The 53,127-nt window shown below is 65.8% G+C and carries 43 protein-coding genes and 1 pseudogene; 12 read left to right on the top strand and 32 right to left on the bottom strand.

The window, feature by feature from the left end:
* The 4 genes from NH448_RS16205 to denD all read left to right on the top strand — a co-directional run.
* Positions 1 to 543: nucleotide-binding domain containing protein (locus tag NH448_RS16205; protein WP_290442830.1), on the top strand; the 543-nt coding region annotated here is incomplete at its 5' end.
* Positions 540 to 1,187 carry a 3-oxo-tetronate 4-phosphate decarboxylase gene (gene otnC, locus NH448_RS16200; RefSeq protein WP_045990915.1) on the top strand — a complete coding sequence of 216 codons (648 nt, stop codon included), beginning with the start codon at positions 540 to 542 and terminating at the stop codon, positions 1,185 to 1,187. The genes NH448_RS16205 and otnC, both read left to right, overlap by 4 nt.
* A gap of 92 nt (positions 1,188 to 1,279) precedes the next feature.
* A complete protein-coding gene (otnI, locus tag NH448_RS16195; protein WP_124802839.1) occupies positions 1,280 to 2,077 on the top strand; it encodes a 2-oxo-tetronate isomerase in 798 nt (265 codons plus the stop codon).
* 136 nt (positions 2,078 to 2,213) lie between these two features.
* The gene (gene denD / locus NH448_RS16190) at positions 2,214 to 3,185 is read left to right on the top strand and encodes a D-erythronate dehydrogenase (RefSeq protein ID WP_124802837.1); all 972 of its coding nucleotides are present in this window, start codon (positions 2,214 to 2,216) and stop codon (positions 3,183 to 3,185) included.
* A 102-nt stretch (positions 3,186 to 3,287) separates the two neighbouring features.
* On the opposite strand, the gene NH448_RS16185 is transcribed toward denD, so the two are convergent.
* The 13 genes and pseudogenes from NH448_RS16185 to NH448_RS16125 form a co-directional block, all read right to left on the bottom strand.
* A complete protein-coding gene (locus tag NH448_RS16185; RefSeq protein WP_124802835.1) occupies positions 3,288 to 3,953 on the bottom strand; it encodes an NTP transferase domain-containing protein in 666 nt (221 codons plus the stop codon).
* Positions 3,943 to 4,947: an XdhC family protein gene (locus tag NH448_RS16180; protein ID WP_124802833.1), complete on the bottom strand. Its 1,005-nt coding sequence runs from the start codon at positions 4,945 to 4,947 to the stop codon at positions 3,943 to 3,945. The genes NH448_RS16185 and NH448_RS16180 overlap by 11 nt, the downstream gene beginning before the upstream one ends.
* Before the next feature lie 60 nt (positions 4,948 to 5,007).
* On the bottom strand, positions 5,008 to 7,383 hold the full coding sequence (locus NH448_RS16175) for a molybdopterin cofactor-binding domain-containing protein (protein ID WP_124802831.1): 2,376 nt from the start codon (positions 7,381 to 7,383) through the stop codon (positions 5,008 to 5,010).
* 85 nt (positions 7,384 to 7,468) lie between these two features.
* Positions 7,469 to 7,915: pseudogene (locus NH448_RS16170) on the bottom strand ((2Fe-2S)-binding protein); the annotation flags it as partial.
* A 315-nt stretch (positions 7,916 to 8,230) separates the two neighbouring features.
* Positions 8,231 to 9,442, bottom strand: a complete 1,212-nt coding sequence (locus NH448_RS16165) for a mandelate racemase/muconate lactonizing enzyme family protein (RefSeq protein ID WP_045991770.1) — start codon at positions 9,440 to 9,442, stop codon at positions 8,231 to 8,233.
* Positions 9,443 to 9,618: 176 nt separating this feature from the next.
* Entirely contained in the window at positions 9,619 to 10,515 is an 897-nt protein-coding gene (locus tag NH448_RS16160) for an NAD(P)-dependent oxidoreductase (protein ID WP_045991769.1), read from the bottom strand.
* 120 nt (positions 10,516 to 10,635) lie between these two features.
* On the bottom strand, positions 10,636 to 12,096 hold the full coding sequence (locus NH448_RS16155; RefSeq protein WP_253029029.1) for an aldehyde dehydrogenase family protein: 1,461 nt from the start codon (positions 12,094 to 12,096) through the stop codon (positions 10,636 to 10,638).
* A gap of 67 nt (positions 12,097 to 12,163) precedes the next feature.
* Positions 12,164 to 13,438, bottom strand: coding sequence for a TRAP transporter large permease (locus NH448_RS16150; protein ID WP_124802823.1), 1,275 nt, complete (start codon positions 13,436 to 13,438; stop codon positions 12,164 to 12,166).
* On the bottom strand, positions 13,435 to 14,022 hold the full coding sequence (locus NH448_RS16145; protein WP_222568219.1) for a TRAP transporter small permease: 588 nt from the start codon (positions 14,020 to 14,022) through the stop codon (positions 13,435 to 13,437). Before NH448_RS16145 ends, NH448_RS16150 begins: the two co-directional genes overlap by 4 nt.
* Positions 14,023 to 14,140: 118 nt before the next feature.
* Positions 14,141 to 15,157 carry a TRAP transporter substrate-binding protein gene (locus tag NH448_RS16140; protein ID WP_253029028.1) on the bottom strand — a complete coding sequence of 339 codons (1,017 nt, stop codon included), beginning with the start codon at positions 15,155 to 15,157 and terminating at the stop codon, positions 14,141 to 14,143.
* Positions 15,158 to 15,217: 60 nt separating this feature from the next.
* Positions 15,218 to 16,576: a four-carbon acid sugar kinase family protein gene (locus NH448_RS16135; RefSeq protein WP_253029027.1), complete on the bottom strand. Its 1,359-nt coding sequence runs from the start codon at positions 16,574 to 16,576 to the stop codon at positions 15,218 to 15,220.
* On the bottom strand, positions 16,573 to 17,838 hold the full coding sequence (locus NH448_RS16130; protein WP_253029026.1) for a ribulose-bisphosphate carboxylase large subunit family protein: 1,266 nt from the start codon (positions 17,836 to 17,838) through the stop codon (positions 16,573 to 16,575). The genes NH448_RS16135 and NH448_RS16130 overlap by 4 nt, the downstream gene beginning before the upstream one ends.
* A gap of 60 nt (positions 17,839 to 17,898) precedes the next feature.
* Entirely contained in the window at positions 17,899 to 18,729 is an 831-nt protein-coding gene (locus tag NH448_RS16125) for a phosphogluconate dehydrogenase C-terminal domain-containing protein (protein WP_108448026.1), read from the bottom strand.
* 165 nt (positions 18,730 to 18,894) lie between these two features.
* Here NH448_RS16125 and nanR point away from each other — a divergent pair, with 165 nt between their 5' ends.
* From nanR to NH448_RS16110, 3 genes are all read left to right on the top strand, one after another.
* Positions 18,895 to 19,602 carry a transcriptional regulator NanR gene (nanR, locus tag NH448_RS16120; protein WP_045991761.1) on the top strand — a complete coding sequence of 236 codons (708 nt, stop codon included), beginning with the start codon at positions 18,895 to 18,897 and terminating at the stop codon, positions 19,600 to 19,602.
* 98 nt (positions 19,603 to 19,700) lie between these two features.
* The gene (locus NH448_RS16115) at positions 19,701 to 20,513 is read left to right on the top strand and encodes a trimeric intracellular cation channel family protein (RefSeq protein WP_083970256.1); all 813 of its coding nucleotides are present in this window, start codon (positions 19,701 to 19,703) and stop codon (positions 20,511 to 20,513) included.
* Between the two features lie 228 nt (positions 20,514 to 20,741).
* Positions 20,742 to 21,869, top strand: coding sequence for a DUF3541 domain-containing protein (locus tag NH448_RS16110; protein WP_253029030.1), 1,128 nt, complete (start codon positions 20,742 to 20,744; stop codon positions 21,867 to 21,869).
* 68 nt (positions 21,870 to 21,937) lie between these two features.
* On the opposite strand, the gene NH448_RS16105 is transcribed toward NH448_RS16110, so the two are convergent.
* From NH448_RS16105 to nhaD, 5 genes are all read right to left on the bottom strand, one after another.
* Entirely contained in the window at positions 21,938 to 22,747 is an 810-nt protein-coding gene (locus NH448_RS16105; RefSeq protein WP_052704270.1) for a PEP-CTERM/exosortase system-associated acyltransferase, read from the bottom strand.
* A gap of 105 nt (positions 22,748 to 22,852) precedes the next feature.
* Positions 22,853 to 25,714, bottom strand: coding sequence for an EAL domain-containing protein (locus NH448_RS16100; protein ID WP_253029025.1), 2,862 nt, complete (start codon positions 25,712 to 25,714; stop codon positions 22,853 to 22,855).
* Positions 25,714 to 26,919 (bottom strand): hypothetical protein, encoded by a 1,206-nt coding sequence (locus tag NH448_RS16095; RefSeq protein WP_253029024.1) that lies wholly within the window; start codon positions 26,917 to 26,919, stop codon positions 25,714 to 25,716. Before NH448_RS16095 ends, NH448_RS16100 begins: the two co-directional genes overlap by 1 nt.
* On the bottom strand, positions 26,888 to 27,340 hold the full coding sequence (locus NH448_RS16090) for a substrate-binding domain-containing protein (protein ID WP_204248922.1): 453 nt from the start codon (positions 27,338 to 27,340) through the stop codon (positions 26,888 to 26,890). The genes NH448_RS16095 and NH448_RS16090 overlap by 32 nt, the downstream gene beginning before the upstream one ends.
* Before the next feature lie 319 nt (positions 27,341 to 27,659).
* Positions 27,660 to 29,138 (bottom strand): sodium:proton antiporter NhaD, encoded by a 1,479-nt coding sequence (gene nhaD / locus NH448_RS16085; protein WP_045991758.1) that lies wholly within the window; start codon positions 29,136 to 29,138, stop codon positions 27,660 to 27,662.
* Between the two features lie 258 nt (positions 29,139 to 29,396).
* On the opposite strand from nhaD, the gene NH448_RS16080 reads away from it, so the two are divergent.
* Positions 29,397 to 30,113 carry a DUF3581 family protein gene (locus tag NH448_RS16080; protein WP_213228139.1) on the top strand — a complete coding sequence of 239 codons (717 nt, stop codon included), beginning with the start codon at positions 29,397 to 29,399 and terminating at the stop codon, positions 30,111 to 30,113.
* A gap of 256 nt (positions 30,114 to 30,369) precedes the next feature.
* On the opposite strand, the gene chrA is transcribed toward NH448_RS16080, so the two are convergent.
* Entirely contained in the window at positions 30,370 to 31,590 is a 1,221-nt protein-coding gene (chrA, locus tag NH448_RS16075) for a chromate efflux transporter (protein ID WP_253029023.1), read from the bottom strand.
* Positions 31,591 to 31,875: 285 nt separating this feature from the next.
* Positions 31,876 to 32,601 (bottom strand): hypothetical protein, encoded by a 726-nt coding sequence (locus NH448_RS16070; protein WP_253029022.1) that lies wholly within the window; start codon positions 32,599 to 32,601, stop codon positions 31,876 to 31,878.
* A gap of 408 nt (positions 32,602 to 33,009) precedes the next feature.
* Here NH448_RS16070 and NH448_RS16065 point away from each other — a divergent pair, with 408 nt between their 5' ends.
* Positions 33,010 to 33,366 carry a DUF427 domain-containing protein gene (locus NH448_RS16065; protein WP_045992174.1) on the top strand — a complete coding sequence of 119 codons (357 nt, stop codon included), beginning with the start codon at positions 33,010 to 33,012 and terminating at the stop codon, positions 33,364 to 33,366.
* A gap of 65 nt (positions 33,367 to 33,431) precedes the next feature.
* Here NH448_RS16065 and NH448_RS16060 read toward each other — a convergent pair whose 3' ends face one another.
* Positions 33,432 to 33,965, bottom strand: a complete 534-nt coding sequence (locus NH448_RS16060) for a methylated-DNA--[protein]-cysteine S-methyltransferase (protein WP_222515641.1) — start codon at positions 33,963 to 33,965, stop codon at positions 33,432 to 33,434.
* Positions 33,949 to 35,460, bottom strand: coding sequence for an AlkA N-terminal domain-containing protein (locus NH448_RS16055; RefSeq protein WP_253029021.1), 1,512 nt, complete (start codon positions 35,458 to 35,460; stop codon positions 33,949 to 33,951). Before NH448_RS16055 ends, NH448_RS16060 begins: the two co-directional genes overlap by 17 nt.
* Before the next feature lie 113 nt (positions 35,461 to 35,573).
* Between NH448_RS16055 and NH448_RS16050 the strand changes: the two genes are divergently transcribed.
* The gene (locus NH448_RS16050) at positions 35,574 to 36,881 is read left to right on the top strand and encodes a DUF2252 family protein (protein ID WP_253029020.1); all 1,308 of its coding nucleotides are present in this window, start codon (positions 35,574 to 35,576) and stop codon (positions 36,879 to 36,881) included.
* Positions 36,882 to 36,897: 16 nt separating this feature from the next.
* Here NH448_RS16050 and NH448_RS16045 read toward each other — a convergent pair whose 3' ends face one another.
* From NH448_RS16045 to dctP, 10 genes are all read right to left on the bottom strand, one after another.
* The gene (locus NH448_RS16045) at positions 36,898 to 37,773 is read right to left on the bottom strand and encodes an SDR family oxidoreductase (protein ID WP_253029019.1); all 876 of its coding nucleotides are present in this window, start codon (positions 37,771 to 37,773) and stop codon (positions 36,898 to 36,900) included.
* Between the two features lie 95 nt (positions 37,774 to 37,868).
* Positions 37,869 to 39,833: an acyl-CoA synthetase gene (locus NH448_RS16040; protein WP_253029018.1), complete on the bottom strand. Its 1,965-nt coding sequence runs from the start codon at positions 39,831 to 39,833 to the stop codon at positions 37,869 to 37,871.
* Between the two features lie 74 nt (positions 39,834 to 39,907).
* Positions 39,908 to 41,347 carry a coniferyl aldehyde dehydrogenase gene (locus NH448_RS16035; RefSeq protein ID WP_108131306.1) on the bottom strand — a complete coding sequence of 480 codons (1,440 nt, stop codon included), beginning with the start codon at positions 41,345 to 41,347 and terminating at the stop codon, positions 39,908 to 39,910.
* Positions 41,344 to 43,158, bottom strand: coding sequence for a GMC family oxidoreductase (locus tag NH448_RS16030; protein ID WP_108448039.1), 1,815 nt, complete (start codon positions 43,156 to 43,158; stop codon positions 41,344 to 41,346). Before NH448_RS16030 ends, NH448_RS16035 begins: the two co-directional genes overlap by 4 nt.
* An 81-nt stretch (positions 43,159 to 43,239) precedes the next feature.
* Complete coding sequence (locus tag NH448_RS16025; protein ID WP_045992169.1) at positions 43,240 to 44,265, bottom strand: AraC family transcriptional regulator; 1,026 nt, start codon at positions 44,263 to 44,265, stop codon at positions 43,240 to 43,242.
* Between the two features lie 189 nt (positions 44,266 to 44,454).
* Positions 44,455 to 45,978, bottom strand: a complete 1,524-nt coding sequence (locus tag NH448_RS16020; RefSeq protein ID WP_253029017.1) for a malonyl-CoA synthase — start codon at positions 45,976 to 45,978, stop codon at positions 44,455 to 44,457.
* On the bottom strand, positions 45,975 to 47,330 hold the full coding sequence (locus NH448_RS16015) for a malonyl-CoA decarboxylase (RefSeq protein ID WP_253029016.1): 1,356 nt from the start codon (positions 47,328 to 47,330) through the stop codon (positions 45,975 to 45,977). Before NH448_RS16015 ends, NH448_RS16020 begins: the two co-directional genes overlap by 4 nt.
* Before the next feature lie 76 nt (positions 47,331 to 47,406).
* Positions 47,407 to 48,756 carry a TRAP transporter large permease gene (locus tag NH448_RS16010; protein WP_108448042.1) on the bottom strand — a complete coding sequence of 450 codons (1,350 nt, stop codon included), beginning with the start codon at positions 48,754 to 48,756 and terminating at the stop codon, positions 47,407 to 47,409.
* Positions 48,756 to 49,313 (bottom strand): TRAP transporter small permease, encoded by a 558-nt coding sequence (locus NH448_RS16005; RefSeq protein WP_197037048.1) that lies wholly within the window; start codon positions 49,311 to 49,313, stop codon positions 48,756 to 48,758. Before NH448_RS16005 ends, NH448_RS16010 begins: the two co-directional genes overlap by 1 nt.
* A gap of 67 nt (positions 49,314 to 49,380) precedes the next feature.
* Positions 49,381 to 50,376 (bottom strand): TRAP transporter substrate-binding protein DctP, encoded by a 996-nt coding sequence (gene dctP / locus NH448_RS16000; protein ID WP_108131311.1) that lies wholly within the window; start codon positions 50,374 to 50,376, stop codon positions 49,381 to 49,383.
* 291 nt (positions 50,377 to 50,667) lie between these two features.
* Between dctP and NH448_RS15995 the strand changes: the two genes are divergently transcribed.
* Positions 50,668 to 51,366, top strand: a complete 699-nt coding sequence (locus tag NH448_RS15995; RefSeq protein ID WP_045992163.1) for a GntR family transcriptional regulator — start codon at positions 50,668 to 50,670, stop codon at positions 51,364 to 51,366.
* Between the two features lie 112 nt (positions 51,367 to 51,478).
* Entirely contained in the window at positions 51,479 to 53,002 is a 1,524-nt protein-coding gene (locus NH448_RS15990) for a protein adenylyltransferase SelO (RefSeq protein ID WP_253029015.1), read from the top strand.
* Positions 53,003 to 53,127 lie beyond the last annotated feature (125 nt).

Here is a 53,127-nt window from a genome sequence, read left to right as displayed (position 1 = left end):
GCCTCGGCCCAGGGGCAGGCCCTGGTGCTTTCCGGTAGCTGCTCGCGGGCGACCCTGGCCCAGGTCGAGCACTTCCTCGAGCGCCATCCGGGGATCGCCCTGGACCCGCTGGCGCTGGCCGAGGGTGACGCGCCCATCGCCGAAGCGCTGGACTTCGTGCGTCGCCACTATCGGGACTCGCCGGATGAACCGGTGCTGGTCTACGCCTCGGCTGCACCCGAGCGGGTCAAGGCCGCCCAGCAGCGCCTGGGTGTGGCCAAGGCGGGCGAGCTGGTCGAGCGGGCCCTGGCGACCCTGGCCGCCACCCTGGTGGACGAAGGTGTCGGCAGGTTGCTGGTGGCCGGCGGCGAGACCTCCGGTGCGGTGGTCTCGGCGCTGTCGCTGGACCAGTTGCATATCGGCGGGCAGATCGATGCCGGGGTGCCCTGGACCCAGGCCCGCGTCGGCGGGTCGACCCTGTCGCTGGCGCTCAAGTCCGGCAACTTCGGCGGCGTCGATATCTTCAGCCGCGGCTTTAAGGTGCTCAAGGAGATGAGCCAATGAGTGCACGTGACGTCAATCGTCTGCGCGAGCAGATCGCGACCTACGGCAAGTCATTGTTCGACCGCGGCCTGACCATGGGCTCCAGCGGTAATATCAGTGTGCGTCTGGACGACGGCGGCTGGTTGATGACCCCGACCAACGCCTGCCTGGGACGACTCGATCCGGCCAGCATCTCGACGTTGTCGGCGACGGGGGAATGGCTCGATGGCGACAAGCCGACCAAGGAAAGTTTCCTTCATATGGCGATGTACGCCGAGCGGCCCCAGTCCGAGGCCATCGTCCATCTGCACTCGACCCACTCGGTGGCGGTATCCTGCCTGCCGGATGTGGACCACCACGACTGCATTCCGCCGCTGACCGCCTACTACGTGATGCGCGTCGGCCGCCTGCCGCTGGTGCCCTATCACGTGCCGGGGGACCCCAGCCTTGGCGACGCGGTACGTGGGCTCGCCGGCAAGCACAGCGCGGTGCTGCTGGCCAACCACGGCCCGGTGGTGGCGGGCAAGTCGCTGGAGGCAGCGGTCTACGCCACCGAAGAGCTCGAGGAGACCGCCAAGCTGTTCCTGCTGCTGCGCGGCCAGAATCCTCGTGGGTTGACCCCAGAACAGGTAGAGGAACTCGAAGCACGCTTCCCCCGCGACTGACCCGGGGCTATTGGCGTCGGGGGTGTCGACACGGCCCCGATACTGGGCCCCCGACGCGAGGCCCGCACGACAATGACAATCAGGAGAGCGAGATGCCCCGCCTGGCCGCCAACCTCAGCATGATGTTCACCGAGCACGCCTTTCTCGACCGCTTTGGCGCCGCCGCCAAGGCGGGCTTTGCCGGCGTCGAGTACCTCTTCCCCTACGATTTCGAGGCGCACGAACTGCGTGAGCGGCTCGACCAACATGGGCTGACGCAGGTGCTGTTCAACCTGCCCCCCGGCGACTGGGAGGCTGGCGAGCGAGGCCTTGCCAGCCTGCCGGGGCGCGAGGGGGAGTTCCGCGAGGGGCTCGAGCGTGCGCTCGACTACGCCGCGGCGCTCGACTGTCCGCGCCTGCATGCCATGGCGGGGCTGCTGCCGCAAGGCGCCAGCGAGGCCACCCGAGAGGCCCATCTGGCCACCTACGTCGACAACCTTTCCCATGCCGCCGAGGCCTGTGGCCGGGCCGGGCGCACCCTGTTGATCGAGCCGATCAACGGTCGCGACATGCCGGGATTCCTGTTGCAGCGCCAGGAGCTTGCCAGGGAGGTGATCCAGCGCGTCGGCTCGCCCCACCTCAGGCTGCAGTTCGACCTGTACCACTGCCAGATCGTCCAGGGCGACCTGATCCGTACCCTGGAAAGCCAGTTCGATGTGGTCGGACACGTGCAGCTCGCCGGGGTCCCGGAGCGCCATGAACCGGACCAGGGTGAGGTGAACTTTGGCTCGGTGCTTGAGCGTCTCGACGCCCTTGGCTATGACGGCTGGGTCGGCTGTGAATACCGCCCCGCAGGTGACACCGTCGATGGCCTGGGCTGGGCGCGCGCCCATGGCGTTGTTGCCAGCTAACTCGTCACTGGATAAAGCGGGCCGTCGTCACAAAATTAAGGAGAGCTTCCATGCATGTCTTGATGACTGGTGCCTCTGGTGTATCGCTGGGGCAGCGCCCGGCGTGGGCCATCGTCACCAACGGAGGAGAGCTTCCATGCATATCTTGATAACCGGTGCAGCCGGCTTCCTTGGCCAACGCCTGGTCCAGGCGCTGCTGGCCAAGGGCGAGGTCAACGGCCAGCCGCTTTCGCGCCTGACCCTGGTCGACCAGAGCACGCCGCCTCACCCACAGGAGGCGGGCCAGGTGGCGGTGACGTCCACCGCTCGGGACCTCACCGAAGAGGGAGCCTGGGACGCCCTGCTGGATGGCGCCCCGGACGTGATCTACCACCTGGCAGCGGTGGTCAGTTCTGCCGCCGAGGCCGATCTGGAGCTTGGGCTAGCGGTCAACTTCGACGCCACCCGGGCGCTGCTCGACGGCTGTCGCCAGCGTGGCCTGGCCGCGACCCGGGTGATCATGGCCAGCTCGGTGGCGGTGTACGGCGGCGAGCTGCCTGAGGTGCTCGACGACATGACCGCGCTGCGGCCCCAGAGCTCCTACGGCAGCCAGAAGGCCATGTGCGAGTTGCTGATCAACGACTACAGCCGGCGCGGCCTGGTCGACGGTCTGGTGCTGCGCCTGCCGACCATCGTCATTCGTCCAGGCCGGCCCAACGCTGCGGCCTCGAGTTTTGCCTCCAGTATCCTGCGCGAGCCCTTGAACGGCGAGGCCGCGGTGTGCCCGGTGCCCACCGAGCTCGAATTGTTCGTGATGTCGCCTGGCAAGGTGGTTCAGGCGCTGGTCCACGGCGCCGAAGTCGCCGCCGATGCCCTGGGTGACTTCCGCGCCTTCATGCTGCCGGGTATCAGCGTAAGCGTGGCGGCCATGCTCGACGCGCTGGAGCGTCAGGGTGGCGCTCCAGCGCGGGAGCTGGTGAGTTTCGAGCCGGATGAGCGTATCCGCGCCATCGTCGAGAGCTGGCCTGGGCGCTTTCGTACCGACAAGGCCGAGGCCCTTGGCTTTGTCGGTGACAGCGACTTCGATGCCATCGTCGAGGCCTTTGTCGAGGATCAGGCGACGGGCTAGCGGTGGGGAATCGGGGCTGAAGGCGGTTGCCCAGGGTCTGGCGCGGGTGCCTAGCGCGGGGGCTTGGCGAGAGTTCTTGGCGAGAGCCCTTAGCGAGGGTGCTTAGCGTGGATCTTCGGGGGTATCCAGGTCGCGCACCACGCCGGGATCATCGACGTCGATCTCGAGCAGTGCCTGGCGGTGGCGGTGCAGTAACGCTCGGGCGCCGTCCTGGGCGTGAAGCTGCGTCATCTCGGACCAGAAGTCGCAGCCAACGATCACCGGGTGGCCGGGTTGGCCGTGAAAGCGCGGCCTGACCAGTCGGTCGGCCCTGGCGCTGGCGGCAAGCCGGCGGCAAGTCGGTGCCGAGATCCAGGCCATGTCGCCGAGCCATACCGCCGCTGCGGTGAGCTCAGTACGTTGCTGCTGGCGTTGCTGAAGCAGCCAGCGAAAGGCCGCCGACAGGCTGTCGCCGAGGGCGTCGCTGGGACGTTCAAGCGACAGCAGCTCGAGGTTGGCAGACGGTGCAAGGTCCCAGTCGGCGAGGCTCTCGCCCGGCCCCAGCACCACCAGCCGCCGAGGGGTCAGCTCGGCCGCCGCCGCAAGGCTTGCCGCCAGCAGCCGACGACCATCCTTGAGGCGTGCATGGCGCTTGTCCGCGGCGCCGAAGCGCCGTGAACGACCCGCCGCCGCTACTACACAAATCAGTGGGGTGACGTGGGACGGATGGCGGCTTTCCTCACAAGAGGGGGTTGAAGCGGGAGTGCCCGACTGGCCGCTAGAGCGCATGGCGGTCCTTGCCCCGGCGTACCCGAACGATATCGGCCATCACCGCCAGGGCGATCTCCGCCGGGGTCTTGCTGCCCAGGTTCAAGCCGATCGGCATATGGATACGCGCGATCTCGTCATCGCTCAGACCACCGCTGCGGGATAGCCGCTCTGCCCGTGCCCGGGACGTCTGCAGCGATCCCATCACTCCGATATAGAACGCCTCGGAGCGTACCGCCTCGATCATCGCCAGATCATCGATGCGCGGGTCGTGGGTCAGTGCCACCACCGCCGTGGCAGCATGGCAGCCGCCTTCGGCGATAAAGCGGGACGGTAGGGTCGCCACCTTCTCGATGTTGCCGGAGGCGCCCCCGAGTTCATCGATAAAGGACTCCAGCATGCCTTCCCGAGGGTCGCAGACGATCACCTCGAAGCCGAGCCCCACGGCGAACTGGGCGCAGGCGACGGCCACCGGCGAGACCCCGGCAAGCAGCAGTCGGGCGGCTGGGCCGACGCGCAGTTGCGCACTGGCCTCACCATTCCCATCGACCAGAACGACGCGATCACCCAGGCCATCGTCTTGAACGAGTGAACGCGCGCCGCTGTCCAGATCGACGCGGCGAATCAGCGGCTTGCGTCCTTCCAGCGCCGCCTCCAGGGCGGAGAAGTGCGCCAGTGCCGCCTGGTCGGGGGCGAAGCGTTCGACCAGGACGTCGAGCACGCCGCCGCAGGGAAGGCTGGGCGCCGGGTAGTCGACGTCGTCGCCGGCGCCGTAGCGCACCCGCCTGACCGGCGTATCGAAATCACCCTGCCCAAGGCGCTCAAGAAAGTCCTCCTCGACGCAGCCGCCGGACAGCGAGCCAACGTGATCGCCGTCACGGGTGGCAGCCAGCCAGGCGCCGGGTTCGCGTGGCGAGGAGCCATAGGTGGACAGCACCGTGGCCAGCCACAGGGTGCGCCCGTCGCGCAGCCAGGCGAGGGCACGTCGCACCACCCTAAGATCCAGATGTTGCATGGTCAGCGTGTCCTGTGTGTGACGAGCGCCACGCGATCAGCGTGGCGCTCGGGTGGCGGGTCAGGCCCCCAGTGCGGCCTTGAGCGCCTCCGGCCGCATCGGCAGGTCGCGCAGGCGCACGCCGGTGGCGTGAGCGATGGCGTTGGCGATGGCCGGCGCTACAACGCAGGTGCCAGGTTCGCCTAAGCCGACCGGGGTGTGGTCGTTGTCGACGAATTCAAGGTCCAGCTCCGGCACCTGATGCATGCGCAGCGGCGTATAGCTGTTCAGGTTGAGGTCCGCAGGCTGGCCTTCGGCGTACTCGGTGCCTTCGTGCAGGGCCATCGACAGGCCCCATAGCAGCGAGCCCTCCAACTGGGCCATGGCACCGTCGGGATGGGCCAGGGTGCCGGCATCCACCACCGAGGTCAGCTTCTCGACCGTCACCTCGCCGCTGGCACGATCCACCTTGACGCGGGCGACACAGGCCACCCAGGTCGGCATATGGCGTTCCTGGCCGAAGCTCAGCGCCACACCGAGACCGGTGTCCTCGGGCAGGGCGTCTCGCTCGTTCCAGCCGGCCTTGTCGAGGGTGCGTTCGAGCACTGTCTTGAGGCGCTCGGCGCCGCCGACGCTGTTGGGCGCCTCGCCGGCGTTGCGTCCTTCGGCCTTGAGCAGGTTCCGGCGGAACTCGGCAGGGTCCTGGTCGGCGGCCAGTGCCAGTTCGTCGATATGGCTCTCCACCGCCCAGGTGGTCCAGCCTGGCCCCACCGCACGCAGATAGCCGGGAACGAAGGCCTCGTGGGCCTTGTGGTTCTGCTGGGCCCACACCCGCTGGGCGCCCAGTGCGTACCAGTGGTCGGCACCACTGATGGCAAAGGAATCGATCTTGCCGCCACCTTCGACGAATTCGCCGAGAAAGCCGGGTGCGATATCGGCGGTGGGCCAGCCGGCGGCGGCGGCGTGTTCGCTGGCCTGGATGGCGCCGTCGGCTGCCAGGGCCGAGCGCAGCCGCTGCACCGAGGGTGAGCGCACGCAATCCATGCGACTGTCATCGGGGCGGGTAAAGACCATCTTGACCGGGGCACCCACGGCCTTGGCGGCCAGCGCCGCAGGCACGGCATAGTCGCCATAGAGACGGCGTCCGAAGCCGCCGCCCAGATAGTACTGGTGGAAGGTCACCTGGCTCTCGTCGACTTCCAGCGCCTTGGCTACCAGGGGCACCGCCACGGACTGCTGCTGGTTGCCGCAGTGGACGTGCCAGTGGCCGTCGCGCTCGACCACGGTGGCGTTGACCGGCTCGAGCTGGAAGTGCAGCACGCTGGACGTGGTGTAGGTGGCATCGATCAGCGACACGTCCTCGGCGGACGCGGCCTGCTCGAGGGTGGACGTCACCTCGCCGATATCGACGAACAGGGCGCTGTTGTCACGGCTCGGTGACTGGGTCAGACGGCGGCCTTCATCGAGAATGTCGGCCTCGGTGATCGAGATGCCGGAGCCGTTTTCCCATTCAATCTTCAGCGCATCGGTGGCACGCATGGCGGCGGAAAAGTTGTCGGCGATCACCGCCAGCCAGCCCTGGCACAGGCCCGAGGGGTCTTCCAGACGGATGGTCTGGCGATAGCCGGCGATGGACTGGGCCGCGCTGTCATCGATGGAGGTGGCGCGGGAGCCGAAACGGGTAGGCGGCAGCACCGGGCGGGCATAGAGCATCCCTTCGACCTTGGCGTCGATGCCGAAGACGGCCTCACCGGTGGTCTTGGCGGGGATGTCCTGGGCCCGGCCGGAGGTGCCCAGCACGCGGCGCTCGGAGGCCGGCTTGAGCTCGATGGCTTCAAGCTCTTCGGCGCTGTAGCTGCGCGACAGGGTGCCGCTGGCAACGATCTCGCCGTAGCCGATGCGCTTGTCGCCGCTGATGACCTGACCGTCACGGGCCTGGCAGTCGGCGGCGTCGACCTCGAGCAGGCGCGCACCTGCTTCGATCAGCGCCTGGCGTCCGGCGGCGCCGGCACGGGACAGCGGCAGGAAGCTGTGGTTCACCGACCAGCTGCCCCCGGTGATCATGTAACCCCACTTGGGGTCGCTGTCGACGTATTCGATGGCGATCGTCGCCGGGTCGACCTCAAGCTCCTCGGCCACCAGGCGGGCCAGGCTGGTGCCCACGTGCTGGCCCATCTCGGCCTTTGTGCAGTGCAGGGTGACGTGACCCTGGGCGTCGATGGCGTACCACAGGGTCGGCTCGAAGCGACCCTTGGCCAGGGCCTCGCTGGCCGCGTCGGCGGCGCCGAAGGCCATGCCGGGCAGGCCAAAGGCGAGCACTGCGCTGGCGCCCAGGGTGCCGATCAGAAAGCCGCGGCGGCTAAGACCGGGGCCAGCTTGGCGATCGGCTGGGGACGTATCGCTGCGGACTGCGGAAGCGCCCCGATGGGCCGCCAGGGTGTCATCAAACCGGCTCATGGCGGGGCTCCTCGGCGCTGGTACGGGTTTCGCTGCGGGCAGCAGTAGAGGAGGCGGGGTCGAAGGTCTCGACGCCGCCCTGCTGAAGCGAGGAGGCGCGTTTCACCGCGCGATGGATGCGCACGTAGGCCATGCAGCGGCACAGGTTGCCGCTCATGCCCTGGGTGATCTCGTCATCGCTGGGGGAAGGCTTGCGCTTGAGCAGATCGGCCGCCTGCATGATCTGGCCGGATTGGCAGTAACCGCACTGGGGCACCTGCTCTTCTCGCCAGGCCTGTTGCAGCGGGTGGTTGCCGTCGGCGTCGAGGCCTTCGATGGTGGTGATCTCGGCACCTTCGGCGGCGGCCAGCGGCAGCACGCAGCTACGCGTGGCGGAGCCGTTGAAGTGGATGGTGCAGGCGCCGCACTGGGCGATGCCGCAGCCGAACTTGGTGCCGGTCAGGCCCAGGGTATCGCGCAGTACCCACAGCAGTGGGGTCTGGGGATCCACCTCGACGCTCACCGCTTCGCCGTTCAGGGTGAAGCTGGTCATGGGGGCTGGTTCCTCGCTGGTTTCATTGCGTAGCTTCAGGGTCCGTTGGTGCTTCTGATTTTTCTTGTATGCGTCCCTTTTACCCGTTCTTGGGGCAACAGGGGACGCGAGGACGGTCGGGATGCCGTAACTGGCACACCATCTGCCTCTTAATAAGCGATGTCGCGATACTATAGACCAGTCGACTAGTGGGCAACGTTGAATGCGGGAACGGGCGAAATGCGTGGATGGCGGTTACCGCAAAGGCGCCGGGGGCGTCTGACGCCTCTCGTGGTGGGACTGCTTCTCGACATGGAGTTCAGGGCGTCAGTGAATCTAGCTCTCGCTGAGACGTCGATGGAGTGCGTCGCCCTTGAGCATTTCGGGGTTCAGGCGAACGCCCAGCCCGGGTTCGCCGCTGACGCGGATCATGCCGTCCTCGACCGGCGGCAGGCCCTCGACGCAGTCGGCGTACCAGCCGTAGTAGAAGGCCCGGGTGAATTCCTGCTCGGCGACGTTGGCAAGCGCCATGGCCAGGTGGGTGGATACCGCCAGCGTCACCGGGCCGGAACAATCATGGAAGGCGATCGGGCGGCCCTCGGCTTCGGCCAGGGCGGCGGCCTTGCGGGCGAAGCTGACGCCGCCGCCCCAGGTCACGTCGATGATCGGGGTGTGGATACGTCCGCGATGCAGCAGGTCGCGAATCTGCCCCAGGCCGCCGAGGGTCTCGCCGCCGGCCAGGGGGACGCAGGTGTCGGCCAGCTCGCCGAGCTGGTCGAAGCGATCCATCCACAGTGGGTCCTCGATCCAGTCCGGGTCGATGGGGGCCAGCGCCTGGCAGATGGTGCGCGCCGCCGGCAGACTCCAGAGCCCGTGCAGTTCCGCCTTCAGGCGCATGCGATCGCCGTGGACGCGACGGATCTCCTCGAACGGCCACAGCGCACGATTGAGATCGGCGGGCGAGATGGACATGCCGTGGCGGGCGCCTTCGGCGAAGTCGAAGGGCCAGATCTTCATGGCGGATATGCCCATCTCGAGGAGCTCTGCGGCGAGCTCTGCCGGACGCTCGAGAAAGGCGTCCAGGTCCTCGTAGCGGGGAGACGTCCCGTCATCCCCCGAGCCACCCTTGATGCCGAAGTTGTCCGGGCGTACCTCGGCGGACTTGGACACATAGTCGGGGCCGGCGCAGGTGTTGTAGAGCGGCACGCGCTCTCGGGTAGCGCCACCGAGCAGGTCATGCAGGGGCAGGCCGGCACGCTGACCGGCAAGGTCCCACAGGGCCACGTCGATGGCGGACAGCGCGCGGGTCTCGGCACTGGTGCCGCCAAAGCCCACGTAGGGTTGCATCTTGCGATGCAGCGCCTCGATGCGGGAGGCATCCTCGCCCAGCAGCAGGGGAGCGAGGCGGCCATGAACATCGGCATCGATGGCGTCGGTGCCGAACCAGCTCTCGCCCAGGCCCACCAGGCCGTCCTCGGTGTGGACGCGCACCCAGATCAGCGACGGACGAGCCGCAGGCCGCAGGGTTTCGATACGCTGGATCTTCATGCTGGTCTCCGCAAGGTTCAGTGTTTCGCTACCGTTGATCGGCCCCGTTCGTCATCGCCGCGTACCGCCACCGTTCACCGCTGTTGTGCATCTTCAATGGCCACCCTCGCTGACGTCGCTTGATCCGCTCAGGCAGCTTGCGGGTGGCCGCCGTCAAATGACGTGTGACGCAAGCATCATGGCTGCTTTGACTGTGATTCGCCGAGCAGACTGACCAATTCCGGGACCAGTCTTTCACCGTGGCCGGCATCGACGATGTCCTGGTAGAGCCGGGTGATCGCCTGGCTGAGCTGGCGCGAGGCGCCGAGGTCCTCGGACATGCTTTGATAGTAGCCCACGTCCTTGAGCGAGTTGGACAGGCTGAAGCGGAAGCCTGCAGGGTCGGCGTCGGTCAGGAAGGGACGCAGGCGTTCGAGCACCACGCCGCCGCCGCCACCGTTGCCCAGCACCTCGAGCAGCACGGCGTCGTCGATGCCGGCGCGTCGGGAGGCGGCGCTGGCCTCGGCCAGTACGGCGGTGAAGCCCAGCGAGACGAAATTGTGCAATAGCTTCAGGGTGTGGCCGGCGCCCACCGGGCCGCCGTGGGTGATGTGCTCGGCGAAGGCGCCAAACAGCGGCTTGAGCTCGTCAAACAGCGCCTGATCGGCACCGACGATCAGGTTGAGGCGGCCCTCGGCGGCCTCCTTCGGGGTGCGGGTCATGGCGGCGTCGACGAAACGGCCACCGGCCTCGCGCACCCTGGCGTCGATGGCCTGGGTGGAGCTGGGGATGGCGGTGGAGCAGTCAACCACGATCTGGCCTGGCTTGAGCCCCTCCAGCACGCCGCCTTCGTCGAACAGCACGCTTTCCACCTGGGGAGTGCCGGTGACGCACAGGATCACCAGATCGGCGGTCTCGGCGACCTCGCGGGCGCTGGTCAGAGCGCTTGCCCCTTTGTCGATCAGGTCGTCGCTGGGCTGATTGCCGGGGTGATCGAGAAAGCTCAGGCGATGGTCCGCGCGCAGCAGGCTGGTGGCGATCCCGTGGCCCATCAGGCCGACGCCGATCAGGCCGACGTGAAGCGAGGTGGTCATGTCCCTTTCCTTGTGGTGGTGGTAGTGGTGATGATGGTGGTTGGTGCTTGATAGTCCTGGGTGACGGCCTAGAGGAGGGCCGGCACCTTTCGTGCCAGGCCCAGACGTTTCCAGCGACGTCTAGCCGTGATGAATCGCAATGGTCTTGATGCGGGTATAGCTCCTGAGCCCTTCAAAGCCCTTTTCGCGGCCGTGGCCGGAGCGGCCGACGCCGCCGAATGGGAGCTCGATACCACCGGCGGCGCCGTAGTTGTTGACGAACACCTGGCCCGAACGGATCGCCTTGGCCAGACGCAGTTGGCGGCCGCCGTCGGCGGTCCAGATGCCCGCACACAGGCCGAAGTCGGTGGCGTTGGCCAGGCGTGCGGCCTCGGCCTCGTCGGCGAAGGCCTGGACCACCAGTACCGGCCCGAACAGCTCCTCGCGGCTGACGCCGTGGCCTTGCGGCACCTGGGTCAACAGGTGGGGGACCACGAAGTGGCCGTCCCGGGGGGCGTCGTCGGCCAGGCGTCCACGGGCGGCGATGTGGATACCGTCATCCTGTGCCGCCTGGATCAGCGTCATCACCTTGTCGCGCTGGCGTTCATTGATCAGCGGTCCGCAGTCCGGGTCGTTCTCGCCGACGTCACAGGTCAACCGCGCGAAACGCTCGCTCAGTGCCGCCACCACCTCATCGTGGATGCTCTGCTCCACCAACAGACGGCTGCCGGCGGAACAGGTCTGGCCGGCGTTCTGGATGATCCCGCGTACCACGGCGTCCAGGGCGCGTTCACGGTCGGCGTCGGCGAACATCAGCTGGGGCGACTTGCCGCCGAGTTCCATGGTCACCGGCACGTGGTGCACCGCCGCCGCCTGAGTCACCAGGGTGCCGGTCTCCGGCGAGCCGGTGAACGACAGATGGTCGATGCCGGGGTGGGCGGCCAGGGCGGCGCCGGCTTCACGGCCGAGGCCAGGCACCAGGTTGAGCGCGCCTTCCGGTAGGCCGCAGTCGACGGCCAGCTGGGCCAGGCGCAGCACGCTCAGACAGGCGTCCTCGGCGGGCTTGAGCACGCAGGTGTTGCCGGCGGCCAGCGCCGCCGCCACGCAGCGTCCGAAGATCTGGGCCGGGTAGTTCCAGGGGATGATCTGGGCGCACACGCCCCAGGGTTCACGCAGCGTCATCACCGCATAGTCGGAATCGAAGGGGATGGTCTCGCCGTGGAGCTTGTCAGCGGCGCCGGCGTAGAAACGGAAGTAGCGCGCGCAGGCGGCGATATCGCCCCGGGCCTGGCTGATCGGCTTGCCGGTGTCGGCACACTCGAGGGCGGCCAGGGTGTCCCTGTCGGCGTCGATGGCCTGGCTGAAGGCGTACAGCAATTCACTGCGCGCCCGCGCCGAGAACGTCGACCACTGGCCAAGCTCGCCTGTGAAGGCTGCCCGGGCGGAGGCCACCGCAGCATCGACGTCGGCTGCGCTGGACGCGGCGATACGGGCGATGACCTCGCCACTGGCCGGTCGCAGCACCTCGAGGGTGTCGGCGGTATCGACCCAGTGACCGCCGATCAGGGCGCCGGTGGGTGGAGTGAGGGGGAGGGCGTGCATTCTGTCGACTCCTGAGAAGGGGCGGAAGATGGGGTGGGCCCCGGCGCGGCCGGGGCAGTGATCGGTATCAGTACAAAAGATCGACCAGGCCCAGCGAGATCCAGGGCATGTAGGTGATGGCCATCAGGCAGACCAGCACCACCAGCACGAAGCGCGCAAGCCAGGGGATCAGCTCGTCGATGGACAGCTTGGCCACCGCGCAGGCGGCGAACAGATTGACCCCTAGCGGAGGGGTGAACATGCCGAGCGCCAGGTTGACCACCACGATCAGGCCGAAGTGCACCGGGTCGATGCCGTACTGCACGGCGATGGGGGTGAAGATCGGGGCCAGCACCAGGATCGCCGCCGAGGTCTCGACGAACATGCCGATCACCAGCAGCATCACGTTCACCGCCAGCAGGAAGCTGACCGGGCTCTCGAACACCTGGGTGACCCAGGCGGCAACCTCGCCGGGCAGCCCCGAGCGGCTGATCAGGAAGCTGAACAGCGCCGCCGCCGAGATGATCAGCATCACCGTGGCGGTGGAAATCACGCTCTGGCGCAGGATCGGCACCAGCTCCGACAACGGCAGCTCACGGTAGACCAGACCGCCGACGATCAGGGCGTAGAACACCGCCACCGCCGAGGCCTCGGTGGGGGTGAAGACCCCGCCATAGATGCCGCCGATGACCACCACCGGCATCAGCAGAGCGGCCCAGGCGCGACGCATTGAGGTGGTGAAGGCGGCGCGATCCTCGCGGTCGCGCAGGCCGTAGCCGCGCAGCTTGCAGAAGATGTACAGAAACAGCAGCAGCGCCGAGCCGATCAACAACCCCGGACCGATACCGGCAATGAACAGGCGCCCGATCGAGGTGTCGGTGCTGACGCCGTAGAGGATCAAGGGGATGGAGGGCGGGATCAGTACGCCGAGCTCCGCCGAGGAGGCCTGGATCGAGGCCGCCAGCGGACGCGGGTAGTCGTGGGCCACCATCGCCGGAATCAGGATGGAGCCGATGGCGAAGGTAGTGGCCACGCTCGAGCCGGAAACCGCGGCGAACATCATGCAGGTCAGCACGCAGGTCATGGCGAGCCCGCCCTGGAGCCCGCCGACGATGGACTTGGCCAGGTCCACCAGGCGCTGGGAGATGCCGCCGGCGGCCATCAGGTTGCCGGCCAGGATAAAGAAGGGGATCGCCATCAGCGGGAAGTTGTCGATGCCGACGAACATCTGCTGGGGCACCATCAGCAGCGGAAAACGGGTGAAGAACTCGATACCGATCACCGACGCCAGCAGGATCGACACGGCGATCGGCACGCCCAGGGCGAACAGGATGATCAGCGACAGTCCGATAGCGGCGTTCATGGCTGCTTCCTCCCTTCGGTACCGGACGAGGTCCCAGTGTCAGGGCCAGGACTGGATTCGGGTTCAGGCACGTGTGCGGGGGCCTCGGCATCGACCACGCCGATGGTCTCGCGTCCGGTCAACTGGGCGATCAGTCGAGTGATCACCGACAGCAGCGAAAAGGCGGCGCCGATCGGAATGGCGGCGTAGATCCAGGCGATCGAGATGCCGACGCCGGAGAGCATCTGGTTCTGCACGCGCAGCGTCATCTGATAGCCGTAGATCACCAGGATCGCCAGGACGATCATGCAGCAGGTGGCGATCAGTATCTCCAGCGCCTTGAGGGCGGAGGTCGGCACCAGCTTGTAGATCACTTCGACGGCCATCATGTAGCCGCCGCGAAAGGTCGCTGCGGCGCCCAGAAAGACGCACCAGATCATGGTGGAGCGGGCCATCACCTCCGACCAGGTGGAGGGGGCGTCGAACACGAACCGGGTCAGCACCTGGTAGAAGCCAAGGCTTACCGAGGCGATCAACATCAGCACCGCTGCGTAGAGGGCGACCTGGGAGATGGCCCGCTCGAGACGGAAGAACAGATCCAGCATGGGGCTTTCCTCATCGCGGGTAAGGCCCGAGGACGGGTCAGGCTTGACCGCCCAAGTGCTCGCCAACGGCAGGTAGCGAGCGCTCGGGCGGGAAGGTCAGTCGAGGATCAGTGGACGATCAGCTGCCGCAGTCGCTGGAGCGAATGCGATCGAGCATTTCCGAGCCGTACTCGTCGGTGTAGACCGAGTAGGAGGGCTCGACGGCGGCCTGGAACTGGGACTTGTCGATGTCATCGACCACGGTCATGCCCTTGGCCTTGAGTTCCTCGACGCCTTCGGTCTCGAGTCTCGACACCATTGCTCGCGTGGCCTCGGCGCCGGCCTGGGCGGCCTCCATGAACCAGCCCTTCTGCTCATCGGACAGGCCGTCCCAGAGGATCGGCGAGGCCAGCATGATGGCCGGAGAATAGACGTGGCCGGTCAGCGACAGGCGATCCTGGACCTCCCACAGATTGCCGGTGAGGATCACCGAGATGGGGTTTTCCTGGCCGTCCACGGTGCCCTGCTGCAGCGCGGTAAACAGCTCCGGGAAGGCCATCGGTGTCGGATGCACGCCCATCTCGTTGAACGCCGCCATGTGCATCTCGTTTTCCATGGTGCGGATCTTGAGACCCTGGGCGTCTTCGGGGGTCTCGATGTCACGCTGGCTGTTGGTCATGTGGCGGAAGCCGTTCTCGGTCCAGGCAAGACCCACCAGATCGTGCTCGCCGATCTTGTCGAGCAGGTCCTGGCCGACCTCGCCATCCAGCACGCAGCGGGCGTGGTCGTAGTCCTTGAACAGAAACGGCAGGTCGAGCACGTAGGTCTCGGGGACGAAGTTGCCCAGCGGCCCGGTGGAGGTGACAACGGCGTCGATGGTGCCGATCTGCAGGCCTTCGATCATGGCTCGCTCGCCGCCCAGCGCACCGGAAGACTGCTCGTTGACCGTGAATTCGCCGTCGGACAGCTCCTCCAGGGTCGCCTTGAAGGCATCGATACCCTCGGAGTAGTGAGAGCTGTCCGAGGTGGTGTGGCCGACGGTGATGGTCTGGGCGGCGGCAGCCGGCAGGGCAAACCCGGCCAGTGCCACCGCCAGCAGGCAGGGCTTGAGGTGAAAGGCGGGGCGGCGTGTTGCGTGGCGTACAGTCGTCGTCATTGTTGTTTCCTCTTTGCGGGATGACGCTTGGGTGTGGCCGTGCCCGGTGGCACGGCCGGATCAGTGCTCGTGGTCGGCCAGGGCTCGTCCTCGCCTCAGCCGCTCGAAGTAGTCGTCGCCACCGATCTGACCGCCCTTGAAGGCGATCTCTAGATCCTGGTAGCGCGGGTCGTCGCTGTGGGCCTGGCACAGCGGCGAACCCGGGGTGTCCGGCAGCGGCATCTTGACCGTCAGGGCATGGATGTTCAGGGCGGTGATGGCATGGCTCGAGGTGTCGCCGCCGGCCACGCACACCCGGGTCAGCCCCTGATCGTCCACCAGCGCCTTGAGCATCTCGCCGAGGGCCTTGCCGAGACTGTGACGGCTGGATTCGGTGGCCAGGCTGTCGTCGTGGCTGTCGGGCCCCATGGCGGTGTGCAGGATGACGCTGCGGCCACTGCTCAGGGCATCCAGTGCCTTGAGGATGGCGGTAGCCATGGCCTCGTTGCGATGGGCGGGGATGGCCAGGCTGCGAGCGTCGAGCTCGATGCGCTGAAAACCGGCATGCTCGACCGCCCAGTGAATCTGGCGTGCAGTGGTGCTGGAGACGCTGCCGGAGACCACCGCGATGCGCTCGACCGTACGGGGCGGTGTAAAGTCCTCGCCCCCTGCCACCAGCCCCAGGCGTTGCCATTCGGCGAGCAGGGCATACTCGACGCCGGACGAGCCGACCACGAAGCCGCCCTTGCCGCCTTGTTGCTGCGGGCGAGTGCGCCAGAGTTGATGACCCACCGCCTGTTGATGGGTGGGTTCGAGCACGTCGAACAGCACCGCCGGATGCTCGGCGAGGGCGTGATCCACGCGTTCGTCGATATCCGGCAGGGCCAGGCCGGGCACATCGATCAGACCCACCTGCAGGGTGGTCTGGGCGGCCAGGTGGCGGCGCAGGTCCGCCTCGTGCATGGGGGTGACCGGGTGGCGCGACATCACGGGGTGTCGATCGATGCGGTAGATCTGATCCTGATAGGCGGCGTAGAGCTCGCCGAAGACGGTGTAGCGGCGCATCTGCGGCACCCCCACCACCAGTGGGATCGGTGTCTCGCCGAAGACGCCGCGCGCGACCTCCATGGCACAACCGATGCTGCCGACCTCGGGGCTGCTGTCGAAGGTGGAGCAGGTCTTGTAGTGGGTCAGCGCTGCGCCCTGTTCGGCCAGCCACTGGAAGGAACGCTTGAGCTCGCGGCGCATCCAGTCATTGGACTCGCTGCGGCTGGTGCCGGCCAGACCCAGGGCACGACAGTGGTCGAAGCGGGCGCGCTGCTCGGCGCTGGGGCGAGCGGTGAACAGCACACTGGGGACGCCCTGGCAGGCCAGGGCCTCGAGCGCGTCGGTGGAGCCGGTCAGGTCGTCGCCGTAGTAGCTCAGCAGCAGGTCGTTCATGGGCAGAAGGTCTCCAGAGCCTGGGCCAATTCGCCATGGTCACGGGCGTGGTCGGACAGCGAGATGCCGCGTGCAGCGGCGTCGTAGGCCTGGCGCAGGCTTCTGACGCCGGCGGCGATACCTCCAGGGTGGGCCATGATGCCGCCGCCTGCGGTTACGATCATGTCGCTGCCGCCCCCCATGGCGCGACAGGTGTCGATTGCCTGGCAGGCGGTCTGGTTGGACGAGAATACCGGCATCACGGTGTGGGCCGGTCCCGGGGGCTCGAACAGCGGCGTCAGGCAGGCCCGGGCGCTGGCGGCGACGCTGTCGTCGGATTCCGAAAACTTGTTGGCCAGACCGTTGACGTGAAGGTGATCGACGCCGGCCAGGCGCCAGAAGGTCTGCCAGGCGGCGAAGTCCATGCCCAGCAGCGGCTCCCGGCTGAACATGCCCCAGCCGGCGCGGTGGCCGTGGATGGGCAGCTCACAGTGGCGCCGCAGATGACTGACGCCGGCCAGACCCACCGCGTTCAGGGCGACCATCACACAGCTACCGCCGGCGGCCAGCACGTGGTCGTGGTGCCGGCGCATCTCGTCGATCTCGCCGGTGATGTTGAAGGCCACCATGACCTTGCGTCCGGTGCGCTGCTCATGTTCGAGCACCAGCGGCATGATCGCGTCGACCCGCTCGGTGAACGGGCAGTGCGGGCCGTTGGCCTGGAGTTCATCGTCCTTGATGAAGTCGATGCCGCCATCCAGCAGTTCCTTCACCACCTCGGCGGTGGCATCGGGTGAGAGCCCGACGCTGGGCTTGATGATGGTGCCGATCAGGGGGCCCTGGTCGACGCCGCTGAGGCGGCGGGTGCCGTCGATGCCGAACTGGGGCCCGGGGCAGGCCTCGGCAAAGGCGTGGGGCAGGCTGACGTCGAGCAGCCTGAGCCCGGAGAATTCCTTGAGTTCATACAGATTGCCGGCGAGGGTGGCCATCAGCGTGGTCAGTGACGGACCGAGGTTCTCAATGGGCCAGGACAATCGCACCCGGGCGCGCTGGTAGCGGGTGCCGGGCGGCTGGGGCCGGGTCGGCATGGGCAGCGAGGGCGCGTCGACGCTGTCGAGCAATTCGATGGACTCGACCCTGGCCGCATGACGCTTTCGAAAGTCATCGGTTTCCGCGGCCAGGCGGGTGAAGGTGCCGCAGGATTGCTCCCCGGCCATCACCTGGCAGGCCTGCTCCACCTCGAAGGGGGTCTCGATCAGGTAGCTGGCTTCGATTCGGTTCATGCCTGGCCTCTTGGTACTCGCGATGGCGCTGTCGTCAGACTCTGTGGAGAGCGTGGCCCCTCAGGTGATGCGCTGAATGCTGTCGGCGATGGCGTCCGGCTCGAACACCCGCTTCCAGTCATCGCGCATCAGCATCGGCTTGCCGTTCTCGATCGCCTTGTTGCAGGCATCCGAGAAAGCGCCGGGCTGTTCATCGAAGATCACCGCACCGAGGATGTTGAGATGGCCAAGCAGAAAGTCCCTGGCGCACTCATGGCTGACGCCTCGATCCACGACTTCGTCCATCGCTTCACGCATCACCGATAACAGTGTGGCACATACCGTTTCCGACAGACCGGGTTCCAGCAGCGCCATCTGTTCAACGCTGACGCGATGGCTGCGCCCGACGGGGGCATAGATGGTCCTGGCCACGGCCTCGCCGAGGGCAAAGTGGCGGTCATCGCCCTGCATCAAGGCGCTGACGATATGCTGGGTGGCGTGGCTGCCGCCGAAATAGTCGCGCTTGGCCTCGAGGGTGGTCTCGTCGTTGAAGATCGGGGGGTGGCAAGGGTGAGTGACGAAGTAGACCAGGTCGTCACGTTCGGGCAGATGGCCGGCGAAGGGGGCGGCGGCGTCCAGGCAGACCACCATGGTGCCGGCTTCGATCGACGGTGACAGCTCGGCGGCAATCTTCTGGATCAGGGTGTCGGGAACGGCCAGGATGACCACATCCGCGCCGGCCACCGCCTGCTCGGCGCTGTCGACGCACTCGATGTCGAGTTCGTCGCGAAGCCGTTGGCGGCCCTGTTCGCTGACCTCGACGTGACGCACGTCGAAGTCCGAAGTCTTGAGATTGCGGGAGAGGCGGGCGCCCATCTTGCCGCCGGCACCGATCAAGGCAATGGTCGTCATGGCCAGGTAACCTGTGTGAAAAAGTGGAAGAGGCAAGCTTTACTACAACTGGTATGATGACAATATAAGTGGCCGAGGCTGTCAAACACGACCTTGGTCGAGTGTCATGTTCCAGGCCCGCTGGCATGGGTATGCTGCGGGGCCTGGCGCCGCGAGGTAGAGGCCATGAGCGACTCGTTGAAAATTTCTCGCCGCAAACTGTCCGACGAGGTGTTCGATCGGCTTTATCAGCAACTGCTGAACGGCGACTATGCGCCGGGGGACAGCCTGCCCTCTGAGCGGGAATTGATGGATACCTTCGGGGTCGGCCGGCCGGCCATCCGCGAAGCGATGCAGGCGCTGGAGCGACTGGGGCTGGTGTCCATCCACCACGGGCAGCGGCCCAAGGTGCTGACGCCCAGTGCCGACGGCATGCTGGCCCAGATAGAACTGACCGCGATGCACCTGCTGTCGACCGAACCCGCCTCGCTCGAACACCTCAAGGAGGCGCGGCTATTCTTCGAGGTGGGCATGGTGGCGCGGGCGGCGCGGCAGGTGGGCGCCAAGGATCTGGCGCGCCTCGAGGCGCTGGTGGAGCGCCAGCGGGTGGCGTTGAACAAGGACATCGATGCCTTTATCGCGGCGGACATGGGGTTTCATGTTGCCATCGCCGAGACCACCGGTAACCCTATCTTCATCGCGGTCAGTCGGGCGATGTTCGAGTGGCTGGCCAGGTTCCATACCTCGCTGATCCACTGGAAAGGCAGCGAGCATGTGACGCTGGAGGAGCACGAGCGCATCCTGGCGGCGTTGAAGAACGGCGACGAAGGCGCTGCCATTCGCGAGATGACGCGTCATCTGGAAAGGGCGCGTTCGGTGTACGCTCCCAGTTGAGGGCGCATTGATCCCCGCTTTTGACGCTCGCCCCGGACGGGCGACACTTATCGAGAAGGAACGGGACCTTGGATAGTGATCTGGTCTACGCCCTGGACATGGCGGGGACGGTGGTCTTCGCCCTGTCGGGCATCTTGCTGGCGTGCCGCTCACGCATGGATCCCATCGGCATGCTGGTGCTGGCGGCGGTGACCGCCGTCGGAGGAGGGACCCTGCGTGATCTGGTGCTGGGTGTCGCCCCGGTGTTCTGGATCCGCGATCCGACCTATCTTTGGGTGATCCTGGCCACGGTGCTGTGCGCGCTGGTCGGATTTCACTATATCCATCGCCTCAATCGGGTGGTGCTGCCGGTGGCCGACGCCTTTGGTCTGGCGCTGTTCGTGATCATTGGTGCCAACAAGGCGATGCTGCTGGGGACCTCGGGGGTCGTGGCGGTGTTGATGGGGCTGTTTACCGGGGTGGCCGGCGGCATGATCCGTGACGTGCTGGCAAGGCGGGTGCCGATGGTGCTGTGTCGTGAGGTCTATGCCACCGCCGCCATCGCCGGCGGTGTGGTCTTCGTGGCATTGGCAAGCCTCGGCGCCCCCAGGCTTGGCATTCTGCTGTCGCTTGTCACCACCCTGGGGCTGCGGCTCGCGGCAATCCGCTGGCAGCTGGCGCTGCCGGTGCTGGCCTGGGTGGTGATCGAGCCATCTCCTGGCCAGTCGGCGTCGAGTCGGACGGCGGATGCCGACGCCGCAGCGGTGCCGGCTGACCCGGCGGCGATGCCGGCCGATGGCATTGACACACCGCTGACGTCGGCCCGTGAGACGGCATCGTCCGCCGACGTCGCGCGTCCCAAGATGCGGGTGAGGATGGTCTCCCGAAGCAAGGCCGCCCGCCTGTGGCCCGAGGATGAGGACGTCGACTGAGCCCTCGATTGACGGTTTTCTTCCTCGATGCTCGAGCATCGCCGTCTGCAACTCTGTGCTGGGATCTCTGCGATCGATGCCAGGCGATTGCCTCTGGCGCGGGCAGGCGGGAGGCATCTATCTTGCGGGTGTGACGCCCATCCTCGGGCGTTGCTCGCCGGCAGGAGAGATGGCATGGACAGTGCAGTTTGTCGCTTGTGGAAGAGGTCGCGAGCTGCGGCTGTGCTTATGGTGCTGCTGCTGGCGTCGGGGTTGGCCGTATCGGTGGGTGCTCACAGCGTCTCGGCCGGCGCTGGCAGCGAGTCGGCGCTCACTGTCAGGACTGCCTGTGCTGACTGCGCACGCGCCGCCGCCGAGATCCGTGCCGTCTACGAAACCTCCTTCGACCTTCTTCCCGCCGACAAGCAGCGCCACTACGCCCAGCGGCTGTGGCGGGTGACCGGTGACCCTGCCTACCTATGCGCCAATCATGCCTACGGCCGACGTCTGCTCGATCAGCTCGCGCGTGACGCCTTCACCGTCGCGGACAGTGACCGGCTTCGCCAGCGCAATCGCGAGTTGCTGGCGGCCTACCCCGAGACCAGCCCCAAGCAGCGTCGGCGCAAGGCCATGCTGTCGGAACATGTCGACATGATGCTGCCTCGGGGCATCCTGTTTCGGCTGGCCCAGGCCCGCTACCACGGCTTGCTTGGACAACTTTCCGAGGCTGACCGGCGCTCGCTTGAACAGGCCGTGGGCGCAGTGGATTGGCGGGCCTTTCTGACCGACCCCGAGGTGGTGTCGGTGTATGCCGCCCAGGTGGCCAACCAGGCCGCCTTCCTGGCCCAGCTGGGGATCGTGGATCTGCGTGGCGAACTCGCCCGGGCCTTTCGTGACCGTTATCCGCCCGGACGGATCGAGGAGCTGTCACCGGCGGAATATCGCAACTGGGTCTACGGCCTGACCCACTTCATCATCGCCGCGAGCCACTACTACCAGCGGATGCTGTCCGACGGCGAGCTCGATTGGGCGGTGGCGGCGTTGCTCGGCCAGGGAGAAGCGTTGTTGCAGGTCAAGGCCGATATCATCGCCGAGGTGGCGCTGTCGCTGCAGTTGGCAGGGCAGGCCGATCATCCGCTGGTGGCGGTGCTGCATGAAGCGCTGCTGGCACGACGGGATCCGCAGTCGGGCATCCTGCCCGCCACCGACGGCGGGTTCGATCTGGGCGAAGGTGAGCATCGCAACGTGCTGGCGATCATGACGCTGGGGTGGGACGGGCGGTTGTATTCAGGGCCCCGGCTGGTCCTCAAGGACATCTCCGAGGAGCGTGACTGCCGACTGCCTGGGCGGTCCCTGGCAACGTCGCCAGAGGACTGAGTTGGAGGCCGGGTCGGAAGTCCGCTCAAGGGTCGGGTCGAGAGGCCAGACACTCGACCGATGCCTCGCTATACCCGGCAGCTCGACGTCGAGCGCCACAGGCTCCCCAGTCCGTCGAGGTGGTCCCGGGTAGCGGGCAACTGGGCCCCCAGTGACTCGTGCAGACGAAGGTAAAGCGGCGTCAGCAGCGGATTGCGTTCGCGCTCGGCGCATTCGTTGTCGATGTAGTAGGCACGCCGGGTACCGCAGTAGTGGATGGTGTCGCTCACCGGCTGGAAACGAAAGCCGGACAGGGTCAACAGCCGCGCCAGGGGAGGCTCCATCAGGGCGTAGAGGTGTCGCCGTGCGGTCAGGCCGGCAAGGGCGTGGGCGCTCAAGAACAGGCCGGTGACGATCAACGGAAATGCCTGGCGTTCCTCCGGAGGAAACTGTACCGGCAGCGTTTCTTCGCCCTTGCTTGGGGCCCGGAAAAGCCGCGAGATCGCCAGGCGAGAAATTTCGGCGATCTGGCGCCCGTCGTGCTGTCGCGGATGTAGCGAAGGCGCCGTGAAGACGCTGCGGGTGGCGTTCATCACCGGCAGGTCATCCGGACGATCGACGGGGGGAAATACCAGCCGCACGCAGCCCGCCGCGAGACCGCTTGAGCGATGTTCGACCAGGCAGTGGATGGCCTGTTCATCGAAGTCATCATGCTCCTGTTGCTTGTCACTGTCGCCTGGCAGGGCGTATTGAAGCTCACGTAGAAAGACGTCATGGCGCAGCGAATAGACCCGCTCCCTGTCCGCGACCGTCTTTACCAGGATCACCCGGAACTGGTCGGCGAACTGCTCCAGCAGGCGCTGTTGCCGGGATGGCCTCTCGGTGTCTGCTGCTGGCATGGGGGATCACCTCCGTGTTGTTATAGCCGGGCCGTAAAGGTCCGGCGGGCGCCCGGCTCCCTGCACCAGTACGCCCTGTCTATGATAATACCCATTCAATATGCACTAGTTTACCGAATCGATGTCGATCACTGGATCGAAGGCGAAGACCTCTTTGAAGGGCACAGGACGGCCAAGGTGATACCCCTGGCCATAGGTGATGTTGTAGGACGACAGCAGCGGAATCAGCGCCTCCTGGTCGACGAACTCCGCCACGGCCTGTTTGCCGAAGCCGGTGGCGATGTCCGACACCGCCTTGACGATGACACGGCTGTCGGGGTTGGTCGCCAGGCTGCGGATGAAGGAGCCATCGATCTTGATATAGTCCACCGGCAACTGGCCCAGATAGTGGAAACTCGAGAAACCGACGCCGAAGTCGTCCAGCGCGGTCCGACAGCCTAGATCACGGACGCTCTGCAGCACCCCGCGGGCGGTGGAGAAGTCGGTGACGGCGGCGGTCTCGGTAACTTCCAGCACCAGATGATGGGGATCGGCCTGGCTCACCGTGAGCAGGTTGGCCAGGTACTGCTTCAGCCCTTCGTCGTGGAGCGACTGTCCGGACAGGTTGACCGCCAGGCTGATGCCCTCGAGCCTCGCCAGGGCATGCACGCAGTGATGCAGCACCCAGCGATCGATGGCCACGATCTGGCCTGAATGTTCGGCCACCGGGATGAAGCGTGCCGGTGATATCAGGCTGCCATCGTCGTCGCGCATGCGCAGCAGCACCTCGTAGTGGCGGATCGAGCGATCCTCCCGCCGCACGATGGGCTGCACCATCAGCACGAAGTCACCCTCCACCAGGGCTCGGCGAATGCGGTCGACCCAGTAGACTCGCTCGTTGAGCTCATCCCGGGCGTTTTCCAGGGTGGCCAGCAGGTGCCAGCGCTGCAGGTTGCTGGCCTTGGCCTTGTACATGGCCACGTCGGCGCTGGCCATCAGGTCAGCGGGGGTGGCGCCCTCGGTGGGGAAGGGGACGATACCGATGCTCGCGGTGACCCGGTGGCGACGTCCTTCGGCGACGAACCCGAGGCTCTCGAACAACTGGTTGAGGTGCTGGGCGACGCGGATCGCGTGGTCGTCGTCGACCCCAGGCAGCAGCAGGGCGAACTCGTCGCCGCCGAGGCGCGAGATGACCCCTCGGTGGGCGTACTCCTGCTGCAGCAGGCGGGCCACGGTATGCAGCATGCGATCCCCGGCATGATGGCCGCTGAGCTCGTTGACCTCCTTGAACTGGTCAAGGTCCAGCAGCATGACCACGCCCTGCTCGTCACGGGCCAGGGCCTTGCGCAGCGACTCCAGGAAGAAGCGACGATTGTAGAGCTCGGTCAGCGGATCGCGCTCGGCGAGCCAGGTCAGTCTGGCCTCGGCGGCCTTGCGCTCGGTGATATCAAGTCCCACCGATATGCGTGCCAGGGAGGCTTTGGCACCGCTCTTCAGCGGGCTGTGATACCAGATGATGGTGCGTGGCTCCCCATCGGGAAGGGTCAGGGTGCGTTCTTCCTGATGCAAGGGCTGGCTGGGCTCGCTGTCCCCCGGGCCTGCGCCGAAGATGTCGTCGAAACGACGCCCCAGCAGTTCCTGGGAGGGGCAGCCGAGCTGGTCCTTGAGGTAGTCGTTGACCATGTCGATGCGCCCCTCTTCGTCCAGCGTGAGGATATGCACCTGGGCGGTATCGATCAGATTGCTGACAAAGTCCCGCTCCCTGGCCAATTCATCGATACGACGTGCCAGCTCATCCCCCCGTTGAGCCACCTGGCGCTGCAGGCGCTCGAGCTTGTCGGCCAGGGTCAGGGTGCTGGATTCCAGCACGTCGATCTCGTCCGGCAGGCGACGTGGCGCCAGCGGCAAGGCTTCGCGCGCCTGGGAAAAGCCACCACTGGCCAGCGGCGGCAGCACCGAGGCCACCCGGCGCAGTCGAGCCATGGGACGCAGCAGGATCGCCAGCAGCAGGAGTTCGGCAGACAGCCAGCCAAACAGACTGGCCATCATCTGGGTCCGGGTATCGAGCTGGATGGCATGGATCTGGGTGGTGATGTCCGAGATCAGCACGAAATAGGCGGGTGCACGAGCCCCGGAGGACGAGGTCAGCGGGACGGCGGAAAGCTCCAGATGACGTCCCTGCTGTTCGAGGCGCAGGGGTTCCTGCGCCAATGCCTCGAGGGAACCTTTTCGGCTTGCCTGGTGCAGCAGCGGCAGGCTCTGTGAGGCGTTGGTCACCGCCTGTACCCGTCCCTTCCAGCCGTCCAGTCGACGTGGTTCAAAGGCGGCTTCGGTGGCGCTGGTATCGACGCTGATCAGGGCGACCTCGCTGGTGGATATCTCGCGAGTCTGGCGGGCGACGTCCGCCAACGAGCGAGACAGCAGCAGGGTGCCTGCGCTGCCGCCGCTGGCCAGTATCGGGACCACGGCATACTGGCGGCACTCGGGAGAGCACTCGAGCGGCGACAGGGGGAGCTCCCGGGACATGACGCTTTCCACCCAGCGCCGATAATGAGGCGGCGGCGACTGGCCTGGTTCGAGCCCCAGCGACATGACCGCACGGGTGCGGTCATCGTAGACCAGCATCTGTTCGATGCCCGCCTCCAGCTGGAGCGAGGGCCACAGTGAGGCCAGCGCAGGGGACAGCGCCTCGGGCGGTGACGGCGGGGCCCCCTGCTCCAGCGCAGGGCCCAGGTCGGGCGAGGCCGCGATCAGTCCCGCCAGTTGCTGCAACCCTTTTTCCGAACGGCGGATGGCGAACTCGAGCTCACGCTGCTGGCGCTCGATCTGCTCCTGGCGCGTAGCGGTGAACTGACGTGTCAGGTTGGTGTGAGACAAATAGGTGAACAGCACTGCCAATGCCACCAGCAAAAGGCTGGTGAGGGTGACCACTCGCCATGTGAGGCCCAGGCGAAGGCGCTCGGGGCGTGACGGGCTGGTAACCGGCATCAGAACCTCAACGAGAGCTGGAAGAGCCACATGTTCCAACGTCGCTCGGTGTCTTCAGGATCTGGATTATCCTGAACCGGCAGCCAGGCGGTCCCGTCCACATAGTGATACTCGCCCGCCAGCATGACCCGTGAATGGGGCTGCCATTGCAGACCGAAGGTCCAGTCATTGGCGTACTGGGAGTGGGCCGGACCACGGCCTTCGCGTTCGTAGTCGGTGCCGTTGCGGTCGTCGCGGTCGTTGACCAGGCTGTCGTAGCGGACCAGCCAGCGCCAGTCGTCGAGGAAGCGCCGGCGATATTGCACGTACCAGCTTTCACCCTGGTTCTCGTTGTCCTCGAAGGCGTCGAAGCCGGTGAGGCTGACGTCGCGCAGCGCGTACTCCGCGGTCAGGCTCCACAGCTCGGCGTTGTATTGAGCAGAGAAGATCCACGGCTGGAAATCGAGCTTGCCGTCTCCGGGAAAGGCACCGGGGGAGTCGTAGTCGGCCTTGACCGAAGCCGCGCTGACGGCAAATACCATGCGACCGCCGTCGTGTTCGTAGCGCACCTGGCCTACCGCCGAGGTGTCGGCGTCGAAGGAGCCGGGCAACACATCGAGCCCCAGCACCTCTTCCACATCGTCATCCACCTGGGCCTGGCCCACACCCAGCTGGGCGTGGATCACGCCATTGTCGATACGTTCTTCATGGTAGAGGCTGACGCCGTCGGCAGACAGCCCCAGGGAACGGGTGCGGTCGAAATAGATCGACTGCGGCAGCAGAATGCTGGGGCGGGTAAAAGCCACGTCCCGGGTCTGGTTGTAGAAGCCGAAGGGGTTCTTGAAGCGCCCGACCTGAATGCCGAAGGTGCGATCCCGATCGGACAGCATCTGCCAGTCGACGATACCGTAGTCGAGTTCCACCGAACCGTTGTCGACCTCGCCGGCGCGCCGGCTCAGGGCCTGGGCGGCCAGCAGCAGGTTCTCGGTGGGTCGGATGGAGGCGTTGATGCCGAGCTCCGTGTAGTCCCAGCTGCCGCCACTATCGCTGCTGTCGCCGAACATGTTGTTGTCGTCGGTGATCACCAGCGCCTGGCTCAGAAAACCGTGCACCTGGAAGGTGTCCAGGGGGGACGCCTGTGCGGTGGACACCAGCAGCAGCGGCACCAACAGCCCCAGGCGGCATCCCACCGACCTAATCCCTGGCAATGGCTTGGACGCGCTCATCCAGATACTCCCTTTCGATGTAGCCGATGGCTCCGGGGGTGGTGGCCACCGTGTCGATCATGTCTTGCTGACTGCGCACACGATGTGGCGCCTGCCCGGTACCCGAAAAGACGATGCGGTCCCAGGCCAGCTGCAACTGGTGAGGATAGACAGACAGCCATTCCTTGACGAAGGTGGCGTGGACGGGGTCATCACTGGCCAGGACGTACACCTCCGCGCCTTGCCCGCTGGGCCAGGTGCGCAGGCGCATGGCAAAGATCGCCCGCAAGGTATCGCGGTCGAGCTCGCTCAGGGCAAGGCCAGGATGAGAAATGACCACCACCTCGTCTGCGGTCTTTCCCCACGCAGCCGTGCTGGCCAGCCCTCCGGAGATCAGGACCGTCCAGATGCAGAACAGGAGGCGAAGAGATAACCGACGCATCAACGCAGCCTCTCTGCAGCCTCGATTGAGGACAATCGCCACCTGGAGAGTGGCATCCACTGTGTCATAGTGCTCCGGATTCCCTGCATGGCTTCCTTGCGACGTCGCATTTCTTGGGCTTGGCCGCAGAAAAACGCTCTTTATAGGTAGATAGCCAGATGTCGTTACGCATCAAATGCGCCCAGCTTGTGCATTAACAAGCTTATCCTAAGGTGAGTCACTGTGGGGGAAAAGAGAGGTAGTAAAGAGTTTATGCCACCAACGCAAGGCGATGTGGTGCTTGCGAAGGTGGCATGGCAGAGAGAGGGACGGCCGGGATTCAGCCCTGAATGGCGAAGCTGGCCTGGTTCAACCACAGGTGCGCCGCGACGCTGGCGGCATAGCCCAGCGCGATCACCGGGGCCCAGCGCAGGTGGCCCATGAAGGTGTAATAGCCGCGTGCCTGGCCCATCAGCGCGACGCCAGCAGCGGAACCGATCGACAGCAGGCTACCACCGACGCCAGCGGTCAGGGTGATCAACAGCCAGTGGCCGTGGGACATCTCTGGCTCCATGGTCAGTACCGCGAACATCACCGGAATGTTGTCGACCACCGCCGAAATGACACCGAGCGCGATATTGGCCCAGGTCGCGTCCCACTGGTTGTACATCACGTCAGACAGCAGTCCGAGATAGCCCATGAAGCCAAGACCGCCAACGCACATGACGACACCATAGAAGAACAGCAGGGTGTCCCACTCAGCCCGGGCGACCCGGTTGAACACATCGAAGGGGACCACGCTGCCGAGTTGCTCGAGCTTCTTCCAGTCGCCCTTCTGGGTATAGACGGTGCGCTTGCGGTCCAGCGACTTGGGCAGGCTCTTGCGCAGATAGAAGCCAAAGAACTGCAGATAGCCCAGTCCGGTCATCATGCCAAGCACCGGCGGCAGGTGCAGCAGGGTGTGGCAGGCAACGGCGGTGGCCACCGTGAGCAGGAACAGGACGATGATGCGGCGTGCCCCACGCTTGAGCTCCACCGTCTCCTCGAGGCTGTCCGGGGTGCGATTGTGGATGAAGAAGCTCATCACCACCGCCGGGACCACAAAGTTGATCAGCGAGGGAATCAGCAGTTCGAAGAACTCCTGAAATTCGATCAGGCCGGCCTGCCAGACCATCAGGGTGGTGATGTCGCCGAAGGGGCTGAAGGCGCCACCTGCGTTGGCCGCGACCACGATGTTGATACAGCAGAGATTGATGAAGCGCTTGTCACCTTCGGCCACCTTGGTCACCACCGCACACATCAGCAACGCCGTGGTCAGGTTGTCGGCGATCGGCGAGATGACGAAGGCAAGGCCGCCGGTGAGCCAGAACAGGGTGCGGTAGCTGAAGCCTTTCTGGACCATCCAGGAACGCAGGCCATCGAAGATCCGGCGCTCGTCCATGGCGTTGATGTAGGTCATCGCTACCAGCAGGAACAGCATCAGCTCGGAGAATTCCAGCAGCGTCATATGGAAGGCATGCTCGGCCTCATCCGGCATACCGGATTGCACGTAGGTCCAGCCGATCAGCGCCCAGATAAGGCCTGCCGCCACCAGCACGGGCTTGGACTTGCGCATGTGCAGCTTTTCTTCCGCCATCACCAGGGCGTAGGCCAGCACGAAGATGGCCACCGCCAGAAAGCCGGCGAAGGAGCCGGTGAGGTCGAGTTCTCCGGTCACCGCTTGGCTGGCTCCCGCCAGGGTGAGCCCCATCAGCAGCAGAGCGGCGAGGACGAGCCAGCGACCCGGTCGTCGTATCCTCTTGTTGTCATAATTATGCATGACGATGTCATCCTGAAAGTGAATGAGAAAGGGAGAAATCGACGTCGAGACTACCACAGCGTTTTGCACTGCAATATGCTGCCAAAGGCGCGCTGGAATGCACCTTTGGTAGGAGTAGTGAGGCCCTGTCCGGTTGTCGGGGCAAGAATCTGTGCTAGTTGATGCCGGCGGTGCTCATCTCGGCAGGTTCTGTGGCATCATGCTCGCCTGGAGAGCCTCCGGGAGCTCCATCTTCAGTTTCAGCCAGGCGCCTGCTCCATGTTTCTTGATGACTACCACTCCTGCGTCGATGATCGCATCGTGATTTCCGCTGACCAGGCGAGCCGCTTCGCCAAGTGCATAGCCGGCGACTTCAACCCCATTCACACACCGGGCGCACGGCGGTTCTGCGTACCGGGCGACCTGTTGTTCGCTCTGGTGCTGAAGCGTTTCGGACTGTCGCCGCACATGAACTTTCGCTTTCTCGCCATGGTGGGGGCGGATCGGGCGCTCAGTTTTCGCGAGGAAGGCGACCGGGTGATACGGGTGCTGGACGATGACGGCAAGTGCTATCTGGAGGTCGAACGGCGCGGAGAGGTGACCTTCGACGAGAGCGTCGTCGAAGCCTTCACGCGCTGCTACGTGGCGTTTTCTGGAAAGAACTTTCCTCACTACATGAAGCCGCTGATGGAAGACTGCGGTGTCATGTTCAATCCCAAGCGGCCGCTGGTGATCTACGACAGCATGGGCTTTTCGCTGACGCGACTGGATGCGCTGGCGCCAGCGTTACGGCTGCTGGATTCCCGCCTGGATGTCATCGGCAAGCGCGGTGACGTGCATCTCGAGTTCGCCATCGACGCCGCTGGAGAAAGTATCGGTCATGGTGGCAAGAAGCTGGTGGTCAGTGGCCTGTGTCCCTATGACGCCGAGGCCATGGACGACATCGTCGACCAGTTCTACCAGTTGAAGCGGGATCACGCCGGCACTCCCTGCTGAGTCCGGGCCGGACCTGACGGCCGGCTGCTGGTATCGCCGGCGTCGGGAGCGACACCTTCTTCATGGGCAGGCAGGCACCTTTCGTACCCGCCAAGCCCTAGGCGCTGTCCGAAAAGTCGACGAGCGAAGGTTAGACAAGGCAAAAATCGGTGAGAAAGCGCAGTTTACGGGGTGTAAATGAGCATTTTGACCGGGCTGGCGCACCAGCCGATTTTTAACGCCGTATTACCGAGCGCAGGCACTTTTCAGACAAGCCCTAGCCCAGCAGCCCCCTGACCAGCCCCAACGCCAGAAACGCCAGCACCAGTGCCCACACCGGCAGCCGCTTCAGCAGCACGAATCCTGCCACCACGATCGCCATGTCGAGGGTCGAGACGATGGCGCTTTGCCACACCGGATCGATGAAGGCGGCCCCCAGCAGCCCGACCACAGCGGCGTTGGCACCGCTCATGGCGGCCCTCAGGCGAGGGCGACGGCCGAGCCGTTGCCAGGCCGGCAACAGCCCGATCACCAGCAGGGCCCCGGGAAGGAAGATGGCGACCAGCGCCAGGGCGCCCGCCCACACGCCGCCGGCAACGCTGCCCAGATAGGCGGCGAAGGTGAACAGCGGCCCCGGAACAGCCTGGGCGGCACCGTAGCCAGCCGTAAACTCCTGAATCGAGACCAGCCCGCGGCCGACCACCTCTGCGTCCAGCAGCGGCAACACCACATGGCCCCCGCCAAACACCAGTGCGCCGGCGCGATAGAAGCCGTCGGCCAGCGTCGTCCAGGCGTTGGGCGAGAGCCAGTGCAGCAGGGGCAGCCCTCCCAGCAGCAGCACGAAGAGCGCCAGGGCAACGGGACTCGCCCAGGACGCCAGTGATGGCGCCGGCACGCCAGCGTCGTCGTTCGACGTTGGCGTCGCGCCTTCCAGCAGCAGGAGACCTGCCAGGGCTCCCAGCACGATGACCGCCACCTGGGCGCCGATGCCGCCGACGACCAGCATGATGGCAAGCGCCACCAGCGCCATCCCGGCACGTGGAAGATCCGGGCAGAGGCTGCGGGCCATGCCGGTCAGGGCCTGGGCGACGACCACCACGGCGACCAGCTTGAGCGAGTGGATCAGCGCTTCGCCAAGGGCGCCGTCCATGGCACCGGCACCATAGGCGAAGGCCATCATCGCCAGTGCCGAGGGCAGGGTGAAGGCGAGCCAGGCCAGCAGGGCGCCGACCAGGCCGCCGCGGATCAGTCCGATGGCAAGCCCCACCTGGCTGCTGGCCGGGCCGGGAAGAAATTGGCACAGCGCCACCAGTTCGGCGTAGGCGGATTCGCTCAGCCAGGCTCGGCGCTTGACGAAGACCTGATGGAAGTACCCCAGATGAGCGACCGGACCGCCGAAGGACGTCAGCCCGAGGCCAAGGAAGGTCAGAAAGATATCCAGGTGGCGTCGCGGCTGTTGTCGGAGGGGTTGCTGCGATTGTTGAGGGCTGTGTTCCATGACGTCACCGCGAGAAGTGGCAGTCCAGTCTGTCACCTCGAGGTGACAGTGAAATGAAAGGAGATAACGGAAGGCAGGTGGCATGGACAGGGGGCGTCATGCCCCCTCTCTGTCTGCGCTCTGTCTCCACCCTATCTCAACTCAATCTCCACTCTATCCCCAGTCTGGCCGACTGGCCCTTCGGCCAGGGCCTTATCCCTCCAGTGAGCCAGCGCCGGCACTTTTCAGACAAGCCTTAGGCGCTGTCCGAAAAGTCGACGAGCGCCAGTACTTTTTAGGCAAGCCTTAGCGCAGGTAGAGGCGGCCCTGTTCATACAGACTGCGGCAGTCGCTGGCGTCGTGGAAGCGATCGGCTTCGATATTGCCGCTGGCAACGCCGGGGCCGGCGAAGCGAGGATCATCGCACTCACCGTCGTGGCTCCACTGGCTGCCGTCGTCGCCCCACTCGATCTCGCCACCGACGTAGCTGCTCGATGCGCTGGCAGAGGCGCCGGCCGACGCTGCACTGCTGGTGGACAGCGACTCGGATACCACCAGGGTCGCGGGTGCCAGCTGGCCGCTGCCATCGTAGCTGCCGACCCAGACGTTGTAGTTGCCGCTGGGGGGCGAGGTCAGTACCACCGCCGGATCGGTGCCGTCGGCGTCATCGCTGCAGTGCCAGATGCCGCTGGCGTCGTAGACCACCAGGGTGGTATCGCTGGCCGAGGTGGCGGCGATCTTCAGCGGATAGCTGCCGGCGGTGTAGTTGATGTCCACATCCGGAGCCTCGGCGTTGACGAAGCCGGCGCAGTCGGCGCTGACCACACTGGCCCGGGTATTGCCGCCGGCCATCACGTCGAGGGTCTGGGGATCCGGCTGGAAGCCGGCGCTCAGGGTCAGGGTGGAATAGACCGGAGCGGCGGTCCAGTCGAGCTGCTGGGCCACGGCAGGCTTGCTGGTGGACATGCCGGCGCAGGCGGTGGTCAGCAGAGGAAGCGCCAGAATGAGGGAGGTACGTGCAAAGGGGGGCATCGGATGTCCTTGGATGAGCGTTGGATGGCGATGGGGCGAATGAGACACCAGGTCAGTCGAACGAGGGGGCAGTCGAATGGACGGACGACATGACAAGAGCGACGCCCGAATTTCAGCGCACGCCCGATCCTTAGCATAAAAAACCTGGATATCGGATACCACTTAATAAGCACTCACTAGCTCTGGGCGATAGTGCTGTGCTGAATCGGCGCATCAGGCTGAATCAGCAAAAAGTACGCTGAAAGTGTGTTCTACAGGCGTGGTACTGTGATTCATGGAAATTTGAGAGCAGGCGATGGCGTCGGGGGTCTTCGGAATGGGCCCGCGCAGGGCACCCGGGAATCCGGTTCGGTCTTCGCCAGCACTCGACGAGACCGTCATCTTCCCGACACGCAGAGGATGCTGCCGATGGATACCCCCCGTACGGAGCGAATCTCGATCTACCCCTTGACCACCCGCGTAAGAGTGGACGTCGAAGGCCAGGTCCTGGCCGACACCCTGCACGCGCTGGAACTCACCGAACCGGGCTACCCGCCACGTCTCTACCTGCCTCGCAGCGACGTCGACATGAGCCGTCTGGTGGAAAGCGACACCCGGACCCACTGCCCGTTCAAGGGTGACGCTCGCTACTTCCATGTGGAGGTCAACGGCCGCCGTTACGAAGATTCGGTGTGGAGCTACGAACAACCCCTCGATGGCGTCCAGGCGATCCGCGCCCACCTGGTATTCGATCCCAGGGTCGCGACCGCCAGCGTCGAATCCTGAAGAGGGGCCGCTTGGCGATAGAGAGCCCTGTCAGGCGGTCAGGCGGTCAGGAGGTCACAAGCTGGTCAGCATAGCTCCAGCGGCACTTCCTGGGCCTCGAAGGCCAGCAGCCATTGCTTGCGCCCCATGCCACCTGCATAACCGGTCAGACTGCCATCACTGCCGATGACCCGGTGGCAGGGCACCACGATGGCGATGGGATTACGTCCATTGGCCGCGCCCACCGCCCGGTGGGCTCCCTTGCGGCCGAGTCCTTCGGCGATCTGGGCGTAGCTTCGGGTCTCGCCGAAGGGGATCTCCGACAGCGCCTTCCACACCTGACGCTGGAAGTCGGTGCCATGGGGATCCAGCGGCAGCGAGAAGCTCTGGCGTCGCCCCTGAAAGTAGTCATCAAGCTGTTCGCGGCAGGCGCGAGTGTGCTCCGAGGGGCGAGTCGTGATGGTCTCGGCCCGGCCGACGTCGATAAAGTCGAGTCGGGCGACGCCGCCAGCGGTAGCGGCGATGACGATGGCTCCCAGGGCGTCGACCTCGGGCGGATGGTAGACCTCGAGTCCAGCGAAGGCGTCGAGACAGGCGATGGGATCAAGGGTCGTTGTCATGGTCATGACTCCAGAGTTGCAGCAGCAGATAGCTGCGCCAGGGGCGGGCCTTGTCAATGTCGATGCCGATGTCGCTGTCGCCCCCAGCCAATGAAGGGGGGGACAGGACGCGTCGAATCACGGCGTCACCGGCGAGCCAGACATCGGGGTCGCTTTCGCCCCTTAGACGAGCGTAGCCGGCGGTCCAGGGGCCGATGCCGAGAATGTCCTCCCAGTGCGGAGGCTTGCGCTCGTCACCTGCCACCGCCTCGGCCAGGCGTCGAAGCGTCTGGCGTCGGCTGTCGGGCATGCCGAGAAAGGCAAGCGGCGAGCCTGCCAGCGACGCCGCGCTCGGAAAGTGGCAGCCACCGTCCGGGGTCCTCTCGCCGAGGGCATCGACCAGCGTCTGGGTCAGGGCGCGCGCCTGGACGAGGCTGACCTGCTGGCCGAGTACGGCGCGAACGGCAGCCTCGAAGGGTGACCATAGCCCAGGCAGGCGCAGGCCTTCCACCAGTGACAGACCGGGAGCCGCGTCGCGCAGGGTCGCGTCGATCAATGAGGGGGTAGCGTCCAGGTCGAGCATGCGCCGAATATTGGCGATGACGCCGGTCACCTGATTCAGATCGTCGATGACCAGTTCGACACGAAAGCCATGGCGTTCGGGCTGATGGAAGGCGGTGAAGTGCCCACGGGCGCTACGCCAGCGGAAACGTCGGCCGTAGTGATCGTCGCCGACCCACTCGAGACCGCGGATCGCTCGGCGAGCGAAGAAGTCGTGCAGCGTGGCGAAGGCGTAAGGGGGACGATAGCCGAGGGTCAGGCTCAGGCACTGGCCGAGCCCCTGCCCCGTGTCCTTGCGCGGGCTGCTGCTCGACACGCGCCGGCGAATATCACGGGGGCTGAGTCCGATGCGCTCGCGGAACACCTCGTTGAAGCGTCGTACGCTGCCGAAGCCGCTGGCCAGCGCGACCTCGCCGATGGTCAGGCTCGATTCATGCAGCAACTGTTTGGCGAACAGACAGCGACGATGCTGCGCATAGCCTGATGGCGAAATGCCCAGGTGGCGCTGAAACAGCCCTCGCAGATGGCGAGCTCCGATACCGAGCCGTGCGGCCAGGGCCTCGACCGAGTCACCATCCAGCGCGCCCTGGTCGATCAGCGCAAGCGCTCGCTTGAGGGTGGTGTCACTACCTTGCCAGGCAGGCGAGCCCGGGGCGCTGTCGGGACGACAGCGCAGACACGGTCGGTAACCCGCCTGGAGCGCGCCCAGCGCACTTTCGTAGTAGCGCACGTTGTCTTCCCGCGGCAGTCGCGCCGGACAGATGGGCCGACAGAAGATACCGGTGGTCAGCACCGCCACGAAGAAGCGACCGTCGAAGCGTGGGTCCCGGCTGAGCCGGGCTCGTCGCAGCGTCGCGAGATCAAGCGTCATGGGGTGGGATGCGCGGGCGCCTGATGCGTGGCCCGGGGCGCCTGGCTGGCGGGTGGCGTTCAGGTTGGTGGACGGCGCAGGCATGTCCCTCTCCCAGACGGTATGCTTGAGGACAAGTCTATCGCGTCCTTGTCCCCACAATGGCGGAAATCGGCACTCACTGGAAGATCGTTGTCCCCCCCGCACAGGAGAACCGCATGTCGCTACCCTTGACTCGCCACAATCGTCCGCGTCAGGTGCTTGACGCCATCGAGGCAGCCAATACCGGTCTCAGGGAAGACGACCGGCAGGCCAAGTTCGACAAGATCGCGGCCTCGCCCTACGCCTTCTTTCGAGGCACCAATCATCTGTACTGGGCCGATGTCTGGCATGACTGGCGCTTTTCGCTCTACGGCGGTCAGGTCGACACCCAGACCTGGTTGCAGGGTGACGCCCACGCCTTCAACTTCGGCGCCTATGGCCACCACGATGACCACGTGCGCTACGGCATGGACGATTTCGACGACTCGCTGATCGGTGACTATCAGTATGATCTCTGGCGCCTGGCCATCAGTCTGGTGCTGGACGCCCACGACAATCAGGGTCTTTCGCCCAAGGCGCTGCGCCGTGGTCTCAAGCACCTGGTGCTTGCCTACCATCGGGAGCTTGCCGACCATCGCCGAGGCGAGACCCCAGGGTACGTCAATGTGGAGAGCGCCAAGGGGCCGCTCAAGCCGTTCATGCAAAAGGTCGAGCGCAAGAAGAGTCGGGCCAAGATGCTCGACAAGTGGACCCGGCTCGACGATGACGGCCGCCGGCTCGAGCGTGAGGGCAAGCTGTCCAACCTGCCTGCCCACCTGGACAGCCAGTTGCGCAAGGCCATCAACGAGGAGTATCGCGATACCCTGAAAGGCGAGCGCAGCGAGTCCGAGGACGAGCACTTTCGCATCAAGGACACCGCGCGGCGTCTGGATGCGGGCACCGGTTCACTGGGACTGGACCGTTTCTACGTGCTGATCGAGGGTGGCAAGGACCACGAGCACGACGATGTCATTCTCGACGTCAAGGAGCAGCCTGGGCCGGCCGGGCTGGTGCTGATGAGCGAGGCCGGCAAGCGCGCCTGGAAGGCGACCTTTCCCCATGAGGGCATTCGCCATGCCGCCGCTTTCCACGCCATCGCCGAACACCCGGATATCTACCTGGGCTGGCTGCACCTGGGCGACAAGGTGTTCTCGGTGCGCGAGCGCTCGCCCTACAAGGAAGACTTTCCTACCCACAAGCTGAAGGGCGGCAAGGACTATCGCCAGCTGGTAAAGCAGTGGGGTGGCATCCTCGCCCGCGAGCACCTGCGCGGCGCCGCTGCGCTGACGCCGGACGATCCGGGCCGTTTTGCCCGGGCGGTCGGCCGGCGGGTCGACGGTCACCTCGATCAGGTGGTCGAGATGGTGACCACCCTGGCGCACAGCTACGCGCGTTGTGTGGCCCAGGACCATCAGACTTTTGTGCAGTCACGCAAGGATCGGTAGTGATGCCTGGCCTGGCTCAGGTCTGCCCGCCCGGCTCCAGCGGCTCGCGGGCAGGGCCTCGATAGACCCGCGCCAGGGTCCGCGTCATCAGCTTGCGTGACAGACCCGGCACCAGGCGCATGCCAAGGGTGGCCAGGCGTGCCTGGCGGGTCGGCACGATCAGGTAGTCACCCTTGTGCAGTCCCGTGAGGGTATCGTCGGCGATGGCGTCCAGGCTGGCCTTGGGGATGGACAGGGTCTGGGCGCGATTTTCCGGCGTCCGGCCCTGTTCCAGGGTGTCGACCATGGGAGAGTCGAACTCGCCGGGGCACACCAGCTGAACCCGGATGCCCTGGGGCGCGAGCTCGTAGTAGAGCGACTCGGTCAGCCCCACCAGGGCGTGCTTGCTGGCGCAGTAGGGGGTGTAGCCGAAGACCCCGGTCAAGCCCGCCACCGAGGCAATATTGATCAGCCAGGCCGCGGGGGCATTGCCCTTGTGTCCGTGCTGGCGCCCGCCCTGGGCCGCCAGGAACGGCAGCGCCGCCCGAGTGGCGTTGAGCGGGCCGAAGTAGTTGACCTCCATGACCTCGCGAAAGTCCCGCTGGGTCAGTGTCTCGAAGTAACCCTCGCGCATTACCCCGGCGCAGTTGATCAGACCGTCGATGGCGCCGCTTTCGGCGGCGATGGCGGCCATGGCCTCCTGCGTCGCGGTTTCATCGGTGACGTCCACCACCCGGCAGTCGACCACCGCCGCCGGCGACTCGCCTCGCAGCGTCTCGAGCGCGGCAAGCAGGCGCTGTTCGTTGCGGGCCACCAGGGTGACCCGCGCGCCCTCGCGTACCAGCCGCTGTGCCAGCGCCAGGCCCAGACCCGAGGAACCTCCGGTGATGACGAAGTGACGATGTTCGAACATGGTGGCTCTCCAGCCGCCAGCCTGTCATGGCAGTCTGACAAGCGTGGCCTCTTGTGGATGGTGGTGGTCGACGGTGTGCCAAACGCTCTCGGTGATCAGGATGCCTGTCGCCAGCGACAGGGAATCGGGAAGGCCTCGAGGCGGGCCTTGAGAGAGGAGAGATCGACATCGCCCGGCACCCTGATCTCCGCCACCAGGCCGAGGGTCGCATCCTGGCATGCCGTGATGAGTGCCACCCCGGGCCCCAGTTCGGCGTTGGCGATCTCGCCATAGACCCGGGCGACCGCGTCCTGTCGCAGGGCCGGCTTGAACACCTTGCCCACCGCCGTCAGCGGAATGCTGTCGAGGATCCAGATGTTCTTGGGGATGGCGGCCTTCTCGGCCAGGTGGGCCTGACAGTGGCTGAGCAGGTCGTCTTCGTTGACCTGGCGATTGGGCTGCAGGCTGACGTAGGCCACCGGCAGTTCGCCGACCCGGTCGCAGGGCTTGCCCACGGCGGCGGCCATCTGCACCGCGGGGTGGCGGTAGAGCGCGTCTTCGATCATCTGTGGATCGATGTTGTGCCCCCCGCGGATGATCAGATCCTTGGCGCGCCCGGTGATCCACAAATAGCCATCGGCATCCTGGCGGGCCAGGTCGCCGGTGTTGAACCAGCCATCCTCGACCCAGATGTCGCGGTTCTGTTCGGGCCTGGAGTAACCGTCGAAGACGTTGGGGCCGCGGATCAACAGCGTCCCGATCTCGTTGACTGCACAGTCGTGCAGGTAGCGGCCCTGGTCGTCGAGGGCGACCACCCGAGCACCGGTATAGGGCAGCGCCAGGCCCACCGATCCCGTGCGACGCTCGCCTGCGAGCGGGTTGGCCATGCTGCCGCAGGTGCCTTCGGTCATGCCGAAGCCCTCGATCAGCGAGATGCCGGTCAGTTCCTCGAAGTGGCCGTGGACCGCCCGGGGCAGGGGGGCGCCGCCGCTCAATGCACTTTCGAGGCTCGATACCTCGGCGTCACCGAAGGGCACCTCGAGCAGGCGAGAGAAGATCGCCGGCACCGCACTGAAGAAGCTGACCCGGTGGCGCTCCACCAGCGACCAGAAGCTGTCGACCAGGCCGGGGCTGCGGAAGCCGCCCGGGGTGGCCAGCAGTATCTCGGCGCCGATCATCAGCGGCACCAGGCCGGTGATCAGTACGGCGTTGACGTGAAACAGCGGCAGGCCACAGAGGATCACCGCGTCCTCCCGGTGGCGAAACAGCATCTGCATCATCGCCGCGTTGGCCACCTCGTTGGCGTGGCTATGGGGTGCCAGCTTGGGCAACCCGGTGGTGCCCCCGGTGTGGAACAGCGAGGCGCGCTCCTCGGGGTGAATCTTACGTTCATTGATGAGCCGATCGGCGGGGGCCCGATCGAGGCAACGGTCGAAGTCCTCGCACCAGTCGGCGGCGTCGGGCAGCGGCAGACGTTCGCGCAGAGCGCGGGCTTCGTCATCGCCGAGAAAGCGCGCGGCATCGACGTACAGCACCTTTTCAAGGCTCGGTACCCGGTCCTTGATGGCTTCCACCTTGTCCCAGATGTCGCTGCCCGGAAAGGGCGCCAGCGCCACCAGCACTCGGGTGCCGGCGGCGTTCATGATGCCGGCGATATGCTCGGGCTCCAGCATCGGGTTGATCGGGTTGACCACGCCGGCCGCCTCGCCGCCCCACAGGGTGAAGTGGGTCTGGGGCAGGCTCGGCAGCAGAAAGGACACCACGTCGTCTGAGTCCACGCCGAGGCGGTGAAAGGCGTTGGCAGCCTGCACCACACGGGCAAGAAACTCGGCGTAGGTGTAGCGCTGTCCCTGCTGCTGGGCCGTGGTGTCCATCACGAATCGCAGCGCGGTGGCGTCGGGTCGGCGCCTGGCGCTGATCTGAATCAGCTCGAGGGTGCTGTCGGGCAGCTCCAGCGAGGCCCAGGGGGTCGCCTCGATGACCTCGATGTCGGCGCGATCGCGAATCGCCGGAAAACGACTAATTCGCTCGAGGTAGGAGGGCAGGGGCGAGGCTGCGGCGGAAGCGGTGTCGATGGTCATCTTGGTTTCTCGAGGCGTCGCGGCGTCAGGACCAGGCGCGACAGCAGCAATCGTAAGTGTTGTTGTTGAACGTGCTAGCGGACCAGCCACTGCATCAGTTTGAGGACCTTGTGGGTGGTGCTGGTGTAGGGCGGTATCAACAGTTTCATGCTGTCGACAGGGCCCTGACGGTAGACCGGGCGCATCTTGGAGAAGGTGATGAAGCCGTCGCGGCCGTGGTAGTGACCCATGCCGCTATCACCCACGCCACCGAACGGCAGGTCATGCTGGCCCACGTGCAACAGTGCATGGTTGACCGAGACGCCGCCCGACTGGATACGCTCGATGTAAAGGTCCACCAGCGCCCTGTCCTGGGAGAACGGATACAGCGCCAGCGGACGAGGACGTGCGTTGATGTAGTCGATGACTTCTTCCGGCTGGCGGTAGGTCTTGACCGGTAGCAGCGGACCGAAGATTTCGCGCTGCATGATCTCCATGTCATCGGTCACGTCCAGCACCAGGTGCGGGGCGAACTTGCGTGTCTCAGGGTTGCTTTGCTGTTGCGACAGGGGAATCACCCGCGCGCCCTTGGCCCTGGCGTCCTCCAGGGTCGCCTCGAGCCGGGCGAAGGAGGCGTCGTCGATGATCGAGGTGTAGTCGGGACTGGCGAGATCCGGATAGCGGTGTCCGACGATGCCCTTGGCGGCGTCGACCAGGGCATCCACGCTACCTTCCGGGAGAAACAGGTAGTCCACCGTGGTACAGATCTGGCCGGCGTTGAGCAGCTTGACGAACAGGATTCGCCGAGCGGCCTCGGCCAGGGAGAAGTCCGGGGCGATGATTGCCGGCGCCTTGCCGCCCAGTTCCAGGGTGACCGGGGTCAGGTTGTCGGCGGCGTTGGCCATGACCTTGCGCCCGGTGGCGGTGGACCCGGTGAACACCAGATGGTCGAAGGGCAGGCGGGTGAAGTGAGGCCCCAGCTCGCCGTCGTCGGCGAAGAACTTGAGCTTTTCCTCGGGGAAGTAGTCGGGGCTGAGGTCGATCAGCAGTTGGGCCAGTCGGGGAGAACGATCCGACATCTTGACCAGCGCCCGGTTGCCGGCGGCGAAGATGCCGATCAAGGGGGCGAGGCTCAGGTTCAGCGGAAAGTTCCAGGGCACCAGTACACCGACGACGCCCAGCGGTTGCGGGATAACGCTGTTGCGTGCACCGAAGTAGAGGCTGTGGTCGACCCGCCGGCGCTGGGGCTTCATCCACGACTTCAGGTGCTTGATGGCGTCCTTGATATCGCCGAGCACCACCACGAACTCGCAGAACAGGGTCTCCTCGCGGGAGCGATTGCCGAAGTCGTCGCTGATCGCCTGGACGAACGCCTCCTGGTGGTCCTTGAGCATGTTGGCCAGGGCCTTGAGGTGGCCGATGCGCTCCCGGTAGCTTGGCACCGGCGCCGCCAGATAGGCGCTTCGCTGCTGGTGGAAGGACTGCTCAAGCTGATCGAGGGTGCGGGGATCGGGTGACATCAGGGGGGCATTCATGCGTCGACTCCAGAGGTCGCGGTGGTCGTTGTGGCGGCGTCGCTGGCAATCAGGCCATGCAGGTCGCCGTGGCCGTCCAGCGCCGAGCAGGAGCCCGGCAGGGGCTTGGAAAAGTGGACGCGCGACACCTCGGCGGCCCGTCCTTCATCGAACACAGGCTCCTCTGCCCAGGCGTACTCCGCCAGGGCGAGGATGGTCAGCGAAGGGTTCACCCCCAGGTTGCCGGGAATCAGCGAGCCATCGATGACCCTCAGATTGTGGTAGCCGAAGGCGCGACCGCGATCATCGACGACGCCATCCTCGGCGCTGGTGCCGATGGCGACGCCGCCCATCAGGTGGGCGGTGCTGGGGGCGCCGGAGAGCACTTCGGTGGCCACGTTGCCGGCCTCGCCGCCACCGGCGGCCTCGACGAAGTGACGCGCCGCCTCGTGGGCGATGGGGAAGTAGTTCGACAGCGCCCGGTCATCCTTGTCCTGGTATACCGACCAGCCGGGCTTGAACATGGTGTACCAGGGGCGCTGGCTCTTCAGGTGGACGTAGGTGTCCCTGGTCTGCATCACCAGAAAGATGATCGAGTGTTTCGACTTGCCCACCGGGTTGAGCATTCGCAACGTGGTCAGCGGCTGGCGCAGGATATTGATCAGCATGCTGACCGAGCGCGGCACCTGACCATGGGTATCGGTCAGCGGCACGGCGCTCTGCAGCGCGAAGGTGGCGTCGCCGTAGCGGGGGAAGCGGTTGATCTCGATACGGGTCTCGTCATCGGGATCGAACATCGAGGTGATGGTCGGGCCGTGGCAGATTTCCTGGGGCTGGCCGCTGGCGTCGGCGAACCTGGCGGTGTTGACGATCAGCGTCTCGGAGTTGGTGCGGACCTCTCGTCCCAGGCGCGATGACAGCCGGGGCAGGGTCTGGTCCTGGTCCCTGGCCTTGAGCAGCAGCGGGATGGTGCCGAATACGCCGGCGGACAGCACCAGGCCCCGGCAGCGCAGCCGGTAGGGCTTCTTGGCGAACCAGGCGGTGGAGGACTGCACCGTGATCTCGTAGCCGGCGCTGCCGTCGCGCTGTCCCTTGGCATCGGGCAGCGCCTCGATGCGCGTGACCTCACTCTCGGCGCGTATTTCCACGCCGTTGCGTTCGGCAAACCACAGATAGTTCTTGACCAGAGTATTCTTGGCGTTGTGGCGACAGCCCATGGTGCAGCCGCCACAGTATTGACAGCTGTTGCGCTCGGGGCCGTCGCCGTCGAAGTAGGGGTCGCCTCGCTTGGCGCCGCTGGCGTCGTCGGGGTCCTCGGGAAACAGCACCCCGGTATTGACCGTCTGGTAGGTGTGTTCGCGGCCCATGCGCCTTGCGGTTTCCTGCAGCGCTTCGTCGGCGGCGTTCTCGTAGTGGCTCTTGGTGACACCGAGCATGCGCTGGGCCAGGCCGTAGAAGGGCGCCAGGCGTTGCTTCCAGTCGCCATGGACCCGGGTCCAGGACTCGGCGGCAAAGACCTCGTCCTTGGGAATCAGGTGCACATTGGCGTAGACCAGCGAGCCGCCGCCGACGCCGACGCCGTGCAGGGCGGTGATCTTGCGGGTCAGGCTGATCTGCAGATTGCCGGTTAGACCGAGCCTGGGGGCCCACAGGAATTTTTTCAGGTTCCAGGAGTTGTCCGAAAATTCCTCGTCCTTCCAGCGCCGGCCCTTCTCCAGCATCAGCACGCGATGGCCCTTTTCCGAGAGCCTCAGCGCGCTCACCGAGCCACCGAAGCCGGTGCCGATGATGATCTGGTCATAGTCGAAACGGTCGTCTTGGCTGGACGTCATGGACTGGCCCCTCACGCTGTCGTTGTTGTCTACACCGAGCATAGTGAAGGCAGGGCCGGGCGGATTGACCGAAGGCGCGCGCTATTTGACAGATCGCGCAATATCGAGCGTTTCGGTCTTATGCTTTCGTCGCCATTGGGCGGGACTCTCGCCCATGATCCGCTTGAAGCTGCGGGTCAGGGCGCTCAATTGGCTGTAGCCAAGCAGGTCGGCGATCTCGGTCAGGCTCAGTTGGGTGTCGAGCATGTAGACCCGAGCGCTGCGCATGCGCACGCGATCGAGCAACTGCTGGAAGCTCAGGCCGCGCTTGAGCAGGCGGTCCTGGAGGGTACGTGGTGGTACGTCCAGGGCCTGGGCCACGGCCTCCAGGCTGACCTGATCGAGCGGCAGCAGGTTGGTGATGATCCACTCCACCTTGCTTTCGATGTCGTCCCAGCGATGACGGTGCATCAAGGAGTTGATCAGGTGCCGCAGGGCCGGACTGCCTCCGGCGATGGCGTGGTCGAGACAGCTGCGGTCGAACACCAGGGTGTTCTCGGGATGATTGAAGCGCAGCGCCGAGTGCAGCTGCTGGGTGTAGGGTTCGAGGTCTCGTGGCTCCTCGCCGCACAGGTAGACGGCGCGTAGCTTGATCGGCTCGCCGTAGAGAAAGGTGAGGATGTTGTAGGCGCCCATCAAGGTATTGTCGTTGTGCTGGCGCGATGGGGCACTGCGCCCGGGCACACGATAGGTGAAGTGGTAGTAGGCCTGGTCATCGCGCTCCTCGAGACGCACATCGAGTCCTTGCACGTGGCGGCCGATTTCCTCGGCCACGGTGACCATCGCCTCGCGCAGGGTGGCGCACTGCTGGATCAGCAGGCCCACCATGCCCAGCATCGAGATATTCTGGTAGCGCCCCAGCAGCAGGCCGAAGTGGCGACAGCCGCTCATCTGGGCACCCAGTTCGAGCAGGTCGATCTTGGTGGCCACCGGAATCAGGCGGTCCGGCCGGTCGAGGTAGTCCGGCGGCAACGACAGTCGTGCCAGCGCCTGGTCGGCATCGACACCCTGCTCGTCGAGCAGGGTACGGTAGCCGGTCAGGGCCGCGGCACGCACCATGGGCTGCATGGGGGTATCTCCGGGACAGGGTGTGATCAGTATATCGCTCTGTGCGCGGGGCCGCGCTTGGTCAAAAGATATAGATGCCAGGCGTCTAATATGCCGAAGCGGGAGGTGCTGGAATACGCCGGCGGCGCCCCGCAGGGCGCCGCCGATGATGGAGCGAGTGTCGAGCTGCGCCGAAAAGGCGTCCCGGACTCAGCGATAGGTGTCCTTGAAGCGATCGCGCAGCTGATTCTTCTGCACCTTGCCCATGGTATTGCGCGGCAGGCTGTCGACGAAGAATACCCGCTTGGGCTGCTTGTAGCGGGCCAGCTTGTCGCTCAGCGCGGCGATGACGTCGGCCTCCTGGGGCGAGGCGCCTTCGGCGGGCACCACCACCGCGGTCACCCCTTCGCCCAGGTCAGGGTGGGGCAGGCCGATGACCGCGGATTCGACGACGCCGTCCATCTCGTCGATATGCCCCTCGACCTCCTTGGGGTAGACGTTGTAGCCGCCGGAGATCACCAGGTCCTTGTCGCGTCCGACGATCTGCACATAGCCCCGCTCATCGATCTGCGCCAGGTCGCCGGTGATGAAGAAGCCGTCTTCCAGCAACTCCTCGGCGGTCTTCTCGGGCATCCGCCAGTAGCCCTGGAACACGTTGGGGCCGCGCACCTCGAGCATGCCGATCTCGCCCTGGGGCAGCGGCGTATGGTTGCCACCCTCACGGTCGGTGATGCGCACCTCGACGCCGGGCAGCGGCATGCCCACGGTGCCGGCGATGCGATCACCGTCGTAGGGGTTGGAAGTGTTCATGTTGGTTTCGGTCATGCCGTAGCGCTCGAGGATGGCGTGGCCGGTGGCGGCCTCGAAGGCCTCGTGGGTCTCCGCCGTCAGCGGCGCCGACCCCGAGGTGAACAGACGCATGCGGGCGGTGGCCTCGCGGGTCAGGCGGGGATCCTTGAGCAGCCGGGTGTAGAAGGTCGGCACCCCCATCATGGTGGTGCCTTCGGCCATTTCCTCGAAGATGACGTCCGGGTCGAACTTCGCCAGGAAGCGCATGCTGGCGCCGGCCATCAGGATCACGTTGCAGGCCACGAACAGCCCATGGGTATGGAAGATCGGTAGGGCATGGATCAGCCGGTCGTGCTCGTTGAAGCGCCAGGCCTCGACCAGCGACTCGGCGTTGGAACCAAGATTGCGATGGCTCAGCATGGCGCCCTTGGAGCGGCCGGTGGTGCCGGAGGTGTAGAGGATCGCGGCCAGGTCATCCGGCCCGCGCTCGAGCATCTCGGTGACCGGTGTGGCCGCCTCGGCGGCCTCCATCAGGCTACCGTCGGCGGCGGTGCCCAGGGATTCGACTCGGGCGCCACCGCAGGAGGCAGCGACCTCGCGGGCGGCCGTGAGTGAATCCGGGCGGCAGACGAACAGGGCGGGTTCGGCGTCACCGAGGAAGTAGCGAATCTCCTCGCTGGTGTAGCCGGTATTGAGCGGCAGGTAGACTCCGCCGACCTTGAGGCTCGCCAGGTACAGAAGGATCGCCTCGGGGCTCTTGTCGACCTGGACGGCGACCCGGTCACCGGGCCCCACGCCGAGCGCGACCAGCGCCCCGGCGAGCCTGGCCACCGCTTCCAGCGCATCACTGTAGCGGTAGTCACGGCCTTCGCGGGTGGTGATGAAGGGCGCGTCGCCACGCTCGGTCATGCGCTTTTCAAAGGTGGCAAAGAGGTTGTGATTCATGTGACGGGATCTCCCTTCAAGTGCTTGCGGGCGCGACGACGCTGGTCCCTGACCTGAGACGAGCAGGCCACCTTGCCTTCGGTGGTGTAGCGCTCATGGTTGCCTTCGATGTCGTCGAGCACGTAGAGATAGTTGACCATCAGTGAGCCGAACTGTGACAGCCCCCGGCGAGAGGTATCACCGAGCCAGTTGATGCGGTGCAGTTCGGCGCCATTGCCGAGATGGAAGCGGGCGACGGTATTCAGCGGAAGATTGCGCGCGTTGCGCTCCTTGGTGAGGTAGTGAGCGGCCAGCGGCTTGATCACCTCACCCAGGGCCTTGCTGCGCTCGGGGTCCTCGAGCCAGTCGTCCTGATCGAGCTCGGCCAGCAGGGCGCGTGTGTCGTCGTCGAGGCGACCGCGTTGGTCCTGGCGCTCGGCGTCCAGCCAGGCGCGAAAGCCGGGTACCGGTGACAGGGTGACGAAGTTCTTCAGCCGCGGCAGTTCCGATTTCAGCTCCTTGACCACCTGTTTGATCAGGAAGTTGCCGAAGGAGATGCCGCGCAGGCCGACCTGGCAGTTGCTGATGCCGAAGAAGGCCGCACTGTCGGCGTCTTCGGCCTCGATGGCCTCGTGGTTGGCGTCCAGGATCGGCTGGATGCGCTCGGGCATGCCCCTGGTCAGGGCCACCTCCACGAAGATCAGCGGCTCGTCGCCGATGGCCGGGTGAAAGAAGGCGAAGCAGCGCCGGTCCCGGGCGTCGAGGCGCCTGCGCAGGTCGTTCCAGTCGCAGATCTCGTGCACCGCCTCGTAGCGGATGATCTTCTCCAGTACCGCCGCCGGGGTGTTCCAGTCGATCCGCTTGAGCACCAGAAAGCCACGATTGAACCAGGACGCGAACAGGTGGGCGAAGTCGGCATCGAGCGCCTCCAGCGCCGGGAAGGCCTTGAGCCGGGGCAGCAGGTCCTCGCGCATGCGCACCAGCTCATAGGTGCCGCCGGCGGTCAGGTTGAGCCGGCGCAACAGCTCCTGGCGCTGCGGTTCGCAGGCCTCGAACAGTCGCTGCAGGTCGACATTGCCGCGACTGTCCCGGTAGCACTCGTAGGCGCCGTCGACGGCCTCGGGATCGGCACTGAACTGCTCGGTCAGGCACTGGAAGAAGCGCGTCTTCTCGTCTTCATCGAGGCAGCTGTAGCCGTCCAGGGCCTGGCCGGCCAGGGCGATGCTGGAGGCCTCGCCATCGCTTTCCAGAAGCTTGCGACAGGCGTCGATCACCTGGGTATGTTCCAGCGGCGGGCCATCGCCCCGGCGTCTGAGCAAGGCGTCACGCTGGGTGATACTGGAGAACAGTTCCTGCAGAAAGCTGAAGTTCATCGGGGACATCTCCTCGGGGCTGGGCCAGGTGGGAGCGGGCCTGGTGGCCCGCTGGTCACACGCGTCGGCGTCGGGATCATCCGGCGCTCTCCATGATCAGGTCCGGCAGCCAGGTGGCGATGCCCGGGAAGAAGCACAGCAGCACGATGCCGAGCACCATGCACAGGGCGTAGGGCAGGCTGCCGAGCAGGATGTCCTTGAGCGCGATATCCGGCGCGATCCCCTTGATGATGAACAGGTTAAGGCCCACCGGTGGGGTGATCAGTCCGATCTCCAGGTTGATGGTCAGGATCACCGCGAACCAGTAGGGATCGAAGTTGGCCGCCAGAATGATCGGCAGCAGGATCGGCGCGGTCATCACGATCACCGCCACCGGCGGCAGGAAGAAACCGGCCACCAGCAAGAAGACGTTGATGATCCCCATCAGTACCCAGCGATTGACCTCCAGTGACGCGATTGCCTCGGCCACCGTCTGGGTGATGAACAGCGACGACAGGGCGTAGGCGAAGATCTCGGCGCAGGCGATGATCAGCATGATCATCACGCTCTCGCGCAGGGCATCGCGCATGATGGTGGTGAGCGGTTTCACCTGCCACATGCGGTAGACCACGATGGCCAGGGCGAGACACAGGAAGGCCCCGGCGCCGGCCGCCTCCGAGGGCGTGGCGACACCGCCGTAGAGGGCGAACAGGATGCCGCTGACCACCACCAGGAAGGGCAGCACCCGCACCAGCGCCTTCATGTTGGTCTCGACGTTCTTGGCGACGGTGTCCTTGAGCTCGCGGGCGGCGTCGGCGACGGGGCTGGGGGTGTCATAGCCACCGGCCAGCTTGCACGCGATCAGCGTCCAGGCCATGAACAACAGCGCCAGCATGATGCCGGGCAGGGCGCCGGCGATGAACAGCCGTCCGATCGAGGTCTCGGTGGAGATGCCATAGACGATCATGGTGACCGAGGGCGGAATCAGGATGCCGAGGGTGCCGCCGGCGGCGATGCAGCCAGCCGCCACGCCGTCGGGATAGCCGCGCTTGCGCATCTCGGGGATACCCAGCTTGCCGATGGCGGCGCTGGTGGCAGGTGACGAGCCGGACAGGGCGGCGAAGATCGAGCAGGCGCCGATATTGGAAATGGCCAGTCCCCCCGGCACCTTGCCGAGCCACAGGTCCAGCGAACGGTAGAGGTCACGGCCGGTGGGGGAGGAAGCCACTGCAGCGCCCATCAGGATGAACATCGGAATCGCGACGAAGCCGAACGACGCCAGGCTGCCGAAGAAGGTCTCGCCGAAGTAGGTCAGCTCACTGACGCCCCGGTCCATCACCAGGGCGGCGAGGGACACGCCGCCGAGGGCGAAGGCGATGGGCGTGCCGATGGCCATCAGCACGAACAGGGCGGTAACGATAAGGATGCCACTGGTAACCGGATCCATCAGCGTGCTCCTCCCAGAATTTCCGCCAGGTACTGGAGCGCCAGCAGGGTCGAGCCCAGTGCCAGCGGCACCAGCGCTGGCCACAGCGGCGGATTCCACACCGTGCCGGTGGTCCAGCCGCCGTGGTAGGCCTCCAGCAGGTAGAGCCAGGAGCCGTAGGCCAGGGCGATGCAGAAGGCCAGGCCGCACAGCGAGGCGATCAGGTTCATGGCGCACTTGATGCCGCCCTTGAGCGCATCGGGCAGCACCGTGACCGCCACCTGGCCGCCGGTCAGCAGCACATAGGGGGCGCCCAGCAGCATCGCGCCGGTGATCGAGAAGATCGCGAATTCGGTCTGCCAGGTGGTGCTTTCACCGAGCAGGTAGCGCACGAAGATCATGTGGCAGACGGCCAGCACCCCTGCAAAGAGGGCGGCGCCGGCCACCACTGCCATAGCGATGGATAGCCGGTCCATCAGCCGACAGAAAGCGCCCACCGGGCCGGAGGCATGTCGCCGGGAACCGGGGGCTGCGGGTGCAGAGACGTGGGGGGGAGAGTGGGACGGTGTGTGTGACATGGAGCCTCCGAGGTGACACGACAGCGACGAACGACGAGGCGCGGCCAGCGGCCGCGCCCACCTCGGTCTATTCCACCGCCAGGGCGGCGTCGATCAGTGCCTGGCCGTTGTCGACGTTCTCGGCAAAGCTCTTGTAGGCGCTCTCTTTCGCTACCTCGAGCCAGGCGTCGTAGTCTTCCTGGGACATCTGGACCACTTCGACGCCGTTTTCCTCGAACACTTCCACCATGGTCTGGTCGAGCTGGGCGGCCTGCTCGGCGAAGTACGCCTCGGCCTTCTCGCCAGCGTCGATCAGTGCCTGCTGCTGCTCCTCGTTGAGCCCGTTCCAGCTCTGTTCGGAGATCAGGATCGGCTCGTACATGAACCACAGGGCGTTCTCGCCCGGCGCCGTCAGGCAGCTGACCTGCTCGTAGATGCGATAGGAGACGAAGGAACCCGACGAGGTGTTGGCGCCGTCGAGCACGCCGGTCTGCATGGCGGTATAGATCTCCGACGATGGCATCGAGGCGATGGAGGCGCCGGCGGTGGCCAGCATCTCGTCGAAGGCCGGGCCAGCCGCACGCATGGTCTGGCCCTGCACGGTGTCGGGCGAGGTGATGCACTGCTGGTTGGAGGCAAAACCGCCGGCCAGCCAGGCGTCGGCCAGCACGCGAGCGCCGGCGTCCTCGATCACCTGCTTGATCATGTCCATGAACTCGGAGTCGTTGAGGCGCTGGGCACGCTCGTGATTACGCACCAGACCCGGCATCAGGGTGGCCGAGAATTCGGGATGGCGACCGCTGGCGTAGTCCAGCGGCAGCGAGGTCATGTCCAGGCGGCCGCGTACCAGCGCGCCCCACTGCTCCTTGGCCTTGAACAGGGACTGGCCGGGATAGACCTGCAGGGCCAGGTCGACGCCGGCGGCTTCGACCTCCTTGGCCATCAACTGGACCATTTCGTCGCGCACGTCGCCCTGGCCACCGGGAAACTGGTGGGACACGCGCAGGGTGGTCTCTGCGCTGGCAATAGACGCGCTGGCGGTGGCGATGGCGGCGACGGCGAGAGTGAGAGCTTGGCGTTTCATGGTGACTCCTCGAGGCGTTGTTGTTGTGATGATTGTTGTAGTGGGTGTTGTAGCGAGCGTGATGATCAGTGTTGTGGTGGTGGGATAAACGCGCCGAGGTCGGCGCGGGGGATGGAGGTCAAACATTTTTTATCTGCTATGATGTATACATCAATAGCCAGCATGTATATTCCTGTCAATTCGTAGGGCTTAGACCATGGTGGGGTGAGGGCGCCGAGGGGTCAGTCGCATCAGGACAGGATATGCTGGAACGATTCGAGTTCAGCCAAGGGACAGCCAGGGGACAGCCATATGAGCAAGAAGCCCTCCAACGCCCAGCGTCTGCGGGACTCTCTCGAGGACGACATCATCAATGGTCGGCGCACACCGGGTGAGCGACTGGACCCCGAAGAGCTGTGCAGGACCTACCAGGTATCGCGTACCCCGGTGCGCGAGGCCATCCAGCAGCTGGTGGCCAGTGGCCTGGTGACCGTCTACCCCAAGAAGGGCACCTTTGTCGCCAGGCTAGGGCTCGAGCGACTGATTGAGATGTTCGAGGTGATGGCCGAACTCGAAGGCATGTGCGGTCGACTGGCGGCGCGGAGAATCTCAGCCGATGAACTCAAGGCCCTGCGCGACGCCTTCGAAGGATGTCGCCGCGCCGGCGAGACCGGCGACAGCGACGACTACTACTACGAGAACGAAGCCTTCCACAGCGTCATCTATCAGGCCAGCCACAACGCCTTCCTGGCCGAAGAGGCCCAGACCCTCAAGCAGCGGCTCAAGCCCTATCGACGCCTTCAATTGCAGGTGCGTTCACGCATGCAGAGCTCGCTCGATGAACACCGTGAGGTGCTCCAGGCGATCGAAGCCGGTGATGCCGAGAGCGCCGAGCGCATCCTGCGTGACCACGTGCTGATCCAGGGCGAGCGCTTCAGCGACTTTGTCTCCAGCGTGCGCAAGCTGGAGGAGGGTGGGGGCGAGTTGCGACGCGCCACTGCCTCGAACTAGCCGGGCTCTGCCGTACCGGGATGGTGGTGTCGCAAGCAATGTCGCTTGACGACCACCACAGGCAGGGCCGAGGGTAGTCGGCATCCTACTTGCCAGCCTGAGGTAGCAGCCCATGTTTCCTGCCTTTTCCGGGCGCTATGCGTCCCTGCCCGATCGTATGCGCGCCGAGATGGCGCCCACCCCTGTGGCGGCGCCGCGTCTGCTGGCCTTCAATCGTCCGCTGGCCGAGGCGCTGGGTTTCGACCTTGACGCCTTCGACGCGACCCGTGCCGCCGAGGTGCTCGGTGGCAACGCCGTGCCCGATGGAGCGACGCCGATCGCCGCGGCCTACGCAGGGCATCAGTTCGGCAACTTCGTGCCACAGCTCGGCGATGGTCGGGCGATCCTGCTGGGCGAGCTAGCCCATCGAGACGGCGGCCTGCGTGAGGTCCAGCTAAAGGGCGCCGGACGCACGCCCTTTTCCCGCGGCGGTGATGGTCGCGCGCCGATCGGACCGGTGCTGCGCGAGTATCTGGTGTCAGAAGCCATGGCCGCACTGGGGGTGCCCACCACCCGGGCGCTGGCGGCGGTGGCCAGCGGCGAGCAGGTGGTGCGCCAGATGGTGGAGCCCGGGGCGGTACTGACCCGGGTAGCCTCGAGCCATGTGCGGGTCGGCACCTTTCAGTATTTTGCCGCCCGCCGTGACAGCGAGGCGCTGTCGCTGCTGGTGGACTTCTGCATCGAGCGACACTACCCCGAGCTGGCCGACTTGCCCGAGGCCGAGCGCGCGCTGGCGCTGGTCGAGGCGGTGGTCGAGCGCCAGGCCAGCCTGGTCGCCCAGTGGAAGGGGCTCGGCTTTATTCATGGGGTAATGAACACCGACAACTGCGCGATCTCGGGGGAGACCATCGACTATGGTCCCTGCGCCTTCATGGACGCCTTCCACCCGCACAGGGTGTTCAGCTCCATCGATGAGCGCGGGCGCTACGCCTGGGACAACCAGCCGGCCATCGCCCAGTGGAACCTGGCGCGCCTGGCCGAGACGCTGCTGCCGCTGATCAGTGACGATCAGGAGCGAGCGGTGGCGCTGGCCACCGAGGCCATCGAGGCCTTCGCCGAGTGCCACGACGCCGCCTGGACGGCGGTGCTGCGTGCCAAGCTGGGACTCGGGGCTGATGACTCGCAAGGCCAGCCGGAAAGCCGCTCGACCGATGGGCAGGGGGGCCCGTTGGCAGACGAGGACCTGGCCCTGGGCGAGGACTTCCTCAAGGCCATGGAAGAGGGCAACGCCGACTTCACCCTGAGCTTTGCCCATCTGCCCCTGGCGCTGGCCGGCGATGAGGCAGCGCTTGCCGAGGGCTTTGAGCGCAGTGGCAGGCTCGAGGCCTGGCTGCCGCGCTGGCGCGAGCGTCTGGCCCGTGAAGGCGTCGCCGACGAGGTCGTCGGCGCGCGCCTGACGGCGGCCAACCCCCAGGTGATACCGCGCAATCATCTGGTCGAGAAGGCCATTCGCGCCGCCATCGATGACGACGACCTGAGCGTATTCGAGACGCTGCTCGCCGCCGTGACCCGGCCCTACCAGACCCCGGACGATACCAGCCTGCTGGCCCCACCCGGGCGCGACGAGCGAGTGCTCAGAACCTTCTGCGGTACCTGACGGACCCCACCGGCACGTCGCCGCCGCCGGTGGGCTGCTTGCCAGCAGGGCTTACGCCGACAGAACTTTCGCCAGCACGGCTCGCGCCGGCTACTGCGGTGCCTGGCGGGCCTGCAGGGGGCGAG

This window comes from Halomonas sp. OfavH-34-E, from assembly GCF_024124525.1.
In the GTDB taxonomy this organism is placed as follows: Bacteria; Pseudomonadota; Gammaproteobacteria; order Pseudomonadales; family Halomonadaceae; genus Halomonas; species Halomonas litopenaei.
The sequence above is the reverse complement of the archived record's forward strand: the minus strand, read 5'-3'. Positions and strand labels throughout refer to the sequence as shown.

Bases quoted from the DNA above. Each gene is read 5' to 3' on its own strand.
- NH448_RS16005 (WP_197037048.1), bottom strand. From the start codon at position 49,313: ATGTCACACACACCGTCCCACTCTCCCCCCCACGTCTCTGCACCCGCA.
- NH448_RS16070 (WP_253029022.1), bottom strand. From the start codon at position 32,601: ATGCCCCCCTTTGCACGTACCTCCCTCATTCTGGCGCTTCCTCTGCTG.
- NH448_RS15995 (WP_045992163.1), top strand. From the start codon at position 50,668: ATGAGCAAGAAGCCCTCCAACGCCCAGCGTCTGCGGGACTCTCTCGAG.
- NH448_RS16010 (WP_108448042.1), bottom strand. From the start codon at position 48,756: ATGGATCCGGTTACCAGTGGCATCCTTATCGTTACCGCCCTGTTCGTG.
- NH448_RS16165 (WP_045991770.1), bottom strand. From the start codon at position 9,442: ATGAAGATCCAGCGTATCGAAACCCTGCGGCCTGCGGCTCGTCCGTCG.
- NH448_RS16100 (WP_253029025.1), bottom strand. From the start codon at position 25,714: ATGCCGGTTACCAGCCCGTCACGCCCCGAGCGCCTTCGCCTGGGCCTC.
- chrA (WP_253029023.1), bottom strand. From the start codon at position 31,590: ATGGAACACAGCCCTCAACAATCGCAGCAACCCCTCCGACAACAGCCG.
- NH448_RS16040 (WP_253029018.1), bottom strand. From the start codon at position 39,833: ATGACCATCGACACCGCTTCCGCCGCAGCCTCGCCCCTGCCCTCCTAC.
- NH448_RS15990 (WP_253029015.1), top strand. From the start codon at position 51,479: ATGTTTCCTGCCTTTTCCGGGCGCTATGCGTCCCTGCCCGATCGTATG.
- NH448_RS16180 (WP_124802833.1), bottom strand. From the start codon at position 4,947: ATGCAACATCTGGATCTTAGGGTGGTGCGACGTGCCCTCGCCTGGCTG.
- NH448_RS16060 (WP_222515641.1), bottom strand. From the start codon at position 33,965: ATGACAACGACCCTTGATCCCATCGCCTGTCTCGACGCCTTCGCTGGA.
- NH448_RS16175 (WP_124802831.1), bottom strand. From the start codon at position 7,383: ATGAGCCGGTTTGATGACACCCTGGCGGCCCATCGGGGCGCTTCCGCA.
- dctP (WP_108131311.1), bottom strand. From the start codon at position 50,376: ATGAAACGCCAAGCTCTCACTCTCGCCGTCGCCGCCATCGCCACCGCC.
- NH448_RS16155 (WP_253029029.1), bottom strand. From the start codon at position 12,096: ATGCACGCCCTCCCCCTCACTCCACCCACCGGCGCCCTGATCGGCGGT.
- NH448_RS16020 (WP_253029017.1), bottom strand. From the start codon at position 45,978: ATGAATCACAACCTCTTTGCCACCTTTGAAAAGCGCATGACCGAGCGT.
- denD (WP_124802837.1), top strand. From the start codon at position 2,214: ATGCATATCTTGATAACCGGTGCAGCCGGCTTCCTTGGCCAACGCCTG.
- NH448_RS16065 (WP_045992174.1), top strand. From the start codon at position 33,010: ATGGATACCCCCCGTACGGAGCGAATCTCGATCTACCCCTTGACCACC.
- NH448_RS16160 (WP_045991769.1), bottom strand. From the start codon at position 10,515: ATGACCACCTCGCTTCACGTCGGCCTGATCGGCGTCGGCCTGATGGGC.
- NH448_RS16025 (WP_045992169.1), bottom strand. From the start codon at position 44,265: ATGCAGCCCATGGTGCGTGCCGCGGCCCTGACCGGCTACCGTACCCTG.
- NH448_RS16080 (WP_213228139.1), top strand. From the start codon at position 29,397: ATGTTTCTTGATGACTACCACTCCTGCGTCGATGATCGCATCGTGATT.
- NH448_RS16030 (WP_108448039.1), bottom strand. From the start codon at position 43,158: ATGACGTCCAGCCAAGACGACCGTTTCGACTATGACCAGATCATCATC.
- NH448_RS16145 (WP_222568219.1), bottom strand. From the start codon at position 14,022: ATGCTGGATCTGTTCTTCCGTCTCGAGCGGGCCATCTCCCAGGTCGCC.
- NH448_RS16015 (WP_253029016.1), bottom strand. From the start codon at position 47,330: ATGAACTTCAGCTTTCTGCAGGAACTGTTCTCCAGTATCACCCAGCGT.
- NH448_RS16035 (WP_108131306.1), bottom strand. From the start codon at position 41,347: ATGAATGCCCCCCTGATGTCACCCGATCCCCGCACCCTCGATCAGCTT.
- nanR (WP_045991761.1), top strand. From the start codon at position 18,895: ATGAGCGACTCGTTGAAAATTTCTCGCCGCAAACTGTCCGACGAGGTG.
- nhaD (WP_045991758.1), bottom strand. From the start codon at position 29,138: ATGCATAATTATGACAACAAGAGGATACGACGACCGGGTCGCTGGCTC.
- NH448_RS16125 (WP_108448026.1), bottom strand. From the start codon at position 18,729: ATGACGACCATTGCCTTGATCGGTGCCGGCGGCAAGATGGGCGCCCGC.
- NH448_RS16055 (WP_253029021.1), bottom strand. From the start codon at position 35,460: ATGCCTGCGCCGTCCACCAACCTGAACGCCACCCGCCAGCCAGGCGCC.
- NH448_RS16105 (WP_052704270.1), bottom strand. From the start codon at position 22,747: ATGCCAGCAGCAGACACCGAGAGGCCATCCCGGCAACAGCGCCTGCTG.
- NH448_RS16045 (WP_253029019.1), bottom strand. From the start codon at position 37,773: ATGTTCGAACATCGTCACTTCGTCATCACCGGAGGTTCCTCGGGTCTG.
- NH448_RS16095 (WP_253029024.1), bottom strand. From the start codon at position 26,919: ATGAGCGCGTCCAAGCCATTGCCAGGGATTAGGTCGGTGGGATGCCGC.
- otnC (WP_045990915.1), top strand. From the start codon at position 540: ATGAGTGCACGTGACGTCAATCGTCTGCGCGAGCAGATCGCGACCTAC.
- NH448_RS16140 (WP_253029028.1), bottom strand. From the start codon at position 15,157: ATGACGACGACTGTACGCCACGCAACACGCCGCCCCGCCTTTCACCTC.
- NH448_RS16115 (WP_083970256.1), top strand. From the start codon at position 19,701: ATGGCGGGGACGGTGGTCTTCGCCCTGTCGGGCATCTTGCTGGCGTGC.
- NH448_RS16185 (WP_124802835.1), bottom strand. From the start codon at position 3,953: ATGCGCTCTAGCGGCCAGTCGGGCACTCCCGCTTCAACCCCCTCTTGT.
- NH448_RS16050 (WP_253029020.1), top strand. From the start codon at position 35,574: ATGTCGCTACCCTTGACTCGCCACAATCGTCCGCGTCAGGTGCTTGAC.
- NH448_RS16090 (WP_204248922.1), bottom strand. From the start codon at position 27,340: ATGCGTCGGTTATCTCTTCGCCTCCTGTTCTGCATCTGGACGGTCCTG.
- NH448_RS16135 (WP_253029027.1), bottom strand. From the start codon at position 16,576: ATGAACGACCTGCTGCTGAGCTACTACGGCGACGACCTGACCGGCTCC.
- otnI (WP_124802839.1), top strand. From the start codon at position 1,280: ATGCCCCGCCTGGCCGCCAACCTCAGCATGATGTTCACCGAGCACGCC.
- NH448_RS16130 (WP_253029026.1), bottom strand. From the start codon at position 17,838: ATGAACCGAATCGAAGCCAGCTACCTGATCGAGACCCCCTTCGAGGTG.
- NH448_RS16150 (WP_124802823.1), bottom strand. From the start codon at position 13,438: ATGAACGCCGCTATCGGACTGTCGCTGATCATCCTGTTCGCCCTGGGC.
- NH448_RS16110 (WP_253029030.1), top strand. From the start codon at position 20,742: ATGGTGCTGCTGCTGGCGTCGGGGTTGGCCGTATCGGTGGGTGCTCAC.